Raw genomic sequence first — 55,905 nt, forward strand, 5'->3', positions numbered from 1 at the left:
TTCCCCCGAAGGGCGTATGCGGTATTACTCTCCGTTTCCAGAGGCTATTCCGCAGAGAAGGGCATATTCCCACGCGTTACTAACCCGTCCGCCGCTCACCCGAAGGTGCGCTCGACTTGCATGTGTTAGGCCTGCCGCCAGCGTTCGTTCTGAGCCAGGATCAAACTCTCAAGTTGAAAAGCTGTTACCAGCTTATCCTTGACGTTCGAACCTCTGCACATCGTCCCTCCCGGCATGGAAGGGACAGTCTTCTGTTTGTTGTGCTTCAGGTTTTCATAAGAAAACAAGAAACCGTCCAAACAGTGAAGCTGACACTAGATCATCGGCCGAAGCCTACTAGCGCGATATACAGACGTTGATCCATCGAATGAACCAAACCGCCCACATATCTCTTCAGTTATCATCAATTTCAAAGAGCGTAGAGACAAAAGAGACTGGATGCGCCCTAACTTCTTTGGCGCGCCCCGCCCAAATACCTCTGATTTATTCTTGCGTCTCGTTGCCGTCTGTCTGCGTTTCCGCTTCCGTGTGGCCCGTCTGGCGCCCCGTTGGTGCATCTCTGCGCCGCCGGTGAGGGGGGTTCTACGGTTAGTACGGGGTACCCGCAAGTGCTTTTTTGAAGAAATCCGCATTTTTTCCAAAAAACCGTATTTTCCTCGAAAAAACAGGTGTTTAGGCAAGTAAATTTCGCCGACCTAAGGTCAAATCGGTCGAAAATTACCCGGATCCTCACCCACTGTCACACGCCTGTTATCTATATATGGGGGTATCCACAGACCTATCCCCAAGACTCACCGGACTCACCCGCCCCAAACCCATGAATCGCCCCCGATTCATCGCCACGAGTCGGGCGATTCACCAAATTAGCATCCAGATTCTCTGAAATTTTGCGGCACGGCACGGATTCATGTGCGACTCGCAAGACAAACATCGCCTCGTTGAAGGCAAAGGGCCCCTCAGGCTGCCACTTTCTTGACCAGCGCAGGGACGCGCAGCGCCAATAGCCCCAAAATCACCGTCAGATACACCAGCGGCTCCAACTGAAAGCCTTTGCTCAGCCAGATGAAGTGCACAGACGACAGAATCGCAATGGGGTAGGTCAGCAGGTGCAGCTTGCGCCATGCAGGTCCCAGCCAGCGGACGGACGTATTGTTCGATGTAAACGCGAGCGGGATCATCAGAACAAACGCGGCCATTCCGATCGTGATGTAGGGTCGCTTGATAATGTCAGCGACAACGCGGTCCAGCGATTGCACATCAAGCACCGCCCAGACCAGCAGATGCAGCAGGACGTAGGCAAACGAGATCAGGCCAATCGCACGCCGGAACTTGATCAGGTTGATCCCTGCAAACTTGCGCAGGGGCGAGATGCACAAGCCGAAAATCACAAGCTGTAGGGCCAACTCGCCCAGCTCGTGTTCGAGGGCGCGAACAGGCTCGCGGCCCAGGCCCCCCGTTTGGGCCATATATAGGAGTACGGGGACCGGAATGATGGACACTATATATACTGCCCATGTGGGGACCTTTCGGGCCGCCTGGTTGATCCGGTCCACCAGCATCAGTAGTTCGCGCGCAGATCCATGCCTTCATACAGGCTGGCCACGTCTTCTTCGTAACCGTTGAACATCAGCGTCGGCTGTCGCTTGGCAAAGAGGCCCCCGCCAACCAGGCGTTCACTTGCCTGGCTCCACCGCGGGTGATCCACAGTTGGGTTCACATTACTATAGAAGCCATATTCACGCCCGTTCGCCTTGTTCCAGCTGGTGGGAGGCTCGTCTTCCGTCACGGTGATGCGGACAATCGACTTGATCGACTTGAACCCGTATTTCCACGGCACCACCAAACGCATGGGGGCGCCGTTCTGGTTCGGGATTGTCTTGCCATAGATCCCGGTGGCCATCATCGTCAGCGGATGCATGGCTTCGTCCAGGCGCAACCCCTCGACATAGGGCCAGTCCAGAACCGGAAAGCGAACGCCCGGCATCTCGTCGGGGCGCAGTGCGGTTTCAAAGGCGACGTATTTGCCCTCGGGCTGCACACCGGCAAGGGTCAACAGATCAGCCAACTCAAACCCGTTCCACGGAATCACCATCGACCACGCCTCGACACAGCGGAAACGATAGATGCGCTCTTCTATTGTCATCGCTTCCATGATCTGCGCCATCGAATAGTCGCCGGGATTGTCGACCAGACCATCAATGACAACAGTCCACGGCTCCGTGGTCAGGGTATGCGCATTGCGCGCCGGATCCCCTTTGCCGGTCCCGAACTCGTAGAAGTTGTTGTACTGGGTGATGTCTTCCCAGGAATTGGGCACCAACTCCTCGGTCTCCTCGCTGCGTGCCATGCCCGCAGCACCGATCAGGCCCAAACCCATCGCCCCCGCCATGATCTGCCGACGATTCATATACGCCGCAAGCGGCGTCGCATCAGCACGCGTAAGGGTGTTTTTCCAACGATGGGCCATTCATATGTCTCCTGCGGTTTCAAGCATCATGGCACATAGATGGTTCCGCACGATTACGAAAATGATATCCGCTCACGGCCTTGTCACCGGGTTGTAACTCGGGGTGATTTCATTCAGCGGGCGGGACCTGCCATCATCCTGCACGATGCGCACATGGCGGCGGCGCATCATCCGTGGTTCGGCCACACCCACGGAATGGGCAATGGTCTCGACCTCGTGGATCAGATCGCGGGCATAAAGGGTCACCCGCTTTTCCTTGTCCTTCACGACCAATCCCTTCTGGAACCGCTTGTCATGGGTGGTGATGCCGGTGGGGCACGTGTTCTTGTTGCACTTCAATGCCTGAATACAGCCAAGGCTGAACATGAACCCGCGGGCGGTTGTCACGAAATCGGCCCCCGCCGCCAGCGCCCAGGCCACATCGCCCGGGTTCACCAGCTTGCCCGAGGCGACAACGCGAATGCGGTCCTTCAGCCCCGCCTGATCGCGCAAATCCACAACAGATACCAGGGCTTCTCTGATGGACATGCCCACCAGATCAATCAGGGGCATCGGCGCCGCCCCCGTCCCGCCCTCGCCCCCGTCCACGGTAATGAAGTCAGGCGCGCTTTCGGCGCCGCGCGCATTGATCGCGGCAAAAAGATCCGCAATCGGGGCTTCGGCCCCGATGACGGTCTTGATGCCGACAGGTTTGCCGGTCACGTCGCGGATGTGTGCGATCAGGTCCAGCAGGTCGTCCCAATCGTCCACCTCTGCGTGGCGGTTCGGTGAAATGCCGTCCTGCCCCACGCGCAGGCCACGAATCTGCGCAATCTCCTTGGTGACCTTTGCACCGGGCAAGATTCCACCCTTTCCGGGCTTGGCCCCTTGCGCCAACTTGATCTCGAACATCCGCACCTGTTTATGCGCGGCCACCTCGCGCAGCTTGTCGTCGCTCAGGTTCCCGTCCTCGTCCCGAACGCCGAACTTGGCCGTGCCGATCTGAAAGACGATGTCGCACCCGCCCTCCAGATGATACGGGCTGATACCGCCCTCGCCCGTGTTCAGCCATATGCCCGCCTGTTTCGCGCCCCGGCTCAGGGCCCGGACAGCCGGTTTGGAAATAGCGCCATAGCTCATGCCCGAGATGTTGAAAAACGACCGCGCGGTGAAAGGGATGCGCGCGCCCTCCCCGATGACCATGGGTGCTGTGCGCGCGAACTGATCCTCCAAAGGCGGGAATGCGGCGTTCACGAAGATCGGTGTGCCCGCGACATTCAGGTTTCGGGTCGATCCAAAGGCCACCGTGTTGCTCACGCCCTCGCCCGCGCGCTTGATCCATTCGCGTTGGGCGCGATTGAAAGGCAGTTCCTCGCGGTCCATGGCAAAGAAGTACTGGCGGAAAAATTCGCCCAGCGCCGAAAACAAATGGCGAAAACGCCCGATGACCGGATAGTTCCGCCGGATGGCATCGTGGGTCTGGGCCCTGTCGACGACAAACATAACAACGGCCGCCGCCACCGTCAGTCCGATGACAAAGAAAAAGCCGAGGACCATGACCTCGAGCACGGACATTGCAAATCCCACCGGGCATCCTCCATTGCGTGTCAGGCGCACTGTGCAAAGCCGCGATCGTGGACGCAAGCACGGGCGGATTTTTGCCCGACTTAACAAAGTCGTGAGTGGAAACGAAAAGGCGCGGCAGCTTAGGGAGCGTCACTCTCGTTTCAAGAGTGTGTGGGAAAAATTTCCACGTGATCTAATCGGGCCTCGCGTGCGTTCCCTTTTCGATGCCGCACTGCGGTCATCTCAACTTCTCAAAGGGAGACACACAATGATCCGCAAGACACTTCTGGCCACAGTCGCCACCGCCGCTTTCGCAACCGCCGCCATCGCCGGTTCGGCGAAAAAGGACATCGTTGACACCGCCGTCAGCGCCGGATCCTTCGAAACACTGGTGGCCGCCGTGCAAGCCGCCGGTCTGGTCGACACGCTGAAAGGCGACGGCCCGTTCACCGTTTTCGCACCCACAGACGAAGCGTTCGCCGCCCTGCCCGAAGGTACGGTCGAAGAGCTGCTGAAACCCGAGAACAAGGACCAGCTGACTGCAATCCTGACTTACCACGTTGTCCCGGGCAAAGTGATGTCGACCGATCTGCAGGACGACATGGAAGCCACCACCGTCCAGGGTGAGTCCGTGACCATCGACCTCGACAACGGCGTGCAGGTCGAAGAAGCGACCGTCGTGTCCGCAGACATCGAAACGTCGAACGGCGTGATCCACGTCATCGACACAGTGATTCTGCCCGAAGGCAACAGCTAAGCCGTCTCGGACAGAACCGGTTTCGGGCCCGCAGTGTTGCGGGCCCGTTTACATTTGGCACCCGGAAAAATTGAAGTTGCCAAATTCGTGACTCCGTTTCAGCATTTTAACACCACATTACAGAATCCAGTGGTACCAAATCCCCAAAAGCGGGCCTGCCAGCCAAAACGCGCAACGCGCAATGTCGCGCAACCACCTGGGGAAAATTTGAATGCCGACCGATTACGTTGAAGACACGTCATTTCCGAACGGCACGGACAGGCCCTACACCGAATCCTTTAACGGCGGTGTTCCCATCGATTTTCAGATCGGAGACACGGTCAGCGGCAACGTCGGAGTGCGGTATTTGGGAGGCCCCGACAACCAAGACCAAATATCCTTCAACGTTCAAGCCGGTGTTGCTTATGGTTTCGAAGTGACCGTTCAAAAATCCGGGTCAGACGTGCGCATCGCGATCGGAGAAGACAGCGTTGAAATACCTTTTACAGAACCAGAGGGCAAATACACGTTCACACTCGGCCTGCCCTACGACGCAAACGGCATAGGTGCGTTAAGCATAAGTGCTGGGTCGTCCGTAAACTACACCTTCACGGTCCTGGAAGTCATCTACCCCGACCCGTCCGAAGGCGACGACTATATCGTCGGCAATATGACGTCTGACCGTGTGGACCTGCTGGGCGGCAACGACACCTATGTGGCGCTTGGCGGCTCCGATATTGTGATCGGCGGCCTGGGCAACGACAGCATCGACGGTGTCTGCGGCAACGACACGCTAGAAGGAGACGACGGCAGCGATACCCTGATCGGGGGCAACGGGAGCGATGTGCTGTTCGGCGGCGCGGACAACGACCTGCTTGATGGCGGCAACCAAGAGGACAGGCTGGACGGCGGCGCGGGCAACGACACCCTGATTGGTGAAAAAGGCGACGACACGCTGGTCGGTGGCGAAGGCGACGACGATATCAACGGCGGCAAGGACAACGACAGCATGACCGGCGGCACCGGGGCGGATATCTTCCGCTTCAGCCACGGCGATGGTCAGGACACCATCAGCGACTTCACCCGGGGCGAGGACCTGATCGACCTTACCGTTCTGGGCATCTGGGACATCATGCAACTGACCGTTCAGGATCTTGGGTCGGGCGTGCGCGTCAACACCGGCAACGGCAACTATATCGAACTGACGGGCCTGACGACCCGCGACCTGACAAATGACGATTTCATGCTGGTGGACCCACCCGTCACCACCACCACCGATGGCGCCGACGACATCACCGGCACGGGCGCGGCCGACATGTTTCTGGGCGGCGATGGCGCCGACCGGTTGCGGGGCGAAGGCGGGCGCGACACGCTGGATGGCGGATCAGGCCGCGACACGATTTATGGCGGCGCAGGGCCGGACGGCATCAATGGCGGATCGGGTCAGGACGTCCTTTACGGCGGACTGGGCGCAGACACCATTCTGGGTGGGGCCGACAATGACCGGCTCTATGGTGACGAAGGCGCGGATGTTCTGGACGGCGGCAATGCCAATGACCGCCTGTACGGCGGCGAAGGGTCGGACGTGCTGACAGGCGAAAACGGCAACGACAAACTGTATGGCGAAGGCGGGCGCGACAACCTGATGGGCGGCGCGGGCAAGGACACGTTGGAAGGCGGGGCAGGACGCGACACGCTGGACGGTGGGCAGGGCGATGACATCCTGACCGGCGGCGCGGACGCGGACTTGTTTGTCTTCTCGGACGACAGGACACGCGCAGACACAATCACCGACTTCAACGCAAATGTGGACGTGATCGACCTGACGGCTCTTGGTTTCTCCAGCCTCGCCGATGTCGGCTTTGTCCAGCAAGGTGACGATGTGTTTGCCCGGTTCAGCGACCGCGACTCACTTCTTCTGCTGGATGTCGACCTGGCCGACCTGAACGCCATGAACGTGCTGGTCGGCGGACCGGCGGTGCCGGTCGGCGCGAAACGGGACGACGTCGTTGGCCCATCGGTCGCGGATGTCGAGGATGTTTTCATCTTCTGACGCTGCCCAATCCAACCCGGTACGTGAAAGGGCCACCGGCCCTTTCTTTCGCGCGGTCACGCAATTTCCTTATTCACGGGCAATTGCGGCAAAACGTTTAAATCTTTCACTAAATTTTCCGCAATCCGCTCGATACCGCGCCACAGTTGATCCCTAGCCGTTCACCGCAGGGGCAAGCGAGCAGCACGATTTCCGCGCCCTGCAAACTGAATGAACTTTGAAGGGTATCAGGAATGGCAATCATCAACGAAGCGCACGACGCAACAATCAACGCACACGCGTCGGGCAACTACATCATTTCCGAAGGCGATGTTTTCAACGGCAACCTTGGCGTCGGCGACCATGAGGATGGGATCAACCTGCGCCCACTGACGCCCGGAACGACATATACGGTGTCGGTGACAGTGGATGATCTTGCAGGCTTTACCGGGCTGACATTGATCAACCACAACGACTTCCACTCGATCACGCATCATGTGTCCGACGGCGTGCCCCATGCCGGTGTGCCCGAATTCGTTAACGGTTGGGTCCGCAACTTCGTCGAAACCTCCGGCGTCCGCGTCGACACCGACACAAACACGATCTCTTTCGATTTCACCCCGGCGGCAGGGTTCACCAGCTTTGCCTTCCAGGTGCAGGGCAGCGGCGTGGCAGAAGCCTACAGCGTGACATTCGAAGAAACCGTGCTGGAAAACATCGTGGACGGCACCGACGGCAATGACCGCCTGAACGGCTCCGGGGATCTGGACATCATCACCGGGGGCGAAGGCGACGATCACCTCGAAGGGTTCGGCGGCAATGACGTTCTGAACGGCGGCGCTGGCAAGGACAAACTAACCGCAGGCACTGGCGACGACACCCTGAACGGTGGCGACGGCAACGACTTGCTGAATGCCGGCGACGGCAACGACCTGTTGGATGGCGGCGCACGCAATGACCGTCTGTTTGGTCAGGATGGCAATGACACGCTGAACGGCGGCTCCGGCAATGACCGCATCGATGGCGGCGCCGATGACGACGTTCTGGATGGCGGGGCAGGCAAGGACGTGTTGACCGGCGGTTCCGGCGCAGACGTGTTTGTCTTTGGCAACGGCGCGCACCGCGACACGATCACCGACTTCGAAGATGGCGTCGACCTCATGGACTTCAGCGGCGACGCGTCGGTCACCTCGCTGGCCGACCTGACGATCACCCAAAGCGGCGCAAACGTGGTGATCGGCCACGGCGGCCCGGATCAGATCACGCTTCTGAACATGAATGCCACCGATATCGACGCGACCGATTTCATCTTCTGATCTTGGATCACCTGAGACCGAAAAGGCCCGCATCGCTGCGGGCCTTTTTGGTTAGTGGATCACCGCATCATCCGGTCGTGGTCGGTTCGACGCGCTGATGCGATCCCCAATGACCAATCCTTCGCTGCCGGCTGACACCTCGACGGTGTCACCGTCCTTGATGTCTCCGGCCAGCAGCATCTCGGCCAACGGGTTTTGCAGGGCCGATTGAATCACGCGCTTCAAGGGTCGCGCGCCAAACACAGGATCATACCCCTCGTCCGCCAGCCACGTCCGCGCGCCTTCATCCAGCGACAGTGTGATCTTCCGGGCGGCCAACCGCTTCAGCAAACGCGCCATCTGGATATCAACGATCCCGTCCATGTCATCACGGGCCAGCCGGTCAAAGATGATCGTTTCGTCCAGGCGGTTCAGGAACTCGGGCCGGAAATGGGCCCGCACCGCATCCATCACGTCGCGCCGCGCCTGGCTGGCATCCGCCCCGTCGGGCAACTGGCTCAGCGCCTGCGCACCCAGGTTCGACGTCAGGATGATCAGCGTCTGCTTGAAGTCGACGGTACGGCCCTGACCATCGGTCAGCACCCCGTCATCCAGAACCTGAAGCAGCACGTTGAACACATCCGGGTGCGCCTTCTCGACTTCATCAAACAGGACAACCTGGTATGGACGCCGCCGCACGGCTTCGGTCAGCACGCCGCCCTCGTCATACCCGACATAACCCGGCGGGGCCCCGATCAGCCGCGCCACGGCATGCTTCTCCATGAATTCCGACATGTCGACGCGAACCATCGCGCTGTCATCGTCGAACAGGAACTCGGCCACCGCCTTGGTCAACTCGGTCTTGCCGACACCGGTGGGCCCAAGAAAAAGGAACGATCCAAGCGGTCGGTTCTCGTCATTCAGGCCCGCCCGCGCCCGGCGCACGGCGTTTGCAACAGCACGCACAGCGTTGTCTTGGCCGATCACCCGGTTGTGCAACTGCTCTTCCATGCGCAACAGTTTCTCGCGCTCACCTTCCAGCATCTTGGACGTGGGGATACCGGTCCACCGCTCGACAACGCTGGCGATCTGCTCGGGGCGGACAGCCTCGGCCACCATCGCATCCGTCTCGGCACCTTCGGCTTCGGCCAGCTTGCGCTCAAGATCGGGGATCACGCCATAGGACAGCTCGCCCGCCTTGCCGAGGTTGCCCTCGCGCTTGGCGATATCCAGCGCGGCCCGCGCGTGGTCCAACTGTTCTTTCAGGTCGCGCGCCGACGCCAGCTTGTCCCGCTCGCCCTGCCACTGCGCCGTCATCTCTGCGCTGCGGTCAGCCAGGTCCGCCAGATCCTTCTCAAGTGTCTCCAACCGGTCCTTCGACGCCTGATCATCTTCCAGGCGCAGCGCCTCCACCTCGATCTGCATTTGCAGGATCTGACGGTCAAGCGCATCCAGTTCCTCGGGCTTGGAATCCACCTCCATCCGCAACCGGCTTGCGGCCTCGTCCACAAGGTCGATGGCTTTGTCCGGCAGGAAACGATCCGTGATATAGCGATGCGACAGGGTCGCGGCGGTCACAAGCGCGCTGTCCGAGATCCGTACACCATGGTGCAGTTCGTACTTTTCCTTGATCCCCCGCAGGATGCTGATCGTGTCCTCGACCGTCGGCTCGACAATCATCACGGGCTGAAACCGGCGGGCCAGTGCCGCGTCTTTCTCTACATATTTGCGGTACTCATCCAGGGTCGTCGCGCCGACACAGTGCAACTCACCCCGTGCAAGCGCCGGCTTGATCAGGTTCGCCGCATCCATGGCACCGTCCGATTTGCCCGCGCCCACCAGCGTGTGCATCTCGTCAATGAACAGGATGATCTCGCCCGCGGCCTCCGTGACCTCGGTCAACACAGCCTTCAGCCGTTCCTCGAACTCACCACGATACTTCGCACCCGCAATCAACGCGCCCATGTCCAAGGCCAGGAGACGCTTGTTGCGCAACGACTCGGGCACGTCACCATTCACGATGCGCAGCGCCAATCCCTCGGCAATGGCGGTCTTGCCCACTCCCGGCTCACCAATCAGCACAGGATTGTTCTTGGTCCGGCGGCTCAGCACCTGCATGGCGCGGCGTATTTCCTCGTCCCGGCCAATGATGGGGTCGATCTTGCCCGCCTCGGCCCGCTCGGTCAGGTCCATGGCGTATTTCTTTAGCGCGTCATAGCCTTCCTCGGCACTCGCACTGTCAGCCGTACGGCCCTTCCGAATATCGTTGATGGCCGAATTCAGCGCCTGCGGGTTCACCTTGCCCGCGGCCAGCGCATCCTTGGCCCCGGACTTCACCATACCCAGCGCCATCAGCACCCGTTCGACCGGGACAAAGCTGTCACCCGCCTTCTTGGCCAGCGCCTCGGCCTCGGCCAGCACCTTGGCGGTTGCGTTGTCCAGATACACCTGCGCGGCGTCACCCGTCACCTTTGGCATCTTGGCCAGCACCTGGTCCACATGGGTCAGCACACGCGCCGGATCGCCACCCGCACGCGTGATCAGGTTGGATGCGAGGCCCTGCTCGTCATCCATCAACGCTTTCAGCACATGTTCGGGGGCAAGCCGCTGGTGACTGTCGCGGGTTGCAATGGTCTGCGCCGCCTGAACAAAGCCGCGCGACCGCTCCGTGAACTTCGACAAGTCCATGGGTCATCTCTCCTTTTTCAGCGCCCATATCGAACCGCGCCCTCCCAGAGGCACACGGCCCCGCGGGCCTATGACCAAAAGATGGGGAAAGCCGTGGCGTTGCACAAGTGCCACAGGGCAATTTCGGACGGCATTTTTGAACACCCCCGAGGGTGATTTTTGCCTGGGACAGATCACGTCAAACCTTCACCTTTGCTCCCTGTTCGCGGAAATTTCGGCAAAACCTTGCCGATTCAACGGCTTAGACACAGGGGCACCTTCCATACGCATCCGTTAAGAAAAAGTTAATGATTTCAGAATCTTGGGCGAAATCAGCCGCTTATTGCAACACAAACCGCACGACGCTGTGATTCACCGTGACAGGATCTCCCCCTTATCGCCGGGAACAAATGACCCATGTTGAGTGTTACCAGAGCAGAACCACAAAATGTAGGTGACCAAAATGCAGACTGTTCCGTTGCAACTGGGCGATGTGATCTACAACGCCGCCACACAGTCTTTCGAAGCGCTCGTAACCGTGCACGACACGGCCGGAGCCCGCAGCTATGCGTGCGCCATCGACGCGCCCATCACAATGGAGTTCGAGGACGCCGCCAAAGGCCTCGCGACGCAGGCGATGCGCAGACACACCCATGGGCGGTCAGACGCAGTGCACATGCCCGCCGCCATAGCGCCCCGCCGCCCCAACAGGCTGCCCGGTCTGCGCCGCATGACCATCGACAAATTCGCGATCCTGCGCCCCCGCGCAGCCTGATTTCCCTCTTCTCGCACGCCATTTGGGCCTCATGCGCATTTCTGTCCCCGCACGAGCGTCCGGGCCGCGAGAACACACAGAGACAGGTGCCTGCCTGCTAAGTCTCTGAAACCTGGCCCGGGTGCATCTTGCATCCGGGCTTTTTTTTCGCGCGCCCCTGCCCTACACCCGCCAAAACACACCGGGGGACACACAGATGGCAGATGACAGGTTGATCGTGGCAATGGACGTGCCCAACGCTGTGGCGGGTCTGGACCTCGTGGACCGGTTGGGCGACAGCGTCAGCTTTTACAAGATCGGTCTGGGGATGCTGACCGGCGGCGGTCTGGGCCTTGCCAACGAACTCAAGCAGGAACACGGCAAGCGTATCTTCCTCGACATGAAACTCTTCGACATCGGCGCCACGGTCGAGGCGGCGGTGCGCGGTCTTGCGCAGTTTGACCTGGATTTCCTGACCGTCCATGGCGACCCCCACGTGGTGCGCGCCGCCAAGGAAGGGGCCGCTGGCAGCAACCTGAAAATCCTCGCGGTCACCATCCTGACCTCACTGGACCGCGATGACCTTGACGCCAGCCTGATCCAGCCGGGCGATATTGCCGACCTCGTCGCCGAACGGGCAGGCCGGGCTTTTGATGCGGGGGCCGATGGTGTCATCGCCTCCCCGAACGAAGCAGCGCGTATTCGCGCCCTGCCCGAAGCTGATGGTCGGCTGATCGTGACCCCGGGCGTGCGTCCGGCCGGGGCCGAAATGGGCGACCAAAAGCGGGTCGCAACCCCCGCCAATGCCATAGCCAACGGCGTTGATCACATCGTGGTTGGCCGCCCAATCTGGAAATCCCCCAATCCAAAGGCCGCCGCCGAAGCAATCGTTGCAGAGATGCTCAGCCCACAGGCACACTCACCAAACCACTGATCTCAGACGGCTTTTCAGACTTTTCCACTGGTCTACACGGCCCTGTGGATCAATAGGTTGTGCCATTTCAGCAACGCACCACAGGATATTGGAGGGTCAGGAATTCCGGACTCGGTAAACTCCCGCGCAGGTGGTACGCTTAGGTATAGGTGATACTCCCCGACGGACCGGCTCTTCCTGAGGTTCGTCACCTCCCCCCGCAACTCGCGGGGGGCTTTATGTCAGGGCCTCTCAAACGCTGCAGACCCCACGCCAGCAAGATAATCGCGCAGCCGCGGCTTGAACTGGGGCACCACCCGGTCATGGTCCAGAAACGCCTGAACCTCCATCAGATCCCAGGCTTGCCCCTCATCTCCCAACACGATCTCGGCGCTGCGGTCGGACGGGACATGCGCCGCAAAGAACCACGATATCTCACCGCTTGACGTTCCGTAATCACGACCCCACCGCACCACGGCCGGATCAAGGATCAGCGACAACTCCTCGCGCGTTTCGCGCAGCGCGCATTCCAGCGGGGTCTCGTCCGCCTCGTGCCCACCGCCGGGCAGATCCCAGTAATTCGCCCAAAGCAGCCCGGGCGTGTCATCGCGCAGCAATGTCGCCAGACGATCCCCGACAAACAGGGCCAGTTTTGCGCCGATCAGTCGTCCGGCCATGTTCATCGCCCCGCTGCTTTGCTACACACGGATCACTAGCCACAAAGCCGACCCATGCCCAGCCTTTGCCGCGACTGTCTCACCACTTTTGATGCGGGCACCCGCTGCCCGTCCTGCGGTGCGCCGCGCGTGGTCAGTCACCCCGAACTTTTTGACCTTTGCATCGCACATATGGACTGCGATGCGTTCTATGCATCGGTGGAAAAGCGCGACGACCCCGGCCTCGATGGCAAACCGGTGATCATCGGCGGCGGGCGGCGCGGTGTGGTGTCGACCGCCTGCTATGTGGCGCGCATCCGCGGCGTGCGGTCTGCCATGCCGATGTTCCAGGCGCTGAAACTCTGCCCCGAGGCGGTCGTGATCAAACCAAGGATGGAGGCATATGCCGAGGCCTCCCGCGCCATCCGCGCCATGATGGAGGACCTGACCCCCGCCATCGAACCCCTGTCACTGGACGAGGCATTCCTGGACCTGACCGGCACCGCGCGCCTGCACGGCGCACCGCCCGCCGTGATGCTGGCCGGGCTGATCAAGCGGATGCGGGACGAATTGGGGCTGACCGGGTCCATCGGCCTCAGCCACAACAAGTTTCTTGCGAAAGTCGCGTCCGACCTGGAAAAGCCGCACGGGTTTTCGATCATTGGTGCCGCCGAAACCGGCGACTTCCTGCGGGACAAACCTGTGCGCCTGATCTGGGGCATCGGCCCCGCCGCACAGGCCTCTCTGGACAAGGCGGGCATTCGCACCTTTGCGGATCTCCTGCGCTGGGACCAGACCGACCTGATCGCGCGCTTCGGCTCCATGGGCGACCGGCTCTGGCATCTGGCGCGGGGGCAGGACAAGCGCCGCGTGACCCGCAACGCCCCGATGAAGTCGATCAGCAACGAAACCACCTTTGGCGAGGATACGAACGACCCCGATATTCTGGACGGCCACCTCTGGCGTATGGCGGACAAGGTCGCCAGCCGGGCCAAGGCCAAGGGCATCGCGGGCCGCGTCGTAACCCTGAAACTCAAGCGGCACGACCATTCCTCGCTCACACGCCGCGTGTCCCTGCGCGATCCGGCGCAACTGGCCGACACGATCTACCGCACTGCGCGCGGGCTGTTCGACCAGGTGGGCGACGAAGGGCCATACAGGCTTCTGGGCTGCGGCATCTCGGACCTGGTGGATGCGGGCAGCGTCCAGGCTTCGGGCGACCTGCTGGACCCTGGCGCCCGCAAACGGGGCGAGGCCGAACGCGCCGCCGACGCCATCCGCGACCGGTTCGGCCCGGACGCCATCGTCAAGGGGCGCGCGCTGCGCTGACGGCTACTCGGCCGCCAGGGGCACGCGGCGCTGACCAATCGTCGAAATTTCGGCAACAACGGCACGCAACCGGTCGCGCATCGGCTCGAAATCGGCATGTGGCGTGATGGTCCGCTCGTTCATGTAAAGGGACCGGTCAATCTCCACCTGGACGGCGTGCTGGTTGCGGGATGGCCGGCCATAGGCCTGCGTCACATAGGCCCCTGCAAAGGGGGCGTTCCGGGCAACCGTGAATCCGGCGGCGGCAAAGGCCGCTTCGACACTGTCGACAATCTCGCCCCCGGCGGCGGCACCAAAGCGGTCACCCAGCACCACATCGGGGCGCCTGCGCGCACCCTGGGCAATGCCGTCCATGGCTTCGTGCGGCATCGAATGGCAATCGATCAGCACCGCCAACCCGTGGGCCTGGTGGGCCCCGTCCAGCAGCTTCTGCAGCATCTGGTGATAGGGCCGCCAATACAGATCAATCCGCCGCTCCGCCTCGCGCATGGGTATTTTCCCGCGATAGATCACGCGGCCATTGGCCACCACGCGCGGAATAACCCCCAAACCGCTGGCAATGCGCGGGTTGTGACCCTGACGCCGCACGCCTTCGATCAGGGCCGGATCCAACTCGTCCGCGCTGCGGTTCAGATCGACAAAGGCCCGCGGCGCCCCGGCCTTGAGCAGCGGCGCACCATGCTGCGGACACATGTCGAACAGCTTGTCGACAAACGCATCCTCGGACGACCGGACCGTCTTTTCATCCAGCACCGTACGTCGCAAGAAGGACCACGGGTAATCGCGCCCGGAATGGGGCGACGCGAACACGACACAGGACGTGCGGCGTTCCGGGTGCAGTACTTCGTATGCGACCTTGGGCATGGCCCCTCCTCTTGCCAGCAACATAGCCCGACCAGATGCAAATCCAAAAGCCCTTGATCCTCTCTTCGACTCCTTTTATACGCCCCTCACCCGGCGCGGATTTCCGCGCCCGCTTTTATTGTGGGCAGGTGGTTCGGGCAGGTCAAAGTGGGCGATTAGCTCAGCGGTAGAGCACTTCGTTGACATCGAAGGGGTCACAAGTTCGATCCTTGTATCGCCCACCACTCATTCCGCCAACCGGGGCAACCCGCACGGCACCTTACACCGGCACGTCAGATGCCAAAACGCAACCCGGCGCTGCTTCGCGCCATGAAACATGAGGAAGAAGCGCCATGAAGGTTCGCAACTCGCTCCGTTCGCTGAAAAACCGGCACCGTGACTGCCGCGTCGTGCGTCGCAAGGGCCGTGTGTACGTCATCAACAAGACGCAGCGCCGGTTCAAAGCCCGCCAGGGCTGAGGCCATAAGCGATATTATCTAGAAAAGCCGCTCCATCCGGGGCGGCTTTTTTCGTTGAGGCGGTCGTCGTGCTGCGCCAGCCTCCGCTGCGTGAACACCAATGCAAAACCCGAGCCGTGCATTGCCAGACCGCGGGATGGCGATCCAACGCAAGTTCGACACACTTTATGGCAGCCAAACACATCTTCGATCCGAGCGATGCACCCAGACCAACCAAATCGCCAGCCCGGGGGGCGGTCTGGCGATGCACGGCGCCTTCGGCTTGATTCCGTGCTATTCCATAATTCAAATGAGCCCGTCTATCGTGATCGCAGGGTATAGCCGCTTGTTTAGTGCCATGAAGCCAATCACAGTCCTATTTGACAGGCTTTTGATGGCCGAAGCTAAACTTGTGTCCCGAAACCCAATCATTGGTGCTGGATTTTTGCTGCTTTCCACAATTGTGATCGTGTTTTGGCTACCAGCTGAACTCTACAACTGGACCCACTTGACCATCGCGGTTTCGATCCCGTTGATGTTCGCACTGCAATCCGCCCACCTTTTGGCAATCTTTCGGCGCTTGAAGTTTTGAAGTAGAGGAAAGTGACCTCGTAGTCAGCGGGTAGGGCAGGCTTCAGCCCGCCACTTAGCAACGTAAGCCTGCGACATACGGCTGCCCGATACAGGATCAAACTTCAAAGCAGCGCCGCTGAATTTGGTCTACGGCCCCTGCCTCAAAACCCCACAAACCAATCCGCCAGCGCCATGAACAGCGGAATGCTCAGGATCGCCACCGGCGTGCCCAACCCCGTCGACGTGCCGACATAGGCCGACGGGTTCGCCTCGGGCAGCGCAGCCCGCATGGTCGGCGGGCCGGAGATGTCGGAACTCGATGCCGCCATAATCGACAACAGCACCACGCCACCCGCCGAAAAACCAGTCAGATGGTGCGCAACCAAACCCGCGCCAAAGCCAAAGGCACCATGCACCAACGGGGCCGCGATCCCGTAGACCAGATAGGCATGCGCCACACCCTTCAGCTCCGACAGCCGCGACCACGCCTCGATGCCCATGATCAGCATCAGCACGGACAAGAGCCCCCGGAACAGCGGCTCGTAAAAGCTGGCATAGACCGACTCGGGCCGCGCAAACAGGCCCAAGGCCAGACCCAGCAACAGGGCCGAAATGGCAGGCGACCGCAGGGTGTCGACCAGAATGCCCTTGATCAGACCCTGTTCCACAACCGGGCCGCCAGTGCCACCCGTGCCGCCGCCGATCACGATTGTGCCGCCTTGAACATTGGCCGCTGCCGCCTTGCGCGCCGCCGCAAGCCGCGCCAGCACGATCGCCGTCACCAATGCCGCCACATCCATGAACGGATACAGCGCACCGATGAACCCTTCATAAGCGATGCCTTCATCGTCCAGCACAGCCATACCCGCAGCAAGGGTCGAGGCCGATACAGCGCCGAACAAACCGACGGTCGCGGTCGCATCCACCTGGGACACGCCTTTCCAGCGCGCCAGCGTGAACCGGCCCAGCACCACAATCGCGATCCCGACAACGGCAGCCAGCAGCGCGGGCACCGCCAAATCGACAAAAGACGCCTCGCGCACGGAAACCCCCGCACCAATGCCGACCTTCAGCAGCAACAGGATCACGATGAACTTGTAGACCGGTTCGGGAACCTCGAACTTGCTGCTCAACGCCGCCAGCATCATGCCGCCAATCAAAAAGGCGAGGGTCGGCTTCTGCATCTGTGCCAGAACGGTCGATACGATATCGGTGATGATGTCCATGACGGGGCCTTTCCTTGGGTGTAGGCTGTCATCTAGATCACCGCCAGGTAGATAAAAAATATAACTATTGCGCGGTATCGTTCTATATTCTGAATGTATGGATACGCTGAACTACCACCACCTGCGCTATTTCCGCGCCGTCGCACACGAAGGCAATCTGACCCGCGCGGCAGAAAAGCTGAACCTGTCGCAATCCGCCTTGTCCACGCAAATCAAGGCGTTGGAGGCGCGGCTGGGCCACGATCTCTTTGAACGCGTGGGCCGTCAGTTGAAACTGACCGAGGTCGGACGCATCGCCCTCGACCACGCCGACCGCATCTTTGGCACGGGGCAGGAACTGATCGAAACGCTGAACCGCAGCGCCGATCACAGCCCGCCCTTGCGCGTTGGCGCCCTTTCGACCCTGTCGCGCAACTTTCAGATGCAGTTCTTGCGGCCCATTCTGGATCATCCCGACATGGATATCGTGTTGAAGTCCGGCCAGAACGCGCCTTTGCTCCGGTCTCTCTCTGAACTTGCGCTCGATGTTGTGCTGACCACCGATGCACCGACCAGCGCCGCGGGTTCCGACTTCATCGCCCACCGCCTCGCGGGTCAAACCGTATCGCTGCATGGCACGCCAGAACGGATGGCACATGGCTCATTGATAACGCTTCTGGCCTCCGAGCCGGTGATCGTACCCACCGAAAGCGCGATCCGCACCGGGTTCAACCGCCTGACCGCGCGGCTGGGTCTGCAACCGCGCATCATCGCGGATGTGGATGACATGGCGATGGTGCGGCTGCTGGCCCGCGCGGGCGTTGGTCTGGCCCTTGCGCCGGACATCGTGTTGGCGGACGAAATTGCATCGGGCCAGTTGTGCACCGCCCCGTTCGAAACGGGCATCACCGACACATTCTATGCCGTCACGACCCGGCGCAGTTTCCCACATCCGATGCTGGACACCCTGCTGCCCTAGCACAGACAGGCGTTCGTGGGCGCACAGCCACGCCCCTTGTCGCTGCGGCTGGGGATCATACGTTCGCACGGTATACGAAATCGAAAGGCCTGATCATGAGCGACCCCACCTACACACCGCCCGCCAAATGGACATGGGACACCGAATCCGGTGGCAAGTTCGCCTCGATCAACCGCCCCATCGCGGGGTCAATGCAGGACAAGGATCTGCCCGTCGGCAAGCATCCATTCCAACTCTATTCCCTCGCCACGCCCAACGGGGTCAAGGTCACCATGCTGTTCGAAGAGCTGCTCGCCGCCGGCGTGACCGATGCCGAGTATGACGCATGGCTGGTCGATATCGGCGAAGGCGATCAGTTCGGTTCCGGGTTCGTGGCGGCCAATCCCAACTCCAAGATCCCCGCCTTGATTGACCGGTCGGGCAGCGCAGACCTGCGCGTGTTCGAATCGGGCTCCATCCTCATCCACCTTGCCGAAAAGTTCGGGATGTTCCTGCCCGCATCCGGCCCCGCCCGCACCGAAACGTTGAACTGGCTGATGTGGCAAATGGGGTCTGCGCCGTTTCTGGGCGGCGGTTTTGGGCACTTCTATGCTTATGCCCCCGAGAAATACGAATACCCCATCAACCGCTACGCGATGGAAAGCAAGCGCCAGCTTGACGTGCTGGACCGCGAACTGGCGACCAAGCCATTCATCGCGGGCGACGCATACACCATTGCCGATATGGCCATCTGGCCGTGGTACGGGCAGCTGTGCCTCGGACGGCTCTACTCTGCTGCGGAATTCCTGGATGTAGAGAACTACACAAACGTCATGGCCTGGGCGAAGAAGATCGACGCGCGGCCCGCGACCCTGCGGGGACGGATGGTCAACCGCGCGTTCGGAGAGCCCGAATTGCAGTTGCACAACCGCCATGATGCTTCGGATTTCGACACGCAAACGCAGGACAAGATCGGGCCCAAGGACGGCTGAGCGGGATTTGTCCCCGCGGGGACACGCTGTGCGGTGGCTTCATGACATGTTCACACATGCCAAGAACATCCGCCAAGACAAAGGGCTACCGGTCCGTACGGTCTGGTAGCCCATGTTAACCACCAATCCGGCACCCTCGTGCCCGACGCGGCGCGGTTGGCCGCTTGCCCGGCGTGCACCGCAGGCTAGGTCACACGGGGACATGATATTCAAAGGCTTGCGCCATGCGCCCTTTCATCCTTGCCCTTGCCGTATGCGTGCCGTCCACCGCGTTTGCAGACCTGACCGTGACCTTCCGCGACGGGGCACCCAAGGACCGGTTCACACTGACCTACCAGGGGGCCTGCGCCTTGGATCGGCTGGCGGTGCAAATCGACCTTGGCACCGCCCCTGCGGGCTTGATCTTTGACACCACGGGCGCGGGCGCGGGGGTCGATGTTTTCCAACCGCTGGAATGGGTCACGGGCACGGCCACCACGTCGGACGTGACAGATGGCGACACGCTGCTTTCCATGACGCTGGAGGGCGTGAGCCCGGGGGCCACCTGGGCCTTTACCGTCGATATCGACGACACGACCAGCACCCGACAGATCACCGTGGACGGCTCTGAAATGGCAGGTGCGACGGTGACCGCAGAAGGCCAGACCGGGGCATTCGACGGCAGCGGTGACGCGACGGTGCCCCTGCAAAACTGCATCTCGTAGGAAGAACCAGGCCCGCATCACGGTTGCCCGTCACCTAGGTCACGCGGTGGGCGGAAGGAGGTGCGGTTGTGTCCTGATGACTGGTGTGCGGGACGGAGCTGACGTTCAAGAACGCTATTTGAATGTCCGCTTGTTCCAAGTCCGAGGTAACGAGACCGTAGCTCTGTAATTCAGTCGCCGAATTATTCGGCCGAGGGCTAGCGTTTCATTTGTCGAGCCAACAAAATGGCAAAAACTGCGGCTAAAGCAAGACCGAGCGTTCCAGCGATCCATGCAATATCCACACCTTCCGTCTCGCCGACTGAGCCGAGGACAAGCAGACCCACCATCGCACCTAATTGCTTCAGCAGCGACTGGACCGAAAGGATCGTTGAGCGGCGGTTGTCGGGCGCATGAGCGTGCAGGATGCTCGCGGCAGGAGATTCTGACAGTCCGAGGACCACGGAAAAAATGAGGAATACGACGATGAATCCCACAAGCGATGCCTGCATAGCGAGCGCGATTTGACAGACGATGAGCGCTGAAAGGACCGCCACAAGCGTTACCGCGTGACGGCGACCAAACAGTCGACTAACACGCCCGGCGAGGCTTGCTCCTGCTGCAATCGCTAAGAAGTATCCTGCAGTCAAAAGTCCCACTATGGCAGCAGCGCGTTCGGGATCGAGCATGGTTTGAACCACGGTGGGCCACAGCACCTCGACTGGATTGGTGGCAAAGAGCATGAGAGTCAGAATCGCGAGAAGCAGAAGGAGCGCACGGTGTGAGATTGCAAGCCGGGCACCGTCCATGATCGTGCTCGGGACGGCGCGTATCTCACGTAGAACAACTGCACCATTCATGGTGCGCGCCGGTTCCCGGATCAAAAGGGCCGTATATACAATCACTCCGAGTGTTAGCAAAATTCCTGCAGCGTACGACACATCATAGACTGTGAGACCAACCAATGGGTCGGAAGGATCATTCCCTGTGACGAGGCCAGGAAGGAACCCGCCTACAATCGCTCCAAATCCGAGACCCGCGAAATTGGCTGTCTGTGCACGCGCAAGCAGGGGCTGGATTTCGACACCGGGCGCGTGAACACGCAGTTCTTCTACGTACCAGGCGTCTAGCGTCCCCGACCGCAATGCTCGACCCAAGCCTACCAATCCGAACGATGCGGCGAGTGGCCAGAACGCGTCAGATGCGATGAAAACAATGGAGGCCATTAGGCTCGCAACTGTTGCAATCAGAAAGACTGGCTTGCGCCCCACACCGTCGGCTAGCCCACCAAACGGCAGTTCAGCGATCATGGCGACAGCGGCGTAGACGGCAAAGAGTGCGCCGATCTCACCAACGCCTAAGCCGCGCCCTTGAAGGCAAAGAGCCGTCACGGCAACGATGACGCCCATTGCAAAACGATCTAGAAATTGGTGCCCTTGAAACAAATACACATGCCGACGAGCGGGGGTCGGTAGCTGCTCGAAGGGTATATCTGCGTCTGACACCATATCCGGAAACGTCAGCCAAAAAGGGACAAAGCGCAACTGTCATTACGGCGTTTTCACAGAAGCGGACATTCATGAAAGCCGCAGCATTTGGGAGGTATGGGCTCACTGCGGACATGGGGCCTAACTCTGCAATGTCCACTTCCTGCGCAGAACTGACTTTCGAACCGAACGCGGCACCCCTCTCGCCTTGCCTCTCACCCGACCTCTCGTCGGGTGACCCAACGCCACACCGCAGCGGCGCGCCTCCTGGCTTGACGGCCGTGTCCCTCATTGCCGGCATTTCCGTGCGTCTAGCGGCGGCCCACCTGGCGGCAGATCAGGATGACCGGCAACAGTCCCACGGCCACGATCACCAGGCTGGGCACGGCGGCACCGTTCAACCGTTCGTCCGACGCCAGCCTGTAGGCTTGCACGGCAAGCGTATCGTAATTGAAGGGCCGCATGATCAATGTGGCCGGAAGCTCTTTCATCACGTCCACAAAGACGATCAGAAGGGCGGTCAGCAGGCTGGGCGTCAGGATCGGCAGGTGGACGCGCCGCAGCGTTGCAAATGGTCCCTTGCCCAGCGACCGGCTGGCCGCATCCATGTTGGCATGGACCAGCGCCTGCCCGCCTTCGTAAGCGCCCAGGGCCGCCGCCAGGAACCGCACCATGTAGGCAAAGACCAACAGCCAGATGGACCCGGTGATCAACAGCCCCGTCGAGATGTCGAACGTGGCCCGCATCCATGCATCAAGCGCGTTGTCAAAGGCCGCAAAGGGCACCAGCAGGCCCACGGCGATCACGCCGCCCGGCACCGCATAGCCAAGCCGCGCAATATATGCCGCAAGGGTGGCCGCCCGTCCCGGTTTGCTGCGCAGGTAGTATCCCACGGTGATTGCCGCGCCCAGTGTCAGCCCTGCCGCCGTTGACGCCAGAACCAGCGAATTGCGGATGAACCCCAGGTAGCGTGCGCTGGTCAGGTCCTGTTCCGACCCAAGCCCCATGCTGAACAGCGCCACGATGGGAAAAAGCGCACCGAAGGTCACGGGCACCGCGCACAATGTGATGGCCGCTGCCGCGGACCAGCCTGTCAGGTGCAGCGGCGGGAGGTGGCGTTGTCCGCGGCTGGGATCGTGGTACTTGGCCTGCCCCCGCTGCGTCCGTTCCAGGACCGCGAGCAGCAGCGCGAAGCTGAGGAGGCACAGTGCCAGTTGCGCGGCACCGGCCCTGTCCCCAAGCGAGAACCAGCTGGTATAGATACCCGTGGCAAAGGTCTGTACCCCGAAATAGGCCACGGTGCCGAAATCGGCGATGGTTTCCATCACGGCGAGCAGGACGCCCGCCGCGATGGCCGGGCGCGCCAGCGGCAGACTGACCCGCAGGAACGCGGCAACGGGACGTGACCCCAGCGCCCGCGCCGCCATGAAGGTCGATCCGCTTTGCTGGATAAAGGCGGCCCGGCTGAGCAGGTAGACATAGGGATAGAGCACCAGCACCAGCATGGCCGCCGCACCGCCGAGGCTGCGGATCTCGGGGAACCAGTAGTCGCGCGGGCCCCACCCCGTCACCTCGCGCAGGGCGGTTTGCACGATGCCGGGATGGTCCAGGATATGGGTATAGGCATAGGCCAGCACATAGGCCGGAAAGGCCAGCGGCAGGACCAGCGCGATCTCGAATATCCGGACGCCCGGAAAGCGCGTCATCGTCACCAGCCACGCGGCACCGGTGCCGATCGCGAAGGTGCCCGCGGACACCAGCAGCACCAGCAACAGCGTGTTGCCCGTATAGCGCCCCAGAACCGTCGACATCAGGTGGCTGAGCGTGTCGGTCCCCCCCGTCACGGCGGCAAGTCCCACTGCGAGCATGGGCAACAGGCACATCAGCGCCACCGCCCAGCCCAGGGCGGGCAATATGCGCGGGGCGGCCCCGCGCGATGCGTTCGACTGAAAGACGGAAGTCAGCGCCACGGTCGGTCCTGCAATTGACGTTTTCGCCTTATCTTACGTTTTTGCTTGGGTTTCCAGCCTTTTGGGATCGGCACCCGCATCTGTTAGGCTGCACACGACAGCAAGTGGGAGAAACACACATGCCTTACATCGACGGATTCATGGCCCCCGTCCCGACGAAAGACCGGGACCGCTTTGTCACCTGGCTCAGGGATCAGCATGCCGTTTTCAAGGAATACGGGGCCGACGTAATCGTGGACGCGTGGGAAGACGACGTGCCTGAGGGCGAAGTGACGTCCATGCACAGGGCCGTCGCCTTGAAAGAGGGCGAAAGTGTCTCGCTTGGGTGGATCATGTGGCCCGACAAGGCGACACGCGACGCCGCGTGGGCCAAGGTCATGGACGATCCGCGTATGACACCGGAGCAAAACCCGATGCCCTTTGACGGCAAGCGCCTGATCTTTGGCGGCTTCGCCCCGGTGCTGATAACCGGCTAGTCGTAGCTGCGCTGGTCCTCGATGACGAGCCCGTCCCGGGGCAAGGTGCCCGGCGCATGGATTTCAAGGGTGCCCTTCAGTTTGAGCGTATCCACGACGCTTTGTGCATAGGCATCCGGCGCAGTGTTCGGGCTTTCGATCTGCACCGTCATCGCGTCCTGTTCGCCAACCCGTGTGGCGATGACACGCGCGCGTGTCACCTCTTCATGTTTGCCCACAAGGGCCGCGACCTGTTCGGGGCGCACGAACATGCCCTTGATCTTGGTGGTCTGGTCTGCGCGGCCCATCCAGCCCTTGATCCGCATGTTGGTCCGACCACACGGGCTGTGGCCGTCCAACACGGCGCTCATGTCGCCGGTGGCAAAGCGGATCAGCGGGTAGTCGGGGTTCAGCGAGGTCACAACCACTTCACCGACCTCGCCCGGGGCCACGGGGGTGCCGGTGCCGGGGGTCACGATTTCGACCACAACCCCTTCGTCCACGATCATGCCTTCAAGCGCAGAGGATTCGTAGGCGATGTTGCCCAGGTCCGCCGTGGCATAGGATTGCATACAGGTGATACCGCGATCCTTGTAATGCTGGCGCAGGGAGGGGAAAAGCGCGCCGCCGCCAACAGCGGCCTTGGTAATCCCCAGCGTGACACCCATCTCGTCCGCCTTGTCGAGGATGACTTTCAGGTAATCCGGCGTACCGGCATAGGCCGTGGTGCCCACGTCGCGCGCGGCCGTGACCTGCAATTCGGTCTGCCCGGTGCCAGCGGGCAGCACCCGGGCCCCCACGGCGCGCGCCCCATTTTCAAAGATCATGCCCGCAGGCGTCAGGTGGTAGCCAAAGCAGTTCTGCACGATGTCACCTGGCCCGAAACCTGCCGCGTGCAGGAAGCGGCCCATGCGCCACCAGTCATGGCTGATCCCGCCGGGTTCATAGATGGGACCGGGGGACTGAAAGACATGGGCGATGTTCGACACCGGGATGCCACCAAAGGGCGGCTTTTCGGCCTGCCATTTCGCCAATTCGGATTTGCGCAACACAGGAAGATGCGCCAGATCATCCAGGTATTTCAGCGTGCCGATGTCGGGCAGGCAACTGCCCGCCGCCTCGGCCACGCGGGCAAGCTGGGCATTCACGGCCTCCAACTGCGCCGCGTGCCGCGCGTCGGACGAGCGGGTTTCCAGATCGTCGTAATACACCTTGTCGAGCATCTCTCTCATACCGCCCTGATCTGTTGCGGACCCTTGACAGCGAGGCGTTCAATTTCGCCCCGCACTTCCAGTTCCAGTTTCACCGTGACCACGTGCCAACCCAGCTTGCCAAGGTCGGCAAGGGTCTGGTCATCCAGTCGGGACTGCACGGCCGCGTTCAGATCCTTGTAAAGGATCGGACCGTTTTCCAGCGCCCCAAGGATCGCCGCGCGCACCGCGTCAAACTTCCACACCGGGATGTTGGTGACCCCATCGCGCCCTTCGGCGGGGGTGCGGCACGCGACCTTGTCCATGTCAGTTGGCCAGGACCGTCAACGGTTCGCCCTTGCGCACGACAAAGGTGGTGATCGCCACCATCGGTGCGTCGCCCACATTGGTCAGACCGCCATGCACCTGCCCCTCGGGGAAGTAGAGCGGCGTGCCCACCGCAAACTCGACGATATTGCCGTTGGGCGCTTCGGCCCGCGCATCCGTGACCACCACCGTGTGTTCATCGCCCGGATGGGTGTGCAGCGGAATGGTGGCCCCGACCGGCACCGTCAGACGAAACACAACCACCTCCATCGTGTCCGAGCCCGGCACATCAACGCGCCGGATTTCTTCGCGCGCAATCTCCTGCGCCCAGGCGGTGCCCGCCATCAGCAAGGCGATGCCAGTGAATACAAGTCGCTTCATCTTCGAACTCCCTCAGCTCAGCCACCGTTTGCGGCGGCGATAGGACCGCACGTCGCGAAAGGACTTGCGCCCTTCATCCGACATGCCAAGGTAGAATTCCTTCACGTCCGGGTTCTCGCGCAACTCGGCCGCTGGGCCGTCCATCACCACGCGCCCGCTTTCGAGGATATAGCCGTAATGGGCAAAGCGCAGGGCGACATTGGTGTTCTGCTCGGCCAGCAGGAACGTCACGCCCTCATTCTCGTTCACCGACTTCACGATACCAAAGATCTGTTCGACCAGCTGTGGCGCCAGCCCCATCGACGGCTCGTCCAGCAGGATGGTTTCGGGCCGGGACATCAGCGCGCGGCCAATGGCCGTCATCTGCTGTTCGCCCCCCGAGGTGTACCCCGCCTGAGACTTCCGGCGTTCGCGCAAACGCGGGAAATAATCGTACACCATCTCAAGATCGGCAGCGACAGCCCCTTTGCCATCGCTGCGGGTATAGGCCCCGGTCAGCAGGTTCTCCTCCACGGTCAGGTGCTCGAAACAGTGGCGCCCTTCCATCACCTGCACCACGCCGCGCTTGACCAGGTCGGCGGGGTCCTTTTCGGCTGTGTTCTCGCCGTTGTGCAGGATCGACCCCTTGGTCACCTCGCCGCGCTCGCTTGCCAACAGGCCCGAGATTGCTTTCAACGTCGTTGTCTTGCCCGCGCCATTGCCCCCCAGCAGGGCCGTGATGCCCCCTTTGGGCACCTTCAGCGACACGCCTTTCAGCACAAGGATCACGTGGTTGTAGATCACCTCGATATTGTTGACGTCCAGAACGGTGTCAGTCTGCGTCTCGGCATCCAGCATGGGCCACCTTCATTGTTCCAAAAATATGCAAGTTCCCGGCGGCAACGCGTGCTGCCGCCGGGTCATAGGCCTCAGCAGCCCGCTTCGATGCCGTTTTCGCTGGCATAGGCGGCGCTGTCTTCGTCGATCAGGGGCTGGATCACGTCCATGTCCGTTTCCGCGAATTCAGAGATCAGCGACCATGTGCCCGAGGACGCATCCCACTGGGTCATGCCGATCAGGCCCGGACCCCCGTGGTTTTCGCACGACACGCTAAAGGACGGACCAAAGCCGGGCAGACCAAGGTCGGTCATCTTGGCTTCGGTGATCTCCAGCGCTTCCATGCCGTCGCGCATCATGGCCGGTGTGATGTCGGCCACGCCGTGGATGTCCTGTGCGGTCTTGGCAGCCTCGGCCGCCAGCATCGCGGCATAAAGACCGCGGTTATACAGCACCGTACCGATCTGGTCGCCGGCACCTGCGGCGAGGCCCTTGTCAACCACATGCTCCTGGATGTCGTCGAAGATGGGGAAGTCGCTGCCCACACCGTGGAATGTCAGCGCCTTGTAGCCATTGGCCGCGTCACCCGCGGGCAGCACGTCGTTTTCAGACCCCGACCACCAGATGCCGATGAAGTTTTCCATCGGATACCGGATGTTGGCTGCTTCCTGGATCGCCACCTGGTTCATCACACCCCAGCCATACATGATGACATTGTCGGGACGCTCACGCCGGATCTGCAGCCACTGCGACTTCTGCTCCTGACCGGGGTGATCCACGGCCACCAGCATCAGCTCGAACCCGTGCTTTTCCGACAGCTCTTCGAGCGTACGGATCGGTTCCTTGCCATAGGCGGAGTTGTGGTACACGAGCGCGATCTTCTTGCCCGCGATGTCGCCCTGGCTCATCAGGTAGTTGATGGCGCCCGACGCCCCATTCCAGTAATTGGCGGGATAGTTGAACGTGTGGCTGAAGACCGAGCCATTGGCGGCGGATGTCCGGCCATAGCCCATGGTGTGCATGGGGATGTTGTCGGCGGTCGTCTTGGGGATCAGCTGGTAGGTGATGCCGGTCGACAGCGGCTGGTACACCAGTGACCCTTCGCCCTTGGTGGACTCGTAGCATTCCACACCCTTTTCGGTGTTGTAGCCCGTCTCGCATTCCAGAACGCGTGTCGCCACGCCGCCGATACCACCGTCCCGCTCGTTCAGCAGGGTGAAATAGTCGGCATAGCCATCCGCAAAGGGGATGCCTCCGGCCGCATATGGGCCCGTGCGGTAGCTGAGCGACGGGAACACGAGGTCCGCCATCACGGGGCTTGCCGCCATCATGGTTGCGACGGCGTAGGTGCCTAGTTTCATCTTCATCGGTGTTTCCTCCCTATGGTTTTATCCGATGTGTGGTGCGCGCACAGCGCACACCCTACGGTGTAGGGTGCGCATTCATTGCGCACCATTGGCCGGCCCCTAATGCGGGAACGGCCACAATCTCAATTTCTCCTTGGCCACGCGCCACAGCTGCGCCAGCCCGTGTGGCTCCAGGATCAGGAACAGGATGATCAGGCCGCCCACGATCACAAGCTGGAAATGCGCCACGATGTCCGTGGGCCACCCCAACACGTCCACGCCCACGATCTTGAGGACAACAGGCAGCACCACAAGAAAGGCCGCGCCCGCGAAGGACCCGAAGATGGACCCAAGGCCGCCGATGATGATCATGAACAGCACAAGGAACGATTTGGTGATGCCGAACACCTCGCCCACCTCGACCGCGCCCAGATAGACGGCAAAGAACAAGGCACCCGACACGCCGACAAAGAAGGACGACACGGCAAAGGCCGTAAGCTTCGCACGCAGCGGGTTCACCCCGATGATCTCGGCCGCAATGTCCATGTCGCGGATCGCCATCCACTCGCGCCCGATGGACCCGCGCGTCAGGTTGCGGGCCAGAATTGCGGCCCCCACGGTGAAGACCAGGCAGAACAGATAGGTGGCCCAGGCTTCGGTATTGGGGCCTGTCACTTCGATCCCGAACACGGCGCGCTCAGGTGCGTTGATCTGGCCCGAAGCCGAGTAGTTGTAGAACCACGACACCTTGTTGAAGAGCCACACCAGAAAGAATTGCGCGGCCAGCGTCGCCACGGCCAGATAGAACCCCTTGATGCGCAAGGACGGCAGGCCAAACAGCGTACCGACGACGGCCGTGATCCCACCCGCGAGGATCACATGGAAAAAGATGTTCACATCCGGAAAGGCCGTCATCAGCTTGTAACAGGCATAGGCCCCCACGGCCATGAACCCCCCGGTCCCAAGGCTGACCTGCCCGCAATATCCGGTCAGAATGTTCAGCCCGATGGCCGCGATGGCGTAGATCAGAAACGGCAGAAAGATCGAATTGACCAGATAATCCGTCATCACGAAGGGCATGACCAACAGGGCCACGGCCAGCACGACATAGTACCGATAACGGTCGAACCTGATCGGGAACGTCTGGCTATCCTGCGGATATGTCGTCGAAAAATCGCCCGCCTCACGATAGAACATCAGTTTGCTCCTTCCAGGGGCTGCATGGTGAATGTGCCCTTAACCATCCGTTCGGATTTCGTCGTTTTGCCACATTTCCCGACCCGACCCATGGCACACTGGGCCCGGGTAAATGGAGTGGGATCTATGACCGCAATTCTGGACGACATCCGTCGTCTCGAGGCCGCGCATGCGCGGGGTGAGTTGAGCGCCGTCGACCTGGCGGCAAAAAAGGCAAAGCTGTTCGAGGCGATACCGGACGCGGACGACGTATATGTCGAAGCGCCCGCGCGCGTGCCACCACGGCGGGCGCAATCCCGGCTGGGACAAACGCTACTGTTGTGCCTGTTTGTCCTGACGCTGTGTGCGGGGACAACCATCGTTCTGACGGGGGACCTGATGCTGGCGACGACATTGTCGATCACCGTGCTGGCCGCGTTGACGGTCACGATGTTCCGCCAGCTGGACGGATAGGCTGCGAAGGTTCCCGGGTGGGCGGGTCTCGTTGGACGCAGGCCAACGGGGTCGTCCGCGCGGGGATCACACACGTTCAATGATCTTCTCCCCGAACAGGCCCTGCGGGCGGAACACGAGGAAGATCAGCGCCAGCACGTAGGCAAACCAGTTCTCGGTCGCGTTCATGGTAAAGCCGAACAGCGCCCCGGCAAGGTCGCCCGAGGACATGAAGAACTCGAACAGCTTCTCTCCGACACCGATGATCAGCCCGCCGACAATGGCGCCCGGGATCGACGTGAACCCGCCCAGCATCAGCACCGGCAGGGCCTTGAGCGCGATCAGCGACAGCGAAAACTGCACGCCCGATTTCGCGCCCCACATGATGCCCGCGACCAGCGCCACGAAACCCGCCACCGACCACACCAGGATCCAGATATAGTTCAGCGACACACCCACGGACAACGCCGCCTGGTGGTCATCCGCCACGGCCCGCATCGCGCGCCCCTGCTTGGTGTATTGCGAAAAGATCACCAGCGCCGTCACCAACAAGATCGCGATGATCGTCGCCGTGATGTCCAGATTGTCGATGAAGAACCCGTAGCCAAACAGGTTGAACGTCGCCTCGTCGATGGCAAGGTTGATACCCTGCGGCAGGCACGTGCCCTCGGCCAGGCACACGTCCAGCTTCTTGATCTCGGACCCCCACATCAGGTCGGCCACGCCTTCCAGCAGATAGGCGAGCCCGATGGTCGCCATGAACAGGATGATCGGTTCTTGCCCCACCAGATGCTTGAAGATGAACCGCTGCACCATCCAGGCCAGCCCGATCATCACCACGACAGTCAACAGAATGGCGAGGATCGAATGCACCTCCCACCCGAAATAGTGGATATCAGTGCCAAAAATGGCGTTGATCAGGTGGGCAAAGGGCACCTGCCCGTTCTGGATGCCCACCAGCGTCATCGCGGCAAAGAGCGCCATGACCCCTTGCGCAAAGTTGAAGATACCGGACGCCTTGAAGATCAGGACAAAACCCAGCGCCACAAGGGCATAAAGCACCCCGGCCATGAGGCCGTTCAGGAACACTTCGCTGGCATAGATCAGTTGTTCAGACATCAAAGTGCCTCCCTTTGGCGTTTCGGCCGATCAGAACTCTGGAACACAGGCCGTATCATTTCACCGCCACCCCCATCAGGTCCGCCGTATGGTCCCTGAGCGGCTGGTAACTCACCCGCAACCGCGTCAGCCCCTCGAACGTCAGGTTCCAGTTCAGCGTGATTTCGGTCACCCGCCCGTCCCGGCGCGGCGCCGCCAGGAATGCGGCGGCATAGGCGCGGTCCATCGTGACCCGGCTGACCGGTTCGAACCCCGTGGTTGACACGAACCGTGCGCCTGCCCCATCGCGCCATGCGTTGAACGCAAGCAGCAGTTCGGAATAGCTCAGCCCGTGACTGATGATCTCGCAGGCCGGTTCGTCGTACATGAACACGACCAGCGTATTGGCCAGGTCCGTTTCCTGATAGCCCAGCGCATATGAATTCAGCGTGCTCTCGAAATACCGCCGGAAGGTGCGCGGGATCGGCATGATGTCCTGCGGCGACAGGCTCGCTGGGTCCTCAAGATAGGGCAGGCAGCGGGTTTCGATCACGTCGCACAGGCCCGCCATGCCCGGCTGCGCCGCATCGCAGATCGCGGGTTCTTCCGCCAACGCGGGACCGGCCCAGAGAGCCGCGCATATGGCCAGCCCCCTAACTCTCAAGATCCGTCTCCAACACGCGGTAGACGACACCCTGCCCGTCAATGGACGCCTCGACATGCACCTGCGGTTCGATCCATGCGTCACTGACCAACATGCCCGCCTCCGGCACATAGATCTGGCGCCGCGTGACATCGGCCACCCAATCCAGATAGGCAACGTCCAGCATGTCCGCACCAAGCTCATGCACGGCACAGGCCCGGTTGCCGTCGTCGGGGGCCGCATCCAGCACCAGCAGCAGGCCGTCCACCGCGGCAAAGACCAGTTCGGCGTCGCGCATCTGGTCCGCAAGCTGCTGCGCCAAGCCGTCCGTCACCGGCTCTGTCAGGTGTTCATATGGGTCGAGGCACCGCGCCTGAAACATGTTCCACGCCGCCCCGGCCTGCGCGGCACCGGCAAGCGCAAGGCACACAAGCGGTGCACAGGCTGTGCACAGGGTGTGTACGCGTTGTGCATGCCGGTTTTCAGTCATGGGACACCCCAAGATAGGCGTCGATCACATCCTGATTGTTGCGCACCTCGTCCGGGCTGCCATCACCGATCTTCTTGCCGTAATCCATCACCACGACGCGGTCCGACAGGTCCATCACGACGCCCATGTCATGTTCGATCAGGGCGATGGTGGTGCCAAATTCGTCATTCACATCAAGGATAAAGCGGCTCATGTCCTCTTTTTCCTCGACGTTCATCCCCGCCATGGGTTCGTCCAACAGCAAGAGCGACGGCTCGGCCGCCAGCGCGCGCGCCAGTTCGACCCGCTTTTTCAAACCATAGGGCAACCGCGCGACAGGCGTTTTGCGGATGGCCTGGATCTCCAGGAAATCAATAATCTTTTCAGCAACTTCCCGGTTGGCCGTCTCTTCGGCCTCGGCCTTGCCCTTCCAGATCGCCTGACCAAACAGTCCCGTCTTCATATGGGTCAGCCGCCCGGTCATCACGTTGTCCAGAACGGTCATGCCTTCGAAAAGGGCGATGTTCTGGAACGTCCGGGCAATCCCCTGCCGCGCGACTTCAAACGGCTTCATCGGTGGGCGCGGCGCCCCCTTGTAGTACACCTGCCCCTCCTGCGGGATGTAAAAGCCGGAAATCACATTCAGCATCGACGACTTGCCAGCGCCGTTCGGGCCGATAATCGCCCGGATCTCGCCCTCGCGAATATCGAACGAGATATCCTTGATCGCCTCAACCCCACCAAATCGCAGGGTAATATTGCGCATCTCCATGACAACGCCCCCGATCTTGCGACCGTCGGCTGTGACGTATCCTTCGGCCTGATCAAGCATGGGCTGCCTCCATCGTCCGCGAGTTAAGCAGGACATTAACCATTTTCTGCGCAAGCTCGGGACACAACTCGGAGGGGTCCCAATGTTTGACGCACTTGAACGCCGCTACTTGCTGAAACTCGCATTCGACTGCCGCCGCAAGGGGCTGAGTGCTGCGGAAACGCGCCAGGTCATGCGCCGGAACATCGGCCATTTCACCGGCGACAACCGTCTGATCTGCGCGGTGCGGCACGTGTTCGGGGATGCGGGCACAAATCCCATTCACTTTGCCAGGTAAACTCCCCCCGGAGGGCCGGTCGGCCATCCACGCCGTCGCGCCGGGCCAGGCACCTCGCGGGATGGTGGGTGGGGCGATGCCCGAAGGGCGAGCGTCACGCATCATCATTCTGCCGCCAGCTTTTGCGCAACCGCGGACGTGACCGCGGACCGAATGTCCAGCGTCGCCGAAATCGACCCCTTGCGCCCATCCTCATAGGTCACCTCGGTCTTGGTCGAGACCTCGGAAGATCCATCATACAGCGCCGCGATGATGTCTGCATATTTCTCCTCGATGATGCGGCGGCGCACCTTCCGCGTCCGGGTCAATTCGCCATCATCGGCATCCAGTTCCTTGTGCAGGACGACAAAGCGGTGCACCTGGCAGCCCGACAGCATCTCGTCCTCGGACACTGACCTGTTCACCTCTTCCACATGCTCGGTGATCGTCGACAACACCTGCGGATGCTGCGCCAGTTCCTGGTACGACCCGTACCCGATATTGTTCCGCTCGGCCCAGTTGCCGACCGCTGTCAGGTCGATGTTGATGAACGCCGTGCATTCCTCACGCCCGTTGCCAAAGACCACGGCCTCCAGGATGTTGGGGAAAAACTTTAGCTTGTTCTCAACATATTTGGGCGCAAACAGCGCCCCCGACGCCATCTGCCCCACATCCTTGGCCCGGTCGATGATCCGCAGATGCCCGGTGTCTTCCTCGATGAACCCGGCATCCCCGGTGGCGACCCAACCGTCGGCATCCTTGGTCCCGGCGGTGCTTTCGGGGTTCTTGTAATATTCCACGAACACACCGGGCGAACGATAGAACACCTCGCCATTGGGCTCGATCTTCAACTCGACCCCGGGGCATTTCACGCCCACGGTGTCGCTGCGCACCTCGCCATCGGGCTGCGCGGTGATGAACACCGTGGCTTCGGTCTGGCCGTAAAGCTGTTTCAGATTTATGCCCAATGACCGATAGAAATCAAAGATTTCCGGTCCAATCGCCTCACCCGCCGTATACCCCACGCGCACGCGGCTGAAGCCAAGCGTGTTCTTCAGCGGGCCATAGACCATCAACTCGCCCAGGGCATATTTCAACCGGTCCCCAAGGCCGACGGATTTGCCATCCAGGATCGCCGGACCAACCTTGCGCGCATGATCCATGAAATAGCGGAACATCTTCTGCTTGAAGACCCCCGCGTCCTCCATCCGGATCATCACGTTTGTAAGCTGCATCTCGAACACACGCGGCGGGGCAAAATAATAGGTCGGCCCGATCTCGCGTAGATCGACATGCATTGTGTCGGCACTTTCGGGGCAGTTGGTGCAAAAGCCCGACCACAGCGCCTGACCAACCGAAAAGATGAAATCGCCCACCCACGCCATGGGCAGATAGGCCAGAATGTCATCTGACTGCCGCAACCCGTCAAATTCCGAAGACGATTTCGACGTCTCGATCACATTGCGGTTCGACAGCACCACGCCCTTGGGTTTGCCCGTCGTCCCCGATGTGTAAAGCATCACGCATGTGCTGTCGTAATCCAGCGCTGCAATGCGTTTTGCCATCTCGGGCGCCAGTTCGTCGCGCTTGGCCCGGCCTGCATCCTGAACGTGACTGTACTGATGCAGTTTCGAATGATCGTATTTTCGCAATCCGCGCGGATCGAGATAGATCATCTGCTCGAAGTCAGGCAGTTGCCCCTGCACTTCGATCACCTTGTCGACCTGTTCCTGATCCCCCGCGATGACAAAGCGCGCACCGGAATGATCAAGTGTATAGGCCATCTCTTCGGCTGCCGCGTCCTGATAAAGCGGCACCGGGATTGCACCTGCCATTTGCGCGGACATCATCGACCAATACAGGTACGGGCGATTGCGCCCGATCACCGCGATATGGTCACCGGGTTTGACGCCCAGATCTATCAGGCCAAGCGCCAGCGCCTCGACCTCTTCCAGCGTTTCCGTCCAGGTCCAGCTTTGCCAGATCCCGAATTCCTTTTCGCGATAGGCCGGGGCCGATCCAAATTCCCTGGCATTTCGGTGTAACAGCGCCGGAACGGACACAAGCCCGTGCGCGCCTTCAGGCGACTTCGTCACGAATTTTCCTCCCGAACGCGCCCCGTATCCCGAGGTCACGCATGATCGCTTAGACGATTCTTACTGTGCCTAAGGATGTTGTTCGCACGCTGCGCGTCAACTTTTTCCTGATGTTTTCCCAATCCTTACGAATTGTAACAGCGCCCCCGCCCCCGTTGTGCGCACGCCAAATCCAATGCTAGCCATGAAGGATGGCACAGGATCACACGGCATCCCTGACGGCTTCGGGCCTGAATCTGATCGCGCAGGCACTGACGATCTATGACCGCGATCTGCGTCTTGCCGTGTGCAACGCCCCCTTTCAGCAGATGTTCGACCTGCCCGACGCGCTGGTCACGCCCGGATCGACCTTTCGCGAAACGATCACCCATCTGGCACGGCGGGGCGAATACGGTCCGATCGACGATCTCGACACATTCGTGCAGGAACGTGTCGACCAGGCGCTTGCGTTTGAACCGCATTACATGGAACGCACCCGCGCCAATGGCCGCACCATCAGCGTCGAAGGTTCGCCCCTCCCGCAGGGAGGCTGGGTCACCGTTTACACGGACATCTCGCACACCAAGGCGCAAGAGGCGCTGCTGCGCGCCCGCGCCACGGAACTGAGCGATCAGGTTCTGCAACATACCGAAGCGTTGAGTTCGACAAACCGCCAGCTTGCCGCAACCGTATCCGCCCTCGAAGAGGCCAAGCGTCAACTGACCGAAACAGAGGCACGCACCCGTCTTACGACCGAGATGATGCCCGCCCATATCGCCCACGTGGATGCATCGGGCCACTACACATATTCCAACAGACGGCTCAGCACGGTGATTCCGAACCGCCCGTCAGAGATTGTGGGCGAACATATCTCTGACGCCTTGGGTGCCTTTGCCTATGGCCGTATCGCGTCCAACCTTGCACGGGCGTATCAGGGTGAGGCATCGGTTTTCGAATTCACCGACGAGGCCAGCGCCAGACGCATACGTGTGTCGTTCACGCCCGAAGCGTCTGGCGGCGTCTACATCCTGTCCATGGATATCACCGAGGAAACCCAGGCCCGCGTCGCCCTGCAGCAAAACCGTCGGCGCACGCTGGCGGCGCAGATGACGTCCGGCATGGCACACGACTTTTCCAACTTGCTGACAATCATTCTTGGCCTGCAATCCAAACTTTCGCGTATGGACGATCTGCCCCAGGGCGCGACCGACCTGATCGACGGCACCCTGTCCGCCGCCCGGCGGGGCGGAGAGCTGTTGAACGCGATCGCCGACATGACCGCAGGTCGCGCCATGCGCCCTGCGGCCACGGACATCGAAACCTTGCTGGGCGACGTCACGACCATGGCTCAATCCACCCTGCCGCCGGGCCTGACCCTCAGCACATTCACCACGGTGACAGGCCCCCACATGCTTGATCCCGGCCTGGTCAAGGACAGCCTGTTGAACCTTGTCCTGAACGCCCGCGACGCCTGTGGGACGGCCGGCCAGATCACACTCACGGCCCGTCCCGTCCACGACACCTGGCTCGAGTTTACCGTCACCGACAGCGGCCCCGGCTTTTCGAACGAGGCGCTCGAACACGGCTTTGATCCCTTCTTTACCACCAAAGGGTCCGAAGGGTCGGGTATGGGCCTGCCGATGGTCTATGACATGACCAAGCGCGCGGGCGGCGACCTGAAGTTGGGCAACGGAGATGTGGGCGCACAGGTCCGCCTGCGCCTACCGCTGCGCCCCGCCCCGCAACTGGCCGGCGCGCTTGTCCTGCTGGTCGAGGATGACCCCGACTTGCGCCAACACTACCGCGACCTCTTGATGAGCATGGGACACGCCGTCATCGAGGCGGCAGGTGTGGACGAAGCGGTCGCGCTGACTGCTGACCTTCCCGACATCGGCCTTGTCCTGTCGGACATCAACCTCGGCTCCGGCACACGCACCGGCATCGACCTGGCCACGCAGTTGAACGGCACCCTGCCCGTGATCCTGATGACCTCCCTCTTGCCCAATGACCCAACCTTCCAGATGGCCACCCGCGCCGCGCCGGTCCTGCGCAAACCATTCGAAGCGTCCGACCTCGCGGCCCTCCTGCAGGCAGACGCCGCATGACCGGAGCCCTTGTCACCATCCTTGATGACGAACCGGCGATCCGCAGGATTCTGGCCGACGCGCTGGAAGAGGCGGGGTTCCGCACCCTCTCCTTCTCGCGTGCCTCTGCGTTCGAAGCGGCGCTGAAAACCCACAAACCCGACGTCTGCCTCGTGGATCTCGGTCTGCCCGACACCGATGGCCTGACGCTTGTGCACAAGCTGGCGTTGGAACAAGGCGCTGCCGTCATCATCATCTCGGGACGTGCCCAGGTCCAGGACCGGGTCACGGGCCTCGAACTCGGGGCCGACGACTACATCATCAAACCCTTCGACCCGGCCGAGGTGGTGGCGCGCATTCGCGTCCGCCTGCGCACACCCAAGTCTACGGCGCAAACCGGTCAGATCGCCCATTTCAACGGCTGGACCGCTTCGTTCGACAGCTACACATTGACCGACGACCAAGGCTCGGAAACCCCCTTCTCCCACGCAGAAGGCGAAGTGCTGCGTCTCTTCCTCGACGCGCCCAAACGACTGATCAGCCGGGCCCAAATGCAGGAAATGCTGGGCGGCGGCGCAGGCGACAGCTTTGACCGGGCCATGGACGTGCGCATCAGCCGACTGCGTACCAAGCTGCGCGAAGACCCCAAGAACCCCCGCCTGATCAAGACGATCTACGGCGCGGGCTACATCTTTCTGGGCGATGTGCAGTGGACATGACACTTCAACCTATGCAAGAATTACACCATGGTTGAAGCGCTTCTCTACCGCAGCGACGATGCCCGGTTCTACCGGGTCGAAATCACGCTGAACCTGTTTGCCGAAGCGTCCGTCGTGATCGAATGGGGCATCAGGGGCGGTCAACCCTGCCGCCAAATTACGTGCCACAGCGACCTGCGCGCGGCATCTACTGCCGCAGACCGTTACCGGCGGCGCGCACTCAGCCGCGGCTATGCGCGCGCAGGCTAAAGCCCGGCCGCATGGGCAAGCACACGCAGCCCGGCAACCAGATCATCCTCGTCGGTGTCTTCCTCGAACGCATGGCTGATGCCCCCGATGGAGGGCACAAACAGCATCGCCACCGGCATGCACCGCGCCACATTGGTGGCGTCATGCAGGGCACCTGATGGCATGCGCCGCCACATCCCCGGCGCGACGACCTCGGCCCCGGCCTCCAGACGCGCGCGCAACCCGGCATCCATCGCCACAGGGTCCAACCCCAGCAACGGCCCCGACTGAACCCCCAACGCCATCTCTGCGGTGACGGCGGCCAACGTCTCTTCGATGACCGTCTCCATGCGTGCCAGCCGGTCCATTTCCGCATCGCGCCACTGCATCGAAAACCGCACCTGGCCCGGCACAATCGAAGACGCGTTGGGGGCCACCGCGACATGGCCGATGGTCCAAACGGACTGCGGGGTCACCACATTGCGCAGCCGATCATTCAGACGGCAGGAAAAGGCCACAAGCCCCTGAAACGCATCCCGGCGCAGTGCCATGGCGGTGGTGCCGGCGTGGTTTTGTTGCCCGGTCAAGGTGATGGTACGATCCCGAATGCCCACAATATCCGTAACAACGCCAATCTGCTCATCCGCCGTATCCAGCGTCGCACCCTGTTCAATGTGCAATTCGATAAATCCGGTGAATCGCGCGGGATCAACCGGCCCGCCCGCACGGTCCCCCACAATCCGGCGGGCCGCACCCAGCGTGACACCCTCGTGATCCACCAGCGCATCCGCCTCGACCTGCGACAGCCCACCGGTCCACACGTTGGACCCGGTGGTCACGCCATACCGGCCCTCCTCGTCCTGAAAGGACACCACGGAAATCGCCGGTCCACCGGACTCGATACTGGCGCGGGCCACCTCCAGCGCGGCAATCACGCCCAGCGCGCCATCCAGCCACCCACCTTGCGGTTGGCTGTCCGAATGTGACCCCAACAACAGCGAAGGTCCGTCGGCCAAGCCGAAAAGGTTGCCCATCGCGTCAAAATGAGGCTGCAATCCGGCCTCCACCATGCGGCCCGCCAACCAGTCCCGCGCCGCCATGTCAGCCTCGGAATAGGCAGGGCGCACAACACCCTTGCCCTCGCCTGCCGCGCCAAAAGCGCGCAACGCGTGCAAATCGGCCAAGAACCGCCCCGGTTGCAGCGCCATGCCCCACCCCTTCTTCTGGCTGAAAATACTTTCGGGGAGTTTGAGGGGCAGACAGCCCCTCATCAACAAAAATGAATCGCGCGCGCCGTCAGGCGCACATTCGGATCACTCCGCCGCCACCGCACCGGCAACAGCCTCGACACGCACGGCCGAAAACTTGAATTCCGGGATCTTGCCATAAGGATCAACCGCCGGGTTGGTCAGGATGTTTGCCGCCGCCTCGACATAGGCAAAGGGCAGGAACACCATGTCCGGGGAAACAGCGCGATCTTCCCGCGCCATGATCTCGATGGACCCTCGCTTGGTTGTCAGCCGGACCATTCCGCCTGCCGAAATCCCCAATGTGCGCAGGGTGGACGGATGCAGCGAACAATTCGCCTCAGGCTCCACCGCGTCCAGAACCGACGCGCGGCGGGTCATCGACCCCGTATGCCAGTGTTCAAGCTGCCGTCCCGTGGTCAGGATCATCGGATATTCGGCATCGGGTACATCATCGGGCGCGATGACAGCTGCGGGGGTAAACCGGGCGCGCCCGTCCGGCCGCGGGAATCCGTCTCCAAAGACAATCGCCTGTCCCGGATCCTCCGGCGACAACGACGGATAGGTGACGGCATTCTGCCCCTCCAGACGCTCCCAGGTGATGTTGTTCAGCGACTTCATGTTCAACTTCATTTCGGCAAACACATCCGCCGGGCTTTCATAGGACCACCCCAGACCAAGCCGTTTCGCCAGTTCCACCTCGATCCACCAATCTTCCCTGGCCTCACCGGGCGGGGGCACCGCGGGCCGGCCCATCTGCACCTGACGGTTCGTGTTGGTCACGGTCCCCGTCTTTTCGGCAAAGGCCGATGCGGGCAGGATCACATCGGCATAATTCGCCGTTTCGGTGATGAAAATATCCTGCACCACCAGGTGATCGAGCTTGGCCAGCGCATCGCGCGCATGTTCCACGTCCGGGTCCGACATGGCCGGGTTTTCCCCCAGAATATACATTGCCTTGATCTCGCCCGCGTGGACCGCATCCATGATCTCGGTCACGGTCAAACCCTTTTCGCTGGAAAAGTCCCCCGATCCCCAAACATCCGTAAAGGCCGACCGCACACCATCGTCCGTCACCGTCTGGTAATCCGGCAGGAACATCGGGATCAGCCCGGCATCTGAGGCGCCCTGCACATTGTTCTGCCCGCGCAGCGGATGCAGTCCGGCGCCGGGCCGCCCCACCTGGCCGCACATCAGCGCCAGCGATATCAGGCAGCGCGAATTGTCGGTGCCATGAATGTGCTGGCTGACACCCATGCCCCAGAAAATCATCGCCGACTTGGCGCCGGCAAAGGTCCGCGCCACATCGCGCAGCACCTCCGCCTCGATCCCGCAAATCTCGGCCATCTTCTCAGGTGCAAACCCTTCCAGATGCACCTTCTCCGCCTCCCAATTCTCGGTATAGGCGTCGATATACTGCTGGTCGTACAGACCTTCCTCCACGATCACATGGCAAATCGCGTTCAGCATCGACACATCGGCGCCGGGCCGGAACTGCAGCATATGGCTGGCAAAACGCTTCAGCGCCTGGCCCCGCGGGTCCATGACAATCAGCTTGCCACCGCGCTTGGTAAACTGCTTGAAATAGGTCGCCGCCACCGGGTGGTTCTCGATCGGGTTGCAGCCAATCGCAATCGCCACATCCGCATTCTCGATCTCGTTGAACGTCGCGGTCACCGCGCCCGACCCCACGTTCTCCATCAGCGCCGCCACGGAACTCGCGTGGCACAACCGCGTGCAGTGATCGACGTTGTTGTGACCAAACCCCTGCCGGATCAACTTCTGAAACAGGTACGCCTCTTCGTTGGTGCACTTGGCAGACCCAAAGCCCGCCACCTCGCGCCCGCGCCCCTTCATGCCACGCGCGGCAAAATCCAGCGCCTCATCCCAGGACGCCTCGCGAAAGTGCGTCGACCAGTCGCCGGGATCCACGTTCAATCCCTTGGCAGGCGCGTCCTCGCGCCGGATCAGCGGCTTGGTCAGGCGGTGATCGTGGTGGATGTAGTCAAAACCAAACCGCCCCTTCACACACAGCCGCCCCTCGTTCGCAGGACCATTGATGCCCTCGACATATTTCACGCGACCATCCTTCACTTTCAGCGAAATCTGGCAGCCCACGCCGCAGAACGGGCAGATACTCTCGACCTCATTATCGAAATCGGCACTGTCGCCCACCTGCTGATCATCCACGACGGTCGATGGCATCAGAGCGCCGGTCGGGCAGGCTTGCACGCATTCACCACAGGCCACGCAGGTGCTGTCGCCCATCGGGTCCGCCATATCAAAGGTCGGGTAGGCATCATGCCCCCGCCCCGACATGCCGATGACGTCATTGACCTGAACCTCGCGGCAGGCCCGCACACACAGGCCGCATTGAATGCAGGCATCCAGGTTCACGGACATCGCCACATGGCTGTCGTCCAAAAGCGGAATGCGCCCCTCTTCAAGTTTCGGAAACCGGCTTTCGGTCACGCCGTTCAGGTCTGCCATATCCCAAAGATGCGCAGACTTGTCATGCGCCACATCCCGCTCCGGCTGGTCGGCCACCAGCATCTCGACCACCATCTTGCGCGCATTTTCGGCGCGCGCCGAATTGGTCGTGACAACCATCCCGTCCGAGGGTTCGCGAATACAGGACGCGGCCAGCACCCGCTCGCCCTCGATCTCGACCATACACGCGCGGCAGTTCCCATCGGGGCGGTATCCCGGCGCTGGCTTGTGGCACAGATGCGGGATCACCAGGCCACGGCCGTTGGCCACCTCCCAGATGGTCATGCCTGCCTCGGCCTGCACTTCTTGGCCATCCAACGTGAATGTCACCGTGTCCGTCATCGCGCACGTCTCCCTGATAGTGCGCCTGTTCTAGCGTGCCCGCAGCGCGCAAAGGACTCCCAATCCCGACACGACGCCCCGGTTTTGCGCCACCCAGGTTTCCGATGGGCAACCATTGCTCCCCCAAGGCAACTCGGGGTAGCGATGCGCCATGCTTGCCCGCCCCTCAGCCCACAACCTGCGTATCACCTGCCAGACCCTGATCATCGGGGGCATCGGCGCAGCCATTGCCGAAGCGATGAACGCGCCCATCGCCGTGCTTACCGGGCCTGCGCTGTTGGTCAGTCTCGCCGCGCTGGGGGGCCTGCGCACCGGTATCGACGATACCGTGCGCAACCTGATCTTCCTGCTGGTCGGTGTCTCTATCGGCAGCGGAGTCGACGCATCCGCGACCCAGGCGATGCTGCGCTGGCCCTTCGCATTTGCCGCTCTGGGCGTCATGCTTTGGGCCACGCTCTGGCTCTGCGGGCAAATCCTGCACCGGGGGTTTGGCCTGGACAGGCGCAGCGCCTATCTTGCCGCGGCACCTGGACATCTGAGCTTTGTGGTGGGGTTGTCCACGGGCCTGAACCTCGACACAACGCGCATCGTCGTTATCCAATCGGTGCGCCTTCTTGCACTGACCCTGAGCGTCCCGGCAATCGCCCTGGGCTTTGGACTGGAACTGACAGGACAGGTCCTGCCACCGGGCGATCCCATGGCATGGACCGATCTGGGCCTCCTCTTGTTCGCGGGCCTCGCGCTTGGCTATGCACTGGACAAGATCGGACTTCCCGCACCTCTGCTGATCGGCGGCATGTTGGCCTCCGCGTTCGGGCACGCCAGCGACATCACACCCGGGGTCATGCATCCATGGCTCAGCTATGCTGGGCTGATGACGGTCGGTACGCTTATCGGGGCCCGGTTCAACGGGATCACGCGCAAGGCCCTTGCAAGCTCGCTTGTCGCCGGGCTCACGGTCACGACGCTCACAGTGCTGATGGCGCTGGCCGCAGCCCTCCCGGTGGCCTATGCGCTCGGCTTCGACCCGACCCACGTGCTGATTGCCTTTGCGCCGGGGGGCCTGGAAACGATGATCGCCATGGGTGTCGTCCTGGGTGCCAACCCCGGCTTTGTTGCTGCCGCCCATGTCACACGACTGCTTTTCCTGACCGCCCTCCTCCCTGCCTTCGTGGGTCGCCTGAAACGCGCCTGATCCATCCTTCATTTCACCGAATAAACCGCCGCGGCAGGCGCCCGCACTTTCCACCCACAGCGCCGTGGCCTAGAACGAAAGAAACACCCGTCAAAGGCCCCCATGTCCCACATTACCCTGATCCGCCACGGCCAAGCCAATACCCACGCCAAGGACGAGGCGAGCTATGATCAATTGTCTGCGCTTGGGCACCAACAGGCGGCATGGCTTGGCGATCACATGCGGGCCACACATCAACACCACACCCGGCTTTATACGGGCACCCTGCGCCGCCACCGCGAAACCGCCGAAGGCATGGCCACCGGGATGGAGGCAACAGAAGACGCGCGCCTGAACGAGCTGGAATACTTCACCATGGCGCAGGCGCTTGAGGCCGAACACGGCATAGCCGCCCCGTCCGAGCCTGCGGAATTCGTGCACCATTTCCCAAAGGTGCTGAAGCACTGGCAGGATGACAGGCTTGAAGGCGCGCCCGAACGTTTCGGCGACTTCGAAACACGGATCAGGGATGCGTTGGCAGAGATCGGACAGGGCACGGGCCCCGCGCTTGTGGTGACTTCAGGCGGATTGATCGCCATGACGATGCGCCTGCATCTCGGGCTCGAAGTGCAGGCCATGGCGAATGTCGCGCTGGCGATCATGAACACGTCCATGCACCGCCTGCACCCTATCGGCGGTACCTGGTCGCCCGTCATGTTCAACGCCGTCCCGCATCTTGAACACCCGGACCGTCATCACGCCCAGACACATGTCTAAGGAACACCCATGAAACTATACTACGCCACCGGCACGATCTCGATTGCTGTCGCCATCGCATTGGAAGAGGCCGGGCTGACCTATGACGCCCACCGCCTCAACTTTGCGGCCGGTGACCAGCAGTCGCCCGACTATGCAGCGATCAATCCCAAGGGGCGCGTTCCCGCGCTTGACGTGAACGGCACGATCCTTACGGAAACCGGCGCTCTTCTCGACTACATCGCCATGCAGGACCCGGCGCTCATGCCGTCCGATCCCGTTCAGGCCGCGCAGGCGCGCAGCGTCATGTATTACCTCGCGTCCACCATGCATGTGAACCACGCCCACAAGATGCGCGGCCACCGCTGGGCGGATAACGAGGCCAGCTGGCAGGACATGACGGCAAAAGTGCCAGAAACCATGGCCGCCTCGGCCCGCTTCGTCGAAGACGAGTGCCTCACCGGACCCTACATCCTGGGCGACAGCTTTACCCTGGCTGATGCCTATCTGTTCATGGTCTGCACCTGGCTGCCTGGTGACGATGTCGACCTGGCCCCCTTCCCCAAGATCCGCACCTTCATGGACGCGATGGAGGCACGGCCCAGCGTCAAGACCGTCCGCGCCAAGGGCATGCTGCGATGACACATCTGTGGGTCCGAGCCGAACAGCGCGAGAACGAAGACCGTGTGGGTCTGACCCCGGAAGGCGCGGCAAGGCTGATCAACGCCGGGATTAAGGTAACGGTCGAAGACAGCCGGGCCCGCTGCATTCCGACCGACCGATATGCACAGGCGGGTGCCGCCATTGCCCCAGAAAACGCATGGCCCACGGCACCGGACGATGCCATCATCTTCGGGCTCAAGGAGCTGCCCGACAATGGCACGGCGCTGCGGCACAAGCACATCATGTTCGGCCATGCCTACAAGGGCCAGCCGTCAGGTCAAATCCTCCTGAACCGTTTCAAGCAGGGTGGTGGCACGCTGTATGACCTCGAATACCTGGTGGACGGGGCAGGCAGACGGGTGGCCGCCTTCGGGTACTGGGCAGGCTATGCGGGTGCTGCCGTTGCGCTCAAATGCTGGATCGCCCAGCAACAGGGGCACATCGCAGGACCGGTCCAAGCCTACCCCAGTTCCAACCACCTGCTGGCCGAATTGCAATCCGACCTCGTTGCGACAGGCAGCCACCGGCCCACAGCGCTGATCATAGGCGCTCTTGGGCGGGTCGGCACCGGGGCTGCGGACCTGTGCACCGTCATGGGCGTGCCAACCACCCGCTGGGACATGGCGGACACCGCCCATGGCGGACCTTTCCCAGAGATCCTGCGGCACGACATCTTCTTCAACTGTATCCTGGCGCGGCCTGGCACACCCGTATTTGTCCCCGCGGGGACACCGCACCAACCGCGCAAGTTAAGCGTCATCGGCGACATCGCCTGCGACCCGGACAGCGACTTTTCCCCGATCAAGGTCTATGACCGGACAACGACATGGACAGACCCCGCGTTGCGTGTCCATGACAGGCCCCCGCTGGATGTGACCGCCATCGACAACCTGCCGTCGATGCTGCCGGTGGAAAGCAGCGAGGACTACGCCGAACAACTCCTGCCCAGCCTCCTTGCACTCACGGACCTGACAACGGGTGTCTGGGGCCGCGCCAAACACAGCTTTGACCAGGCCATCGCCAATTGATGCGGCCACAATACCACTTTCGCCACGGGCCGGACGGGTTGATGGCATGGGATATGCGCAAGATCGCGGCAGCCGCCTCTCACCTTGACCCGGACCAAGTCGCGCTGACGGATATTGAAGAACTGGATGAAAACTGGTGGTTCGCCCATGGCACCCCGCCCACCCCGCGCGCCATTGCAGGTCACATGAAACGGATCCGGCAGGTCGACCGCAGCCACCCCATCATCCTTGATGCGGACGGACGCCTTATGGACGGCATGCACCGCGTGGTCCAAGCGTTGCTGGCAGGGGACACGATGATCCTCGCCATCCGCTTGCCTGAAACGCCACCGCCCGATTACATCGGCGTCAACCCGGACGACCTGCCCTACGATGTGGACGCGTAACCATACCCGCTTCTTCTGACTGAAAATACGACGGGGTCTGGGGCAGCGCCCCAGTCCATCAGACAAAAAAGGACACCGAAATGACCATCCATTGGTGCGGCACCGGCCTCTCAGCCGTTCCCGGTCTCAAGCGACTGATCGAACTGGGCTATCCGGTTGTGGTGTGGAACCGCACGGTGGACAAGGCACAGGCCGCCATCGGCAGCTACACCTCGGATATCCGCACCTTTGACCTCAAGGCGCTGACATCTGCATTGACGGCGGGCGATACGGTGGTGTCGATGCTGCCCGGGGACTGGCACGTGCCGTTGGCACAGGCCGCTATCGACGCACAGGCGCATTTCGTCTCTTCCAGCTATATCGCACCAGAGATGCGCGCCCTGGACCAAAAGGCCAAAGAGGCCGGCGTGGCCGTGATCAACGAAGTGGGGCTCGATCCCGGCATCGACCACCTCATGGCGCATCATCTCGTTGCGGCTTACAGAAACTCGAACGCCTATGACGACGCCAACCGCATCAGCTTTACGTCCTATTGCGGCGGCATACCGAAACACGCCAACCCGTTCCGGTACAAGTTCAGCTGGGCACCGGTGGGCGTGCTCAAGGCGCTCAGGTCACCCTCAACGTCGATCCGTGCGGGCTCGGAACTGACCGTGACTAAACCGTGGGACGCGATCACCTCTTACCTGGCTCCGCTGCCCCAACCCGAGACGTTCGAGGTTTACCCGAACCGCGACAGCCTGCCCTTCATGGCCGAATACGGGTTTGACCCGAAATGGGAGGTCCACGAATTTGTCCGTGGAACCCTGCGCCTGAACGGCTGGGCCGAGGCCTGGAAGGACGTGTTTGCCGAGATCGAGACCAACCCGACCGACGCGCGCCTTGCAGAGATGTCCGACGCGATGCTTGCCGACAACAGCTATGACAAAGGCGAACCGGACCGCGTGGTTCTGTGTGTCGATCTGAAGGCGGAAAACGCCACAGGGACCGTTTGGCACCAAACCTATGTCATGGACGCTTGGGGCGATGCACGCGGCACCGCCATGGCACGGCTGGTCTCCGTCCCCGTTTCACTGGCGGTGCAAGCGGCACGGGTGGGCGCGATCAAGCCCGGTGTGCACGCTGCCCCATCAGACCTGCATCTTGTGGCGAACTGGATGGACGAAATCGCACGGCTGGCCCAACATCTTGGTGTCGTCGATCACGTCAACGTTCAGGCCTAGCGCAGCAACGCATCCTCGGCGTCACCCAGCGGCTGACCAAGGGCTTCCATGCCTTCCTCGATGTGATCCGCGAAATGCGGCGTGCCAAGCAGGTAATCCGCGCACGGGGTCGAGGCTTCGGCTTCGGCCGTTTCCAAGGCCTCGGTCCAATCCGTCACTTCGAATGCGCCGCGGCCGATCCACATGATTGCGACCAGTTCGGCCTGTTCATCCGTGCCGAGCCGATCAATCAATCCGCGCAATTCGCCCTCGGCCCGTTCCAGTTCGCGGCCCATCAGTACAACCTGCGCCACCACGGCGCGCTCAATTTCAAGGTCCATGTTCAACCCTCCTGCTGCACTGTCGTGCAGGCAGAAACGTCATGCCTTGATCCGCATCAAATGCCGGGCTGTGTCAGGCGAAAATCCGGTAGTAAAGCCAGTCCGGCAGGAATTGCGACCCCCGGAACAGAAGTGAAAAGAAGGTCGGAAAGCTCTTTTTGAAGCTGTCGGTCAGCATCAGTTCAAACATCTCGCGCGCGGCCTGCTCCGGCTCCATGATGAACGGCATCTTGAAGTCGTTCTTGTCGGTCAACTGCGTCTTGATGAAGCCCGGATTGGCGACCTGAACACGCACGCCGGTCGTGCGCAGATCGGCATACATGCATTCGGCCAAGGACATCGTCGCCGCCTTGGACGCTGTATAGCCAATGGATCGCGGCAACCCGCGAAACCCGGTCAACGATGAGGTGATGACGATGTGGCCTGCATCCTTTTCCACGAAGTGCGGCACGACCTGACCCAACACGCGCATGAAACCGGTAAAATTAACATCCGCCATGGTGGTGGCCTGTTCGGCGTTCCAGTCACGGGCCGAAAACGGCCAGTACACTCCTGCCAGCAGCACCAGCCCGTCAATGTCACCCACAGCCTCTGCCGCCGCTCGGACGCTGGCGTCATCGGCGATATCGATGGTCTGGTACGATGCCTTGCCGGGCAATTCCGCGACCAGCTCTTTCAGCTTGTCCTCGCTTCGCGACGACACGATCACTTCAACCCCCGAACGGCTCATGCAATGGGCCAAAGCGCGGCCAAGCCCGTCTCCTGCACCAATCAACCAATATCTCTTGCCGCTCAGTGTCGTGTCCGTCATGCCGCTTCTTTCATCTCTTCATTGGCGGGGCGCATGGTCGCCACAAGTTCTGCCACCTTGATCCCGTACTTACGGAACTGTGACCGGTTCACGATGGTTCCATTCGGCGCAAGGTACATCCAGTCCACGGTGTCCAGCACATGCCCACCCGACGCCTCGGGCAGGCGGAACTTGTACTTCAATTGGACCGAACTGCCGGTTTGCTGCCCGGTGCCGTCGCCCACCACATCGTCCGCGCGTGCAACGATCTTGCCATCGTTGCCAATGGTCAACCGCCAGGCCCGCGTCTGCTGCGATCCATCGTCGTAGGTGAACACCTCGTCCATGGTGCCGCTGTTGCCTTCCCATTTGCAGTCGAATTCGCCCACGAAGCGGGACGACACGCGCCCCGTCGGGCCAAAGATCACGCCCTCGCAGATGATCGGACCATTCAGATGCGTTCGCACATCGAATTGCGGACCGTGCCCGGCGGCATAGTCATCCGGGCTTTGCGCGAGGAAATCGGCATAGCGCGATCGCGTCCAGCCAAACATCAACACGACGGCGGCACCCAAAAGGGCAAAGATCAGTCCATCCATGTCAGGTCTCCTTCAGGTCTGTCGTCGCAAGCAGCGCAATGGCGACAACCTTGAGGCCACAAGGCACGGCCGCATAAAGCAGCGTGAGAAGCGCAAGCGCCTCGGGCGGGTGAATGGCAGCACCACTGTCGAACCCGGCCCGCTCAAGTGCGGGCAGCAGGGTGACGGCGGCAAAGGCCAGGGTAAATTTCGAAACAAACGACCACAGTCCGAACCCTTCGGCGGCCGAGGGGCTGATCCGCGCCATGCGGCTGGCAAACACAGCTGGCAGCACGGTCAGATCAGCCCCAAGCGTCGCCCCCGACAACGCACAAATGATCGCAAAGGCAAGCCAATCGCCCGGACCCAGCGTGACAGCCCAGCCAAAGGCCGCAATGGCCAGGACCATCGCCGCAAGCAGCACGGGTTTCGGGCCGTAGCCTTCGGCCAACCGGCCCCAGATCGGCGCCGCCAAGGCCGCGGACAAGAAGAACAGAAGCAAAAGCGGCCCCTCAAAGCCAGGTGCCTCGAGGCGGCTTTCGACAAAGAACAGGAACAAGGTCGAACTTACGGCGACGGGTGCGGCGTTGACCAAGGCGATCAACAACAACTTGCGGGCCAGCGCGTCCCCCAGCACAGCCTTGAACCCGACCGACGGGGGCAGGCCATCGCTGACCCATTCGCCGCGCATCATCACAACCGCCGCCAGCGCCAGAACCAGAAAGCCGACGGCAAAGCCTGCAAATGGGGCACCGATAAAGCCGCCCAACATGACAGGTGCGATCGCCGCCACGCAGACCCCCAGCAACGCGCCAGTCTCGCGCCAGCGGGCGAGCATGAGGTGCCCCTGGCCCGGCAGACGATCAGCCTTGACCACCCCCTGGGCATAGAAGTTGATTGTCAGGAAACTAAAGGCCGAGAACACGCCCGTCAGCATCAAGGCAAACCAGATCAACGGCGGCAACAGCGGCGGCACCGCAAAAAGGCCCAGCATGGACAGCGCCATAACCGTGCATCCGATCAGGACGGCGACGCCCCGGCGCGACCGCAACGCTTCGGACATGCGGCCAAACAGCGGGTCCTGAACCACGTCCAGCAACCGCAGACCAAAGAGAACGGCGCCCAGCGCAGCAAGCGACACGCCGTATTCATCGACATAGAACTTGGGCGCGTGGATGTAGATCGGCAGCCCAGCCGCACTCAGCAACGCGGCGAAAACCGCGTATGCCGGAAGCTTTTGAGGCTGGGCGTTGTTCACCGCGAGACCTCATCGGACGGGGGCAGTGGGCGGGCGCGGTATGTCGCACGTTTCCACCACAGCTTGAGCGCCTGCCAATGGATCAGGGCCAGCACGCGGCGCGAGCCAAAGGGGCGGCGCAGGGCCGCACGCAGGATGCGCCTGTTGGTCAGCGGACAGCGCTGCCCGGTCAGGGTGGCAATCAGCCCGCCTTCGCCGCGAGAATAGTCGATCCAGACGCCGATCCGATCCTCGCGAATATCGAAACGAAATTCATACCCGCCTTCGACCGGCTGGAAGGGCGAGACATGAAAAATCTTGGTCGCTTGCATCCGGTCATCGGCCGCAATGGGGCGCAGGTCAGAATGGTTCACAAGATAGCTGTGCCGGTCGCCAAAGGTGTTTGTCACCTCGGAAATGACGGCAATCAACGTGTCGTCGTCGCGGCGACACAGCCAGAAGCTGACGGGGTTGAAAACGTGCCCCATGACCTTGGGCTGGGCCAGCAATTCGATCCGGGCCACACCGGTGATCTGGTGCGCCTGCAGCACCTCACGCACCCACGCGGCCCCGCGCCCGGCCTTGGGCGGGCCGCCGTGATCGACATCATCAAGTCCCATGAGCCCGCGCGTGTTCCGCCCAAACAGGCGCGGCACGCGCAACTCGGCCTCTGCATCCAGGAGCATGTAATCCACCGAGTAGCGAAAGGCGTTCTCGATGGCCCCCTTGCGCCCGTGATAGGTGACGCCAGCGATATGATCGATCGTAGCGGTCATTATTCCGCAGCTACCTGCAATTGCGGCGTCCGCAACAACGCGCGGGCCACGTCCAGACCGGCGGTCAGACCGTCCTCGTGGAACCCGTGGCGCATCCATGCACCGCAGTACCACGTGTGATTGGCACCGTTCATGGCGCGAACCTGATCCTGCGCGGCCAAGGCGGCCAGGTCATAGACCGGGTGCCGCAGCACTGTCTGGTCATAGATCAACTCTTCGCGGATCGTCCGCTTGGTGTTCAGGGTCACGAAATGCATGTCGTCCTTGGGGATCGGTTGCAGCGAATTGAGCCAGTAGGTCAGATCGATGCGGTCCGACTGCGCGCCCCTGTCCTCGGTATAGACCCAGCTGGACCAGACCTGCCGCCGCGCGGGCATGATGTTTTGGTCGCGGTGCAGGATGACATCGTTGGGTTGGTACTTGACGGCACCAAGGGCGGCCCGTTCATCGTCCGTGGGATCCTCCAGCAGGCGAAGGCTGTCATCGGAATGGGTGGCAAGGATCACCTCGTCAAACATTTCCCAGTCCCCGCCCCATGCCTTGACCTGGCCCCCGCCGGCGGTGCGGCGTACGCCTTGCACGGGCGCGCCAAGGCGGATGTCCACCCCGTTGCCCAGCATCGCCGCCTCGATCCGGCGGACGTATTCGATAGAACCGCCGTCAACCGTATACCACTGATGCTGCCCCGTCGCATTCAGCAAGGCGTGATTTTCAAAGAACTGGATCATGGCATGGGCCGGGAAATCCATGATCTTGTCCACGGGCGTGGACCAGATCGCGCCGCTGAGGGGAAGGAGGTAATAGTCGCGGAACCAGTCGCCGGTGCCCATCACGTCCAGGAACTGTGCGATTGTGCGCGTGCGGTCTTCGTTCGCGACCCGCAATGCATTTCTGTTGAAGCGCAGGACATCACGCACCATGCCAAGGAACTTGGGGTTCACAGCGTTGCGGCGCTGGGCAAAGAGTGCATCGAGGCTTGCCAGCCCGTACTCCAGTCGCCCGCCATCAATGGACGCGCCAAAGCTCATGTTGGATTTGACAACCGGCACATCGAGTTCGTCAAACAGGTGCGCCATGTTGGGATAGTTGGCGTAGTTGAACACCAGAAAACCTGTATCGACAGGCTGATCGCCCCGCTTGCCCGCCATGATGGTTCGGGCATGACCTCCCAATCGCGGCTCGGCTTCGAACAGGGTGACGTGGTGATCAGACGCAAGGGTATGGGCGGCCCCCATTCCCGATATCCCACCCCCGATTACGGCAATGCGTTTCGGTGCGGTGGCAGCAGTTTCAAATGGCATAAGGTGTCGGGTCCTGTGCGTCTTTGCGGTGTGTTTTGTGTACGGGTCATTGACGCAAGCGGATGCACAAAAACCAGACATTTATTTTTGATCCAAACCGGTTTGTGTGGCGTAGACGGTTCATGTTTGCGGGTTTAGACACGTCTGAAACGATATTTCAGCCATCCACCGGGGGCTCTCCCGGGGCGGCGACAGGACCGGCACTCATGCAAGACAGCGACGGAAAGCGGATGCAGTGGGTCGACCACATGGTTCGCATCCGTGACACGCAGGATCAGGCGGCATTTGCCGCGCTGTTTGAACATTTTGCCCCGCGGGTCAAAGGGTTCCTGATGAAGTCGGGCGCGGATGCGTCGCTGGCGGAAGAATGCGCGCAAGAGGTCATGGCGACCTGTTGGCACAAGGCGCATATGTTTGACCCCGCGCGGGCCTCGGTGGCGACCTGGATCTTCACCATCGCGCGGAACAGAAAGATTGACGTGCTGCGCAAGCAGCGCCGACCCGAGCCCGAAGATCTGGGGTGGGGTCCCGAACAGGAACCTGATCAGGCCGACATCATGGCCTTGCAACAGGAAAGCGAACAGTTGGGTCAGGCGATCTCGGAATTGCCGCCAGCCCAGCGGGAACTGATACAGAAGGCGTATTTCGGGGACCTGTCCCACAGTGAAATCGCCGATCAAACCGGTCTGCCCCTGGGTACGATCAAATCAAGGATTAGGTTGGCGCTGGAACGACTGCGCCACGCGATGAAGTGACGGATATGGAACAAAAGATCACACATCACCTGACGGACGAGATCCTGATGGCATATGCAGCCGGGACGCTACCCGAAGCCTTCAATCTGATGGTCGCGACCCATGTATCGCTCTGCGACACGTGCCGCGCGGCGGTCGAGGCATATGACATGCTGGGAGGTGAGGTCTTGGCCCTGCCCCCGGGCAATGACGTTTCGCTTACGCCCGGCAGCCTTGCCGCGACGATGGCCCTGATCGCAGGTGGCGCAGCGGACGAAATTCGTACATCGCGCCGCCATGATCCGGTGTTGCCACAACCGTTGCACGACTATGTCGGTGGTGGCATCGACGCTGTCAAATGGCGGTCCGTCGGCATGGGTGTGAAGCAAGCCATCCTGCCCACGTCCAGGGATGCATCGGCGCGACTGCTGTACATCCCCGCAGGAACCGCGATGCCGGATCACGGCCACCACGGAACCGAGATGACGATGGTCCTGCAAGGGGCGTTTCAGGACGAAGACGACTATTTCGCGCGTGGCGACGTCGAAGTGGCAGACAGCGATCTGCACCACACCCCGGTGGCGGATATCCACGAAGACTGCATCTGCCTTGCCGTGACAGACGCCCCGTTGCGTTTCCAGGGGCTTATCCCCAAGATCGCACAGCGCTTCGCCCGCATCTGATCGACGGGGGGCATCTCGCCCTCACCTCCGCCGCGTCCGACACCGCGGTCAGGCGAACGTGGTGTCAGGCAAAATCCGACCAGCGCAATGTCGCGGTCGGTACAGACCTGAGCCCAAGCTGAGCCATCCTGATGCCGATGCAAAAGATCGGTAGGCCCCATGCGCGAGACGCTCTTACTGTCAGACGGTCGTTTGACCCCCACCCTGCAGGATCAGTACTGGCGTGACGGGTTTCTGTTTCCGCTGCCCGCCATTTCGGCCGAGGCGGCCAAGGCAGCGCGTGCTGAGCTTGAAGCCATCGAAGCCCAATACCTGACCGCCGACTTGCCCCACGCGCTGAACACTTACAAACGCGTCAACGCGCATGTCGTGTTGCCAATGGCGGCCCGGGTGGCCCGCGACCCGGCGGTATTGGACGTGATCGAAGGCATTCTGGGCCCCGACATCCTGATTTACTCGACCGAGTTCTTCATCAAAGAGCCCAACACAACGCAGATCGTGTCGATGCACCAGGACCTAACCTATTGGGGGCTTGGCGCCATTGACGGCCTGGTTACCGCGTGGATTGCCCTGTCACCTGCAACACCTGCCTCGGGCTGTATGGATTTCGTCGCCGGCAGCCACAAGAACGCGATCCTCGAGCACGAAGACAGTTTTGATCCCAACAACCTGCTGTCCAGAGGGCAGGAAGTGAAAGTGGACGTGGCACCCGAAGACAGGACCGCCATTGAAATCCACCCCGGACAAATGTCGTTGCATCACGGCCTGACGATCCACGGCTCAGGCCCCAATACGACGGATGACCGGCGCATCGCCTGCGTTGTCCGCTACATCCGGCCCGACATGGCGCAACAGGTCGGCACCCGGGATTACGCGACGCCGGCACGCGGCACCGACACCTATCACAATTTCACACATGTGCCCGTGCCCACCACCAACTTTGCCCCCGACGCGCTTGCGCTTTACGACGACATTCGCAGGGCCCAAGCCAAGGTGATGATGAAAGACGCCAAGGCCAGCACGGAGATCTATGCCTGATGGACCACGTGAAATTCACCGCGATGAAGGACGGCGACAAGGAAGACTACGACTTTCTGACGAAACACGAGGTTGAGTATACCCGCGGCACCGCTGACCGCTTGCTGGCCGCCCTGGAAACGCTGGATGACAGCCTGTCCGGCTATCAGGTGACCCGGCTGGGCCATTCGGTGCAATCGGCCACGCGGGCATGGCGGGACGGGGCGGATACCGATTGGGTCGTTTCGACCTTGCTGCATGACATCGGGGACATCTTTGCCCCGTACAACCACGATGAATATGCGGCGTCGATCCTGAAACCCTTTGTGCGCGAACAATGCACCTGGGTCGTGGAAAAGCACGGCGACTTCCAAATGATCTATTATGGTGAACATGTGGGCGCGAACCCGCACAAACGCGACGCATATCTTGGCCACCCTTACTTCGATGACTGCGTGACATTTTGCGCGCGTTGGGACCAGTCCAGCTTTGATCCGGACTATGACGCTCTTCCGCTGGCGTTCTTCCAGAACATGGTGCGAGAGGTTTTCGCGCGCGTGCCCTACGATCCGGCGGTCATGTTGCCGGGCGTGCGCGCCCCGCTTCAGGACCCGGAGGTGGCCCGCGCACGCGCTTGAACCTGGGTCATGCCCCAGGCCGATATCGCCCCTTGACGCCCCGGCAAGACAAGCGACGGAAAGTGCTGCCACCCTTCTTCGCGCTGGTCCAGCGCCTGCATCACATCTTCGGAAATCAACAGCGCCATGGCCTCGGTCTTGGTGGCGGCTTCCAGCCGGGCCGCGACATTCACCGTATCGCCCAGAACGGTGTATTCCAGCCGTCCTTCATCGCCGACAACACCGGCGAACACCTCGCCCAGATGGATGCCAATACCAAGTCGCGCTTCGGAAAAGCGGATCAACAAATCATGTGAAAACGCAACCGCACATGTCGCGGCATCGCCATGCGTATCATCAAAGACCACCATCGCCCCGTCGCCAACGAACTTGTCCACAATGCCACCTGTCGCGTCGGCAGCCTTGGAAATG

The 55,905-nt window shown here is 61.5% G+C and carries 56 protein-coding genes, 1 tRNA gene and 1 rRNA gene (2 of these 58 running past the window's edge); 28 read left to right on the plus strand and 30 right to left on the minus strand.

From position 1 onward, the window contains the following. From Q0844_RS10295 to Q0844_RS10310, 4 genes are all read right to left on the minus strand, one after another. Positions 1-176: ribosomal RNA gene (locus tag Q0844_RS10295) — 16S ribosomal RNA — on the minus strand; it reaches 1,282 nt to the left of the window's first position. 780 nt (positions 177-956) lie between these two features. Beyond that, positions 957-1,559 carry a protein-methionine-sulfoxide reductase heme-binding subunit MsrQ gene (gene msrQ, locus Q0844_RS10300; protein WP_299044479.1) on the minus strand — a complete coding sequence of 201 codons (603 nt, stop codon included), beginning with the start codon at positions 1,557-1,559 and terminating at the stop codon, positions 957-959. Beyond that, positions 1,559-2,467, minus strand: a complete 909-nt coding sequence (gene msrP / locus Q0844_RS10305) for a protein-methionine-sulfoxide reductase catalytic subunit MsrP (RefSeq protein WP_299044481.1) — start codon at positions 2,465-2,467, stop codon at positions 1,559-1,561. Before msrP ends, msrQ begins: the two co-directional genes overlap by 1 nt. A gap of 72 nt (positions 2,468-2,539) precedes the next feature. Further along, positions 2,540-4,003, minus strand: a complete 1,464-nt coding sequence (locus Q0844_RS10310; protein WP_299045280.1) for an FMN-binding glutamate synthase family protein — start codon at positions 4,001-4,003, stop codon at positions 2,540-2,542. A gap of 277 nt (positions 4,004-4,280) precedes the next feature. Between Q0844_RS10310 and Q0844_RS10315 the strand changes: the two genes are divergently transcribed. From Q0844_RS10315 to Q0844_RS10325, 3 genes are all read left to right on the plus strand, one after another. Further along, positions 4,281-4,769: a fasciclin domain-containing protein gene (locus Q0844_RS10315; RefSeq protein ID WP_299044483.1), complete on the plus strand. Its 489-nt coding sequence runs from the start codon at positions 4,281-4,283 to the stop codon at positions 4,767-4,769. Between the two features lie 211 nt (positions 4,770-4,980). Continuing rightward, the gene (locus Q0844_RS10320) at positions 4,981-6,801 is read left to right on the plus strand and encodes a calcium-binding protein (protein ID WP_299044485.1); all 1,821 of its coding nucleotides are present in this window, start codon (positions 4,981-4,983) and stop codon (positions 6,799-6,801) included. Between the two features lie 233 nt (positions 6,802-7,034). Beyond that, on the plus strand, positions 7,035-8,096 hold the full coding sequence (locus tag Q0844_RS10325) for a calcium-binding protein (RefSeq protein WP_299044487.1): 1,062 nt from the start codon (positions 7,035-7,037) through the stop codon (positions 8,094-8,096). Positions 8,097-8,147: 51 nt separating this feature from the next. Here the strand turns inward: Q0844_RS10325 and clpB are convergent, their stop codons facing one another. After that, complete coding sequence (clpB, locus tag Q0844_RS10330; protein WP_299044489.1) at positions 8,148-10,763, minus strand: ATP-dependent chaperone ClpB; 2,616 nt, start codon at positions 10,761-10,763, stop codon at positions 8,148-8,150. 442 nt (positions 10,764-11,205) lie between these two features. Here clpB and Q0844_RS10335 point away from each other — a divergent pair, with 442 nt between their 5' ends. Next, entirely contained in the window at positions 11,206-11,517 is a 312-nt protein-coding gene (locus Q0844_RS10335; RefSeq protein ID WP_299044491.1) for an orotidine 5-phosphate decarboxylase, read from the plus strand. Between the two features lie 196 nt (positions 11,518-11,713). Beyond that, a complete protein-coding gene (gene pyrF, locus Q0844_RS10340) occupies positions 11,714-12,430 on the plus strand; it encodes an orotidine-5'-phosphate decarboxylase (RefSeq protein ID WP_299044493.1) in 717 nt (238 codons plus the stop codon). Positions 12,431-12,651: 221 nt separating this feature from the next. Here the strand turns inward: pyrF and Q0844_RS10345 are convergent, their stop codons facing one another. Further along, the gene (locus tag Q0844_RS10345; protein ID WP_299044494.1) at positions 12,652-13,086 is read right to left on the minus strand and encodes an NUDIX hydrolase; all 435 of its coding nucleotides are present in this window, start codon (positions 13,084-13,086) and stop codon (positions 12,652-12,654) included. Between the two features lie 54 nt (positions 13,087-13,140). Between Q0844_RS10345 and Q0844_RS10350 the strand changes: the two genes are divergently transcribed. After that, complete coding sequence (locus Q0844_RS10350; protein WP_299044496.1) at positions 13,141-14,394, plus strand: DNA polymerase IV; 1,254 nt, start codon at positions 13,141-13,143, stop codon at positions 14,392-14,394. 3 nt (positions 14,395-14,397) lie between these two features. On the opposite strand, the gene Q0844_RS10355 is transcribed toward Q0844_RS10350, so the two are convergent. Next, positions 14,398-15,258, minus strand: a complete 861-nt coding sequence (locus tag Q0844_RS10355) for an N-formylglutamate amidohydrolase (RefSeq protein ID WP_299044498.1) — start codon at positions 15,256-15,258, stop codon at positions 14,398-14,400. Positions 15,259-15,407: 149 nt separating this feature from the next. Here Q0844_RS10355 and Q0844_RS10360 point away from each other — a divergent pair. The 3 genes from Q0844_RS10360 (at position 15,408) to Q0844_RS10370 (ending at position 16,287) form a co-directional block, all read left to right on the plus strand. Next, positions 15,408-15,482: transfer RNA gene (locus Q0844_RS10360), tRNA-Val, on the plus strand. A gap of 108 nt (positions 15,483-15,590) precedes the next feature. After that, the gene (gene ykgO, locus Q0844_RS10365) at positions 15,591-15,716 is read left to right on the plus strand and encodes a type B 50S ribosomal protein L36 (protein WP_005850168.1); all 126 of its coding nucleotides are present in this window, start codon (positions 15,591-15,593) and stop codon (positions 15,714-15,716) included. 136 nt (positions 15,717-15,852) lie between these two features. Next, on the plus strand, positions 15,853-16,287 hold the full coding sequence (locus Q0844_RS10370; RefSeq protein WP_299044500.1) for a hypothetical protein: 435 nt from the start codon (positions 15,853-15,855) through the stop codon (positions 16,285-16,287). A gap of 142 nt (positions 16,288-16,429) precedes the next feature. Here the strand turns inward: Q0844_RS10370 and Q0844_RS10375 are convergent, their stop codons facing one another. Continuing rightward, positions 16,430-17,494: a sodium-dependent bicarbonate transport family permease gene (locus Q0844_RS10375; protein ID WP_299044501.1), complete on the minus strand. Its 1,065-nt coding sequence runs from the start codon at positions 17,492-17,494 to the stop codon at positions 16,430-16,432. A gap of 97 nt (positions 17,495-17,591) precedes the next feature. Here Q0844_RS10375 and Q0844_RS10380 point away from each other — a divergent pair, with 97 nt between their 5' ends. From Q0844_RS10380 to Q0844_RS10390, 3 genes are all read left to right on the plus strand, one after another. Further along, a complete protein-coding gene (locus tag Q0844_RS10380; RefSeq protein ID WP_299044503.1) occupies positions 17,592-18,452 on the plus strand; it encodes a LysR family transcriptional regulator in 861 nt (286 codons plus the stop codon). Between the two features lie 95 nt (positions 18,453-18,547). Beyond that, positions 18,548-19,423, plus strand: coding sequence for a glutathione-dependent disulfide-bond oxidoreductase (gene yghU / locus Q0844_RS10385; RefSeq protein WP_299044505.1), 876 nt, complete (start codon positions 18,548-18,550; stop codon positions 19,421-19,423). A gap of 224 nt (positions 19,424-19,647) precedes the next feature. Next, positions 19,648-20,127 (plus strand): hypothetical protein, encoded by a 480-nt coding sequence (locus Q0844_RS10390; protein WP_299044507.1) that lies wholly within the window; start codon positions 19,648-19,650, stop codon positions 20,125-20,127. A gap of 197 nt (positions 20,128-20,324) precedes the next feature. Here the strand turns inward: Q0844_RS10390 and Q0844_RS10395 are convergent, their stop codons facing one another. After that, entirely contained in the window at positions 20,325-21,614 is a 1,290-nt protein-coding gene (locus Q0844_RS10395) for an MFS transporter (protein WP_299044509.1), read from the minus strand. A gap of 290 nt (positions 21,615-21,904) precedes the next feature. Next, positions 21,905-23,557: an iron ABC transporter permease gene (locus Q0844_RS10400; RefSeq protein ID WP_299045282.1), complete on the minus strand. Its 1,653-nt coding sequence runs from the start codon at positions 23,555-23,557 to the stop codon at positions 21,905-21,907. 125 nt (positions 23,558-23,682) lie between these two features. On the opposite strand from Q0844_RS10400, the gene Q0844_RS10405 reads away from it, so the two are divergent. Beyond that, positions 23,683-24,039, plus strand: a complete 357-nt coding sequence (locus Q0844_RS10405) for a DUF1428 domain-containing protein (protein WP_299044510.1) — start codon at positions 23,683-23,685, stop codon at positions 24,037-24,039. Here the strand turns inward: Q0844_RS10405 and Q0844_RS10410 are convergent. From Q0844_RS10410 to Q0844_RS10435, 6 genes are all read right to left on the minus strand, one after another. Continuing rightward, positions 24,036-25,241, minus strand: coding sequence for a phenylacetate--CoA ligase family protein (locus Q0844_RS10410; protein ID WP_299044512.1), 1,206 nt, complete (start codon positions 25,239-25,241; stop codon positions 24,036-24,038). The two genes, Q0844_RS10405 and Q0844_RS10410, sit on opposite strands and share 4 nt — an antisense overlap. 5 nt (positions 25,242-25,246) lie before the next feature. Then, complete coding sequence (locus Q0844_RS10415; protein ID WP_299044514.1) at positions 25,247-25,534, minus strand: hypothetical protein; 288 nt, start codon at positions 25,532-25,534, stop codon at positions 25,247-25,249. A 1-nt stretch (position 25,535) separates the two neighbouring features. Beyond that, entirely contained in the window at positions 25,536-25,916 is a 381-nt protein-coding gene (locus Q0844_RS10420; RefSeq protein ID WP_299044516.1) for a cupin domain-containing protein, read from the minus strand. A gap of 12 nt (positions 25,917-25,928) precedes the next feature. After that, positions 25,929-26,753 (minus strand): ABC transporter ATP-binding protein, encoded by an 825-nt coding sequence (locus Q0844_RS10425; RefSeq protein ID WP_299044518.1) that lies wholly within the window; start codon positions 26,751-26,753, stop codon positions 25,929-25,931. Between the two features lie 71 nt (positions 26,754-26,824). Next, on the minus strand, positions 26,825-28,099 hold the full coding sequence (locus Q0844_RS10430; protein ID WP_299044519.1) for an ABC transporter substrate-binding protein: 1,275 nt from the start codon (positions 28,097-28,099) through the stop codon (positions 26,825-26,827). 99 nt (positions 28,100-28,198) lie between these two features. After that, complete coding sequence (locus Q0844_RS10435) at positions 28,199-29,275, minus strand: branched-chain amino acid ABC transporter permease (protein ID WP_299044520.1); 1,077 nt, start codon at positions 29,273-29,275, stop codon at positions 28,199-28,201. Positions 29,276-29,401: 126 nt separating this feature from the next. On the opposite strand from Q0844_RS10435, the gene Q0844_RS10440 reads away from it, so the two are divergent. Beyond that, the gene (locus Q0844_RS10440) at positions 29,402-29,728 is read left to right on the plus strand and encodes a hypothetical protein (protein ID WP_299044523.1); all 327 of its coding nucleotides are present in this window, start codon (positions 29,402-29,404) and stop codon (positions 29,726-29,728) included. 66 nt (positions 29,729-29,794) lie between these two features. Here Q0844_RS10440 and Q0844_RS10445 read toward each other — a convergent pair whose 3' ends face one another. From Q0844_RS10445 to Q0844_RS10460, 4 genes are read right to left on the minus strand one after another with little or no spacing between them, the layout of a single operon-like run. Further along, the gene (locus Q0844_RS10445; RefSeq protein WP_299044524.1) at positions 29,795-30,826 is read right to left on the minus strand and encodes a branched-chain amino acid ABC transporter permease; all 1,032 of its coding nucleotides are present in this window, start codon (positions 30,824-30,826) and stop codon (positions 29,795-29,797) included. 55 nt (positions 30,827-30,881) lie between these two features. Continuing rightward, the gene (locus Q0844_RS10450; RefSeq protein ID WP_299044525.1) at positions 30,882-31,418 is read right to left on the minus strand and encodes a hypothetical protein; all 537 of its coding nucleotides are present in this window, start codon (positions 31,416-31,418) and stop codon (positions 30,882-30,884) included. Between the two features lie 40 nt (positions 31,419-31,458). Then, entirely contained in the window at positions 31,459-31,938 is a 480-nt protein-coding gene (locus tag Q0844_RS10455) for a hypothetical protein (protein WP_299044527.1), read from the minus strand. Next, on the minus strand, positions 31,931-32,749 hold the full coding sequence (locus Q0844_RS10460; protein ID WP_299044528.1) for an ABC transporter ATP-binding protein: 819 nt from the start codon (positions 32,747-32,749) through the stop codon (positions 31,931-31,933). The genes Q0844_RS10455 and Q0844_RS10460 overlap by 8 nt, the downstream gene beginning before the upstream one ends. Before the next feature lie 82 nt (positions 32,750-32,831). Between Q0844_RS10460 and Q0844_RS10465 the strand changes: the two genes are divergently transcribed. Beyond that, entirely contained in the window at positions 32,832-33,026 is a 195-nt protein-coding gene (locus Q0844_RS10465) for a hypothetical protein (RefSeq protein ID WP_299044530.1), read from the plus strand. Positions 33,027-33,130: 104 nt separating this feature from the next. Here the strand turns inward: Q0844_RS10465 and Q0844_RS10470 are convergent, their stop codons facing one another. Further along, positions 33,131-35,101, minus strand: a complete 1,971-nt coding sequence (locus Q0844_RS10470; protein ID WP_299044532.1) for an AMP-binding protein — start codon at positions 35,099-35,101, stop codon at positions 33,131-33,133. Positions 35,102-35,292: 191 nt separating this feature from the next. On the opposite strand from Q0844_RS10470, the gene Q0844_RS10475 reads away from it, so the two are divergent. From Q0844_RS10475 to Q0844_RS10485, 3 genes are read left to right on the plus strand one after another with little or no spacing between them, the layout of a single operon-like run. Further along, positions 35,293-37,185 carry a PAS-domain containing protein gene (locus tag Q0844_RS10475; protein WP_299044533.1) on the plus strand — a complete coding sequence of 631 codons (1,893 nt, stop codon included), beginning with the start codon at positions 35,293-35,295 and terminating at the stop codon, positions 37,183-37,185. Beyond that, complete coding sequence (locus tag Q0844_RS10480) at positions 37,182-37,883, plus strand: response regulator transcription factor (RefSeq protein ID WP_299044535.1); 702 nt, start codon at positions 37,182-37,184, stop codon at positions 37,881-37,883. The genes Q0844_RS10475 and Q0844_RS10480 overlap by 4 nt, the downstream gene beginning before the upstream one ends. Before the next feature lie 27 nt (positions 37,884-37,910). Beyond that, positions 37,911-38,132 carry a WGR domain-containing protein gene (locus Q0844_RS10485; protein WP_299044536.1) on the plus strand — a complete coding sequence of 74 codons (222 nt, stop codon included), beginning with the start codon at positions 37,911-37,913 and terminating at the stop codon, positions 38,130-38,132. Here the strand turns inward: Q0844_RS10485 and Q0844_RS10490 are convergent. Both Q0844_RS10490 and fdhF read right to left on the minus strand, forming a co-directional pair. Then, positions 38,129-39,319, minus strand: a complete 1,191-nt coding sequence (locus Q0844_RS10490) for a hydantoinase/carbamoylase family amidase (RefSeq protein WP_299044537.1) — start codon at positions 39,317-39,319, stop codon at positions 38,129-38,131. The two genes, Q0844_RS10485 and Q0844_RS10490, sit on opposite strands and share 4 nt — an antisense overlap. 105 nt (positions 39,320-39,424) lie before the next feature. Next, on the minus strand, positions 39,425-42,190 hold the full coding sequence (gene fdhF / locus Q0844_RS10495; RefSeq protein WP_299044539.1) for a formate dehydrogenase subunit alpha: 2,766 nt from the start codon (positions 42,188-42,190) through the stop codon (positions 39,425-39,427). A gap of 151 nt (positions 42,191-42,341) precedes the next feature. Here fdhF and Q0844_RS10500 point away from each other — a divergent pair, with 151 nt between their 5' ends. The 6 genes from Q0844_RS10500 to Q0844_RS10525 all read left to right on the plus strand — a co-directional run bounded on the left by Q0844_RS10500 (position 42,342) and on the right by Q0844_RS10525 (position 47,420). Then, positions 42,342-43,385, plus strand: coding sequence for an AbrB family transcriptional regulator (locus Q0844_RS10500; protein ID WP_299044542.1), 1,044 nt, complete (start codon positions 42,342-42,344; stop codon positions 43,383-43,385). Positions 43,386-43,487: 102 nt separating this feature from the next. Beyond that, positions 43,488-44,141 (plus strand): histidine phosphatase family protein, encoded by a 654-nt coding sequence (locus Q0844_RS10505; RefSeq protein WP_299044543.1) that lies wholly within the window; start codon positions 43,488-43,490, stop codon positions 44,139-44,141. A gap of 9 nt (positions 44,142-44,150) precedes the next feature. Further along, positions 44,151-44,762 carry a glutathione S-transferase family protein gene (locus Q0844_RS10510; RefSeq protein WP_299044545.1) on the plus strand — a complete coding sequence of 204 codons (612 nt, stop codon included), beginning with the start codon at positions 44,151-44,153 and terminating at the stop codon, positions 44,760-44,762. Further along, a complete protein-coding gene (locus Q0844_RS10515) occupies positions 44,759-45,811 on the plus strand; it encodes a saccharopine dehydrogenase (RefSeq protein WP_299044547.1) in 1,053 nt (350 codons plus the stop codon). Before Q0844_RS10510 ends, Q0844_RS10515 begins: the two co-directional genes overlap by 4 nt. A gap of 41 nt (positions 45,812-45,852) precedes the next feature. Beyond that, positions 45,853-46,197, plus strand: a complete 345-nt coding sequence (locus Q0844_RS10520) for a hypothetical protein (protein ID WP_299044548.1) — start codon at positions 45,853-45,855, stop codon at positions 46,195-46,197. A gap of 80 nt (positions 46,198-46,277) precedes the next feature. Further along, complete coding sequence (locus Q0844_RS10525; protein WP_299044549.1) at positions 46,278-47,420, plus strand: saccharopine dehydrogenase C-terminal domain-containing protein; 1,143 nt, start codon at positions 46,278-46,280, stop codon at positions 47,418-47,420. On the opposite strand, the gene Q0844_RS10530 is transcribed toward Q0844_RS10525, so the two are convergent. The 6 genes from Q0844_RS10530 to Q0844_RS10555 all read right to left on the minus strand — a co-directional run bounded on the left by Q0844_RS10530 (position 47,417) and on the right by Q0844_RS10555 (position 52,422). Beyond that, positions 47,417-47,740: a DUF3775 domain-containing protein gene (locus tag Q0844_RS10530; RefSeq protein WP_299044551.1), complete on the minus strand. Its 324-nt coding sequence runs from the start codon at positions 47,738-47,740 to the stop codon at positions 47,417-47,419. The two genes, Q0844_RS10525 and Q0844_RS10530, sit on opposite strands and share 4 nt — an antisense overlap. A gap of 73 nt (positions 47,741-47,813) precedes the next feature. After that, positions 47,814-48,551 carry an SDR family NAD(P)-dependent oxidoreductase gene (locus Q0844_RS10535; RefSeq protein ID WP_299044553.1) on the minus strand — a complete coding sequence of 246 codons (738 nt, stop codon included), beginning with the start codon at positions 48,549-48,551 and terminating at the stop codon, positions 47,814-47,816. Further along, positions 48,548-49,129, minus strand: a complete 582-nt coding sequence (locus tag Q0844_RS10540) for a DUF3833 family protein (protein ID WP_299044555.1) — start codon at positions 49,127-49,129, stop codon at positions 48,548-48,550. The genes Q0844_RS10535 and Q0844_RS10540 overlap by 4 nt, the downstream gene beginning before the upstream one ends. Position 49,130: 1 nt before the next feature. Then, positions 49,131-50,366: an MFS transporter gene (locus tag Q0844_RS10545; RefSeq protein ID WP_299044556.1), complete on the minus strand. Its 1,236-nt coding sequence runs from the start codon at positions 50,364-50,366 to the stop codon at positions 49,131-49,133. Beyond that, the gene (locus Q0844_RS10550) at positions 50,363-51,121 is read right to left on the minus strand and encodes a DUF1365 domain-containing protein (RefSeq protein ID WP_299044558.1); all 759 of its coding nucleotides are present in this window, start codon (positions 51,119-51,121) and stop codon (positions 50,363-50,365) included. Before Q0844_RS10550 ends, Q0844_RS10545 begins: the two co-directional genes overlap by 4 nt. Then, positions 51,121-52,422: an FAD-dependent oxidoreductase gene (locus Q0844_RS10555; RefSeq protein WP_299044559.1), complete on the minus strand. Its 1,302-nt coding sequence runs from the start codon at positions 52,420-52,422 to the stop codon at positions 51,121-51,123. The genes Q0844_RS10550 and Q0844_RS10555 overlap by 1 nt, the downstream gene beginning before the upstream one ends. Positions 52,423-52,652: 230 nt before the next feature. Here Q0844_RS10555 and Q0844_RS10560 point away from each other — a divergent pair, with 230 nt between their 5' ends. The 4 genes from Q0844_RS10560 to Q0844_RS10575 all read left to right on the plus strand — a co-directional run bounded on the left by Q0844_RS10560 (position 52,653) and on the right by Q0844_RS10575 (position 55,494). After that, a complete protein-coding gene (locus Q0844_RS10560) occupies positions 52,653-53,177 on the plus strand; it encodes a sigma-70 family RNA polymerase sigma factor (protein ID WP_299045284.1) in 525 nt (174 codons plus the stop codon). Between the two features lie 5 nt (positions 53,178-53,182). Continuing rightward, a complete protein-coding gene (locus tag Q0844_RS10565; protein WP_299044560.1) occupies positions 53,183-53,839 on the plus strand; it encodes a ChrR family anti-sigma-E factor in 657 nt (218 codons plus the stop codon). Between the two features lie 159 nt (positions 53,840-53,998). Then, on the plus strand, positions 53,999-54,877 hold the full coding sequence (locus tag Q0844_RS10570) for a phytanoyl-CoA dioxygenase family protein (protein WP_299044562.1): 879 nt from the start codon (positions 53,999-54,001) through the stop codon (positions 54,875-54,877). After that, positions 54,877-55,494: an inositol oxygenase family protein gene (locus tag Q0844_RS10575; protein ID WP_299044564.1), complete on the plus strand. Its 618-nt coding sequence runs from the start codon at positions 54,877-54,879 to the stop codon at positions 55,492-55,494. The genes Q0844_RS10570 and Q0844_RS10575 overlap by 1 nt, the downstream gene beginning before the upstream one ends. Here Q0844_RS10575 and Q0844_RS10580 read toward each other — a convergent pair. Beyond that, a protein-coding gene (locus Q0844_RS10580; protein WP_299044565.1) for an adenylate/guanylate cyclase domain-containing protein crosses the window boundary here: on the minus strand, positions 55,461-55,905 show its final stretch. 830 nt of this gene lie beyond the right edge of the window; the window shows 445 of its 1,275 coding nt (coding positions 831-1,275); its start codon lies beyond the right edge, outside the window — the gene reads right to left on this strand; it ends in the stop codon at positions 55,461-55,463. The genes Q0844_RS10575 and Q0844_RS10580 overlap by 34 nt on opposite strands.

Source organism: uncultured Tateyamaria sp., from assembly GCF_947503465.1.
In the GTDB taxonomy this organism is placed as follows: Bacteria; Pseudomonadota; Alphaproteobacteria; order Rhodobacterales; family Rhodobacteraceae; genus Tateyamaria.

What these genes read in the sequence shown, in the direction of transcription:
- Q0844_RS10405 (WP_299044510.1), top strand. Translation starts at nt 23,683, where the DNA reads ATGCCTTACATCGACGGATTCATGGCCCCCGTCCCGACGAAAGACCGG.
- Q0844_RS10570 (WP_299044562.1), top strand. Translation starts at nt 53,999, where the DNA reads ATGCGCGAGACGCTCTTACTGTCAGACGGTCGTTTGACCCCCACCCTG.
- pyrF (WP_299044493.1), top strand. Translation starts at nt 11,714, where the DNA reads ATGGCAGATGACAGGTTGATCGTGGCAATGGACGTGCCCAACGCTGTG.
- Q0844_RS10435 (WP_299044520.1), bottom strand. Translation starts at nt 29,275, where the DNA reads ATGTTCTATCGTGAGGCGGGCGATTTTTCGACGACATATCCGCAGGAT.
- Q0844_RS10425 (WP_299044518.1), bottom strand. Translation starts at nt 26,753, where the DNA reads ATGCTGGATGCCGAGACGCAGACTGACACCGTTCTGGACGTCAACAAT.
- Q0844_RS10540 (WP_299044555.1), bottom strand. Translation starts at nt 49,129, where the DNA reads ATGGATGGACTGATCTTTGCCCTTTTGGGTGCCGCCGTCGTGTTGATG.
- clpB (WP_299044489.1), bottom strand. Translation starts at nt 10,763, where the DNA reads ATGGACTTGTCGAAGTTCACGGAGCGGTCGCGCGGCTTTGTTCAGGCG.
- Q0844_RS10515 (WP_299044547.1), top strand. Translation starts at nt 44,759, where the DNA reads ATGACACATCTGTGGGTCCGAGCCGAACAGCGCGAGAACGAAGACCGT.
- Q0844_RS10525 (WP_299044549.1), top strand. Translation starts at nt 46,278, where the DNA reads ATGACCATCCATTGGTGCGGCACCGGCCTCTCAGCCGTTCCCGGTCTC.
- Q0844_RS10520 (WP_299044548.1), top strand. Translation starts at nt 45,853, where the DNA reads ATGGCATGGGATATGCGCAAGATCGCGGCAGCCGCCTCTCACCTTGAC.
- Q0844_RS10455 (WP_299044527.1), bottom strand. Translation starts at nt 31,938, where the DNA reads ATGACTGAAAACCGGCATGCACAACGCGTACACACCCTGTGCACAGCC.
- Q0844_RS10560 (WP_299045284.1), top strand. Translation starts at nt 52,653, where the DNA reads ATGCAGTGGGTCGACCACATGGTTCGCATCCGTGACACGCAGGATCAG.
- msrP (WP_299044481.1), bottom strand. Translation starts at nt 2,467, where the DNA reads ATGGCCCATCGTTGGAAAAACACCCTTACGCGTGCTGATGCGACGCCG.
- Q0844_RS10380 (WP_299044503.1), top strand. Translation starts at nt 17,592, where the DNA reads ATGGATACGCTGAACTACCACCACCTGCGCTATTTCCGCGCCGTCGCA.
- Q0844_RS10355 (WP_299044498.1), bottom strand. Translation starts at nt 15,258, where the DNA reads ATGCCCAAGGTCGCATACGAAGTACTGCACCCGGAACGCCGCACGTCC.
- Q0844_RS10345 (WP_299044494.1), bottom strand. Translation starts at nt 13,086, where the DNA reads ATGGCCGGACGACTGATCGGCGCAAAACTGGCCCTGTTTGTCGGGGAT.
- ykgO (WP_005850168.1), top strand. Translation starts at nt 15,591, where the DNA reads ATGAAGGTTCGCAACTCGCTCCGTTCGCTGAAAAACCGGCACCGTGAC.
- Q0844_RS10505 (WP_299044543.1), top strand. Translation starts at nt 43,488, where the DNA reads ATGTCCCACATTACCCTGATCCGCCACGGCCAAGCCAATACCCACGCC.
- Q0844_RS10375 (WP_299044501.1), bottom strand. Translation starts at nt 17,494, where the DNA reads ATGGACATCATCACCGATATCGTATCGACCGTTCTGGCACAGATGCAG.
- Q0844_RS10550 (WP_299044558.1), bottom strand. Translation starts at nt 51,121, where the DNA reads ATGACCGCTACGATCGATCATATCGCTGGCGTCACCTATCACGGGCGC.
- Q0844_RS10395 (WP_299044509.1), bottom strand. Translation starts at nt 21,614, where the DNA reads ATGGTGTCAGACGCAGATATACCCTTCGAGCAGCTACCGACCCCCGCT.
- Q0844_RS10320 (WP_299044485.1), top strand. Translation starts at nt 4,981, where the DNA reads ATGCCGACCGATTACGTTGAAGACACGTCATTTCCGAACGGCACGGAC.
- fdhF (WP_299044539.1), bottom strand. Translation starts at nt 42,190, where the DNA reads ATGACGGACACGGTGACATTCACGTTGGATGGCCAAGAAGTGCAGGCC.
- Q0844_RS10325 (WP_299044487.1), top strand. Translation starts at nt 7,035, where the DNA reads ATGGCAATCATCAACGAAGCGCACGACGCAACAATCAACGCACACGCG.
- yghU (WP_299044505.1), top strand. Translation starts at nt 18,548, where the DNA reads ATGAGCGACCCCACCTACACACCGCCCGCCAAATGGACATGGGACACC.
- Q0844_RS10535 (WP_299044553.1), bottom strand. Translation starts at nt 48,551, where the DNA reads ATGACGGACACGACACTGAGCGGCAAGAGATATTGGTTGATTGGTGCA.
- Q0844_RS10310 (WP_299045280.1), bottom strand. Translation starts at nt 4,003, where the DNA reads ATGGTCCTCGGCTTTTTCTTTGTCATCGGACTGACGGTGGCGGCGGCC.
- Q0844_RS10500 (WP_299044542.1), top strand. Translation starts at nt 42,342, where the DNA reads ATGCTTGCCCGCCCCTCAGCCCACAACCTGCGTATCACCTGCCAGACC.
- Q0844_RS10530 (WP_299044551.1), bottom strand. Translation starts at nt 47,740, where the DNA reads ATGGACCTTGAAATTGAGCGCGCCGTGGTGGCGCAGGTTGTACTGATG.
- Q0844_RS10350 (WP_299044496.1), top strand. Translation starts at nt 13,141, where the DNA reads ATGCCCAGCCTTTGCCGCGACTGTCTCACCACTTTTGATGCGGGCACC.
- Q0844_RS10565 (WP_299044560.1), top strand. Translation starts at nt 53,183, where the DNA reads ATGGAACAAAAGATCACACATCACCTGACGGACGAGATCCTGATGGCA.
- Q0844_RS10410 (WP_299044512.1), bottom strand. Translation starts at nt 25,241, where the DNA reads ATGCTCGACAAGGTGTATTACGACGATCTGGAAACCCGCTCGTCCGAC.
- Q0844_RS10445 (WP_299044524.1), bottom strand. Translation starts at nt 30,826, where the DNA reads ATGTCTGAACAACTGATCTATGCCAGCGAAGTGTTCCTGAACGGCCTC.
- Q0844_RS10315 (WP_299044483.1), top strand. Translation starts at nt 4,281, where the DNA reads ATGATCCGCAAGACACTTCTGGCCACAGTCGCCACCGCCGCTTTCGCA.
- Q0844_RS10465 (WP_299044530.1), top strand. Translation starts at nt 32,832, where the DNA reads ATGTTTGACGCACTTGAACGCCGCTACTTGCTGAAACTCGCATTCGAC.
- Q0844_RS10430 (WP_299044519.1), bottom strand. Translation starts at nt 28,099, where the DNA reads ATGAAGATGAAACTAGGCACCTACGCCGTCGCAACCATGATGGCGGCA.
- Q0844_RS10335 (WP_299044491.1), top strand. Translation starts at nt 11,206, where the DNA reads ATGCAGACTGTTCCGTTGCAACTGGGCGATGTGATCTACAACGCCGCC.
- Q0844_RS10475 (WP_299044533.1), top strand. Translation starts at nt 35,293, where the DNA reads ATGGCACAGGATCACACGGCATCCCTGACGGCTTCGGGCCTGAATCTG.
- Q0844_RS10390 (WP_299044507.1), top strand. Translation starts at nt 19,648, where the DNA reads ATGCGCCCTTTCATCCTTGCCCTTGCCGTATGCGTGCCGTCCACCGCG.
- Q0844_RS10480 (WP_299044535.1), top strand. Translation starts at nt 37,182, where the DNA reads ATGACCGGAGCCCTTGTCACCATCCTTGATGACGAACCGGCGATCCGC.
- Q0844_RS10415 (WP_299044514.1), bottom strand. Translation starts at nt 25,534, where the DNA reads ATGGACAAGGTCGCGTGCCGCACCCCCGCCGAAGGGCGCGATGGGGTC.
- Q0844_RS10440 (WP_299044523.1), top strand. Translation starts at nt 29,402, where the DNA reads ATGACCGCAATTCTGGACGACATCCGTCGTCTCGAGGCCGCGCATGCG.
- Q0844_RS10420 (WP_299044516.1), bottom strand. Translation starts at nt 25,916, where the DNA reads ATGAAGCGACTTGTATTCACTGGCATCGCCTTGCTGATGGCGGGCACC.
- Q0844_RS10460 (WP_299044528.1), bottom strand. Translation starts at nt 32,749, where the DNA reads ATGCTTGATCAGGCCGAAGGATACGTCACAGCCGACGGTCGCAAGATC.
- Q0844_RS10510 (WP_299044545.1), top strand. Translation starts at nt 44,151, where the DNA reads ATGAAACTATACTACGCCACCGGCACGATCTCGATTGCTGTCGCCATC.
- Q0844_RS10575 (WP_299044564.1), top strand. Translation starts at nt 54,877, where the DNA reads ATGGACCACGTGAAATTCACCGCGATGAAGGACGGCGACAAGGAAGAC.
- Q0844_RS10490 (WP_299044537.1), bottom strand. Translation starts at nt 39,319, where the DNA reads ATGGCGCTGCAACCGGGGCGGTTCTTGGCCGATTTGCACGCGTTGCGC.
- Q0844_RS10555 (WP_299044559.1), bottom strand. Translation starts at nt 52,422, where the DNA reads ATGCCATTTGAAACTGCTGCCACCGCACCGAAACGCATTGCCGTAATC.
- msrQ (WP_299044479.1), bottom strand. Translation starts at nt 1,559, where the DNA reads ATGCTGGTGGACCGGATCAACCAGGCGGCCCGAAAGGTCCCCACATGG.
- Q0844_RS10370 (WP_299044500.1), top strand. Translation starts at nt 15,853, where the DNA reads ATGGCGATCCAACGCAAGTTCGACACACTTTATGGCAGCCAAACACAT.
- Q0844_RS10485 (WP_299044536.1), top strand. Translation starts at nt 37,911, where the DNA reads ATGGTTGAAGCGCTTCTCTACCGCAGCGACGATGCCCGGTTCTACCGG.